Consider the following 56,866-nt stretch of genomic DNA (forward strand, 5'->3'; position numbering starts at 1 on the left):
GTCGATCCGAAGGATGATAAACTGCCCCGGCAGCGCCTTCTTCGCTATCTTCGCCGCCTCTACCTCCAGCAGCGTCACGCTGCTGTTCAGCTCCGCTTTCCGTAGTACCTTTGCCAACGGTATCAACCTCTTTTCCGTTTATAATAAATTCAGTTGGCCTGAACCAGAACAATCCCCAGGCGCTTGGCGGCCTCGGCGGCTGCGGCGATATCGGAGGCGTCCCGGAGAACCAGGCGGCCGCCGCCGCGGTTGAGGGTATCCACCCAGTACTCGCCCTGGTCGGTGGTAATGGTGATCTTCTGGATAGCGTGCTCGGTGCCCTCCACGATGTCCACCTCAACGCCGTCGTCCTTGACCATATAGACCGCCTTGTTGTACATCTCATAGTCGGAGGTGGACGCGCCGTAGACCGCGCCCATCAGCACGCCGGGTATATTGATGGAGCGTCGGGCAAAGAGCTCGGGGTAGAGCTCCACGCGCACCTTTTGAATCTTGCCTTTGACCAGCTCATGGCAGATGCGGGCGGCATTGGTGGGGCTGCCCACGGCCTGGCTGCTGCCGCCGACCACCGCGTCGCCCAGGGTGTGGAGGATGTCGGCCGCGCCCTCGGCCAGCTTCTTGGCGTTGACCTTCGCCTTCTCCATGGTCTCTTCCATCTTTTTGGCCTCGGCGTCCTTGACCTCCTGGCGCACCAGGGACTCGACGGCAGGCTTGCGCTTGAAGAAGGGCTCCATGTACTCCACCACGGTGGGAACCAGATAGTGGCCGGACTCCACGTGGACCTCGGCGGCCATGGCCAGCATCACGTCGAAGGGGACGTTGACGGTCATGTCCACCTTCATGCACAGCTTGCCGGAGTACATGCCCATCAGGATGGCGCCGCCCACGTGGGTGGTGCACAGGGCGGGGACCAGCACCCGGGGGGTGCAGGGTACGCCGATGGTGGGCGAGAGGGCCAGGACCATGGCCTTCTCCATCTGCTCGGGGGTACCCCCGCCGATGGAGACGGTGGCGGCGGCGATGCAGGCGGAGCCAGCGCCGTAGCCCTCCATATTGCAGCCTGTGGTGACCTTGCCCACGCGGAAGAGACTGCCGATCTTCAGAATCAGGGCGGCGGTCTCAGCCACGGTCTTATCGTCGTAGCCGTGGACCATCATGGCCTTGATGAAGCCGGAGTAGGGGCAGGAGTCGCCGGTGCCCGCGCAGGGGCGCAGGCCGATGCAGTGGTTGCCCACCTGGGCGCCCAGGGTGTAGAGCAGGGCGTCGTCCAGGAAGGAGTCCTCAAAGCACTTGGGTCCCTCCTGGGCCGCCAGCTGGGAGGCCACGGTGCCGAGGAGGATGCTCTCGCCGTCCTTGACGCCGATCTCCACCGCCTTGAGGTTGTGGGCGTATTCATTCATGATGCCGGTGAGGATCTCCTCACGGCTGAGGCCGGTGCGCAGCTCGGTTTCCAGCAGGACCACGTCCACCACGCGGGTGTCGTGCTCCTTGGCCATGGCGATCATCTCGCTGATGGTCAGCGGCATTTTTGCCTGGATCGCAGCTCTGATATCGGACATAGGGTTTATCCTCCTCAATCCCGTTAAAAACAAATTTATGTACTATACAGAGCCGGCATCCGCCGGCTCTGCATAACGGTTCCTGGCTGCGTCCTTACTTCACCACGCGGCCGGTGGCGTAATTGGCCTCGATGGCGCGGATCTCAGGCAGGCCCACCAGCTCGTTGAACTTGGGGAAGGGAATCATGGTGTCGATGAGGGTCTCGGTGGTGTCGTCCCGACGCATGCCCTCCCAGAGATCCACCATGGCCTTGGTGGTGACGTAGACGGAGGCGGTGGGATAGATGATAAGGTTGTAGCCGAACTCGGAGAGCTGGGCGTTCTTGAACATGGGGGTACGGCCGCCCTCGACCATGTTGGCCAGGGTCAGAGTGCCGGGGAGCTCCTCGTTGATGCGGCGCATCTCGGCCTCGGACTCGGGGGACTCCACGAAGATGATGTCGGCGCCGGCCTCCTTATAGGCGTGGGCGCGCTCCAGCGCAGCCTCGATGCCGAAAACGGTGCGGGCGTCGGTGCGGGCCATAATCATGAAGTCGGGGTTTACGCGGGTATCCACGGCGGCCTTGATTTTGCCCACCATTTCCTCCATGGCGATGACCTCGCGGCCCACCATGTGGCCGCACTTCTTGGGCATCACCTGATCCTCCAGCTGGATGACGGCCACGCCGGCCTTCTCGTACTCGCGGACGGTGCGGATGACGTTGACGGCGTTGCCGAAGCCGGTGTCGGCGTCGGCGATGACGGGCACGCCGGCGGCCTCCACCATGTTGGCGGCCCGCATGACCATCTCGCTCATGCTCATCAGGCCCACGTCGGGCTGGCCCAGGTGGCTGGCGGACTGGCCGTAGCCGGTCATATAGACGGCGTCAAAGCCCAGCTTGCCGATGATCTTGCCGGTGAGCATGTCGTGGGCGCCGGGGGCGACGACGGTCTTCTTGCTGGCAAAGAGTTCGCGCATCTTCTGAGGTCCGTTCATATTCAAATCACTCCATAATTTCATTATTTTCTTTAGGACGACCGGCCCCTTGGACCGTCCGCCCGTCTTATTCCTCCGCCGCGCCCACATACTCCTTGAGGAAGCTGAGGGCCGCGTCGGGGTAGTGCTTGCCCAGGACGCCCATGGCGTACAGCAGATAGCTCCGGTCCAGTATGACCTGAGGCTCCTTGAGCGGCAGCAGGGAGATGCCGGGGTCTTCAAAGCAGCGCGCCACCATTCGCGTGGCCTTGTCCGGGTCCGAGTGGACGAAGATGCCGCCCACGCAGAGAACCCGCCCCACATTGCGCAGATCCCGGCCCATGGCGGCGCCCGCCAGGATGCCCATCACCGGGTCGGCCGCCTCCACGTAGTAGCCCGCGTGGCGGCGCAGAGCAGTGTTGACGGCGCAGGTGGCCATCGCCCGCTCCAGGGATTTCTCCTTCTCGCTCTGGGGGACATACTCGGGGCAGTCCTCCAGGTGCCGGGCGAAGCTCAGCACCTCGTCGGGTGTGACGCCGAATGCTCCGTCCATGGCGCGGATGACGGCGTTTGGCCCCACCGCCTCGGGAATGCCGGTGGCGGAGACGCGAAGCCCCAGGTTGCCCTCCACGGTGCGGTAGGAGAACTGCTTCTCATTGTTGATTACAAGCCCCCGCTCCTCGATGGTGAGTTTTTCAAGCTCAGGCAGGGCGGAGTGGATGTCGGTGGTGGCGCCGCCGATGTCCACGAGGATCAGGGAGCCCACGCCGTCGTGGTCGTAGCTGCCGCGGGAGAGCAGCTCACTGGCCAGGAGCACCGCGCCGGGGGTGGGAACCACGGTTCTGTCCGCCAGGCTGTCCCGGAACTCCTTGAGGCCCTTGGCCCTGGTGATCTGCTTGATAAACTGCTCGTGGATGGCCTCCCGGGCGGGCTTCACGTTCAGCTCATGGATGGTGGGCATGATGTTGGGCACCCGGACGTACTGCACGCCGCCTCGGTCGAACTTCTCAGCCACCGTCCGCTGGGCGTACTTGTTGCAGGCGATAATGACGGTGGCCCGGCTGCGGAGGGCGCAGATCATGTCCGCGTTCTCCAGCACACAGGTCTCGTCCCCGCCGTCGGTGCCGCCGGAGAGGAGGATGATATCGGGGTTGATCTCCTGGAGGACCTCCCTGCGGAAGTCCAGAGGCTCCTCGGCGGAGACCACCTGCATTACCCGGGCGCCGGCGGTCATGGCCACCTCCTTGGCGGCCTTGGCGGTGACCCGGGGCATATACCCCAGCGCCACCATTCTCAGCCCGCCCGCGGCGGAGCAGGAGCTGTAGCGCTTCAGGGTGTCGCTGAACTCCACACCCTGGGCCCGGATGGCGGCCTCAGCCTTTCCCGCGCCCTCCATAATGTTGTCGAGGGTGGTGGGAGACTGCCCCCGGCCCAGGAAGGTAAACCTTCCCCGGTCCAGGTGGAAGGCCGCGGCCTTGGTGTAGGTACTGCCTACGTCATAGACGAGAATGTTTGCTTGCATTGCTCTGCCCTCTTCATTCCCACCCCGGCGCCGCTGGCGCCGGGGTGGACACAATTGATTGGATTACTCGAAGCGGGCCTTCTCCAGCAGCGCATAGCCCTCCATCAGGCGGCGGGCGGTGCGGACGATGGCGGCCTTTTTAACGTTGTTGCTCTCATCCACCTCGGAGTAGCAGGGGATCACACCGGCGGGATGGCCGATGCGGACCAGCTCGGCGGGATCGTCGCTATGCAGAACCTGATTGACCAGAGTGCCCTTGATCTTGGCGGCCACGCCGGTGCAGACGGTGGCAGTACCGGCATAGGTCTTATGCAGCACCTGCATAAACATCAGGCGGGAAACCAGATCCACCTCTTCCTTCTTGATGGTCTTCTTCTCGGGGGGATAGTAGTAATCCTGGGCCTCGGTGATGAAGGCCACCATGGGGAAGGCGGGGCTGTTCTTGGTGGCGTCCTCCAGGTCCTTGGCCATGCCGCACTTGACGCAGGCGATGCCGCGGATCTCCTCCAGGTACTTGAGCAGGTCCGCGTCGCCGTCGATCTCCTCCTGGCTCTCGGTGCCCTTCATGCCCACGCTCTCCGCACGGACGAAAATCACAGGGTTGGCGCAGTCAACGATGGATGCCTCGATGGGGCCGCGGCTGGTCTCGATGACGTCCACCACGTTGCCGGTGGGCAGGAGTTTGCCCGTGGCGGCGCCGGCGGTGCCGGACATATCCATCTGAACGGGGGCGGCGGTGCCGGGCACGCCGGCGATCTCCGCATCGCCGGTGACCTTGGCCTTGCCGTTCTCCACCTGGACATAGGACTTCATCATTTTCTTGGTGTTGGTCTGCCAGATGGTGACCTCGTTGAGGCCCTCATGGCAGCGGACGATGGACTCGTCGATGGCAAAGGGCGCCACGCCGGAAGAGATGTTGCCGCAGTTGCCGTTCCAGTCCACCTTGGCGTCGGTGATGGACACCTGGGCGAAGGTATAGTCCACATCGGCGCCGGGCACGGAGCCGGGGCCGATGACAGCCAGCTTGCTGGTCAGTGGGTCGGCGCCGGCCAGGCCGTCGATCTGGCGCTTATCGGGGGAACCGAAAATGCTCAGGATGATTTTGTCCCGCTCCGGGCCGGGCGCGGGCAGGTCGTTTTCCTTCAGGAAAATACCCTTGCTGGTGCCCGCGCGCATAATCACACAGGGAATTCTAAACTGATCCATGTTGAAAACTCCTTTTGAAGACATGTTTTATAACCTTACTTGCCCGCTTTTTCCTCAATGAGCTTGCCGATCTTCTCCACGCACTCCTCGGGGGTGGAGTCGGGTCCGAAGAAAGCGTCCACGCCCATGAAGCCCAGGCCCTCTTCCGCCATCTTCTTCTCGTACATGGCGTGCTCCTCTTCCTTTTCGGCGATGCGCCCGCCGGCCCAGACCACCATCTTGTCCCTCAGGCCCAGCTCCTTGAGCCGCTTCTCCACGCGGGGGAAGAGGGTGACGCCCAGACCCAGCAGGTTGCTGACGCCCACGGCGTCGGCCTTGACCTCGGCGGCCACCTCGGCCACGGTCTCGGGCAGATTCATGCCGCGCAGGAAGACCACGTCGTACCCGGCATCCTGGAAGGCCTCGCGGACCACGTTGACGCCGTTGACATGGGCGTCGGCGCCCACGGTGGCGAGGACGATTTTCTCCTTGCGCGTGGGGGGCTTCTCAATGTGGACGGTGACGTGCTCGCGGGTGATGGGGCAGCGGGAGGCGTCCACGCCAAGGGGGGTATACCCCTCCACATAGCGGGTGATGCCGTCGGGGTCCCGGTTGGTCTTGACGTAGCGCTTCAGGTCCCAGCCGCCGGCCCGGGGGGTGTCCATCATGCCGCTCTTGCCGCCTTCGACAATGAGGTCGATGAGCTCCAGATCGGTCCACTGACGCCAGAACTCCTCGGTGAGGCAGCCGGGCTTCAGGCTGTGGGCGGGCAGATGGAGGACGGCCTCCAGAACGGCGAAGGCCTCGTCCATCATCATGTGTTCGTACTCGTCGATCTTGGGGGACTCGATGCCGGGGTTATAGGTGCGGCGGAACACGTCCTCGGACGCCCAGACCGCCTGGCCCATGGAGTCGCCGGTGGGGATGCCCACGGACTCGGCGGCCTTGGGGCGGTAGAAGTTGGCGCCGCCCAGCTTGGCGGAGATGGCCATGCGGGCGAAGTGGGCCTGCTCGGCGATCAGGTTGCCCGGAGGGGACTGGAAGGTCTCGGGCACCACGATGAGGCTCTTGGAGAGCATGTTGTGGCGGAAGGCCCGCATAATGGCAAGATCCCGGTAGAGGTTGTTGCCGCCCACATTCATCTGGATGCCGGAGAGCTCCCAGGGCAGCTCCCCGTGGACCGCCAGGCCCTCGGACAGCAGGCACATGGCAATTGCCATGCCGTCGGTGCCGCCGATGTTGTTGATGTGCTTATGGGTGTCCAGCTGGGCGAAGATTTTGTTCTCCGCGCAGATCTGGATGGCCTTGTAGCCGTTGACGACTTTGGTACGGAAGTCGTGGATGCCGCGGCCGCCGAAGTGGACGTGGATCACGGGGCCGATGTCGGTGCCGTCGAAGCCGGCGATGAGGGCGTTGAGAATGTTGATGTGGGCAGTGTCGCCGGTGGCGTTGATGCGCACGGGGTGCTTGGAGCCGCCGCCCATCTGAATGAACTCACGCTCGCCCTTGGGGGTGATGCCGCCCTTACCCCGGGACTGCTCGATGAGCTCCCGGCCCTTGAGGGGGTCGATGTGGCGGGTGGCCTCGGAGTGGACGAACTGGAAGATGGTGTCATCGTACTTGTCGGCGTACTTATAGATGTCGCAGGATTCCTTCCAGGTCTCCTCGGCGCTGTTGCGGCCCAGGATGGGGTTCAGGCAGGGCACGCCGGTCTCCAGGGCCTTCTGGCCCAGCTCATAAATGCGGTATCCGCTGCGGACCACGCCCGCCACCTCGCGGGGGTAGGGCGCGGGCAGGCCGACGACCTCGCCGTTCTCGTCCAGGTCGGGCATCTCAACGCCGAAGCAGTCGGCGTAGGCGCGGATGGTCTCGATATCCTCTTTAATGATTTGTTTTGTCTTTTCCTGCGGGTCTCTCATGGTGAATCCCCCTTATTTAGTCTTTAATGCCCAGCTCGGCGCGGACGCGGGGGATCAGCCCACCGTATTCCAGCGTCTTGAGTACGTTTTCAGAGAGCGGCGCGAACTGTCTGGCCTCGCCGCCCACAGTGACGGTGCCCTTCTCCAGGTCCACCTCCACGGTGTCTCCGGTCTTGAGGCTGTCGGCGATGTCGGCCACCCACACGGGCATACCGATGTTGATGGAGTTGCGGCGGAAGATGCGGGCAAAGCCCTTTGCCATGACCAGGGACACGCCCACCTGCTTGAGGGCGATGGGAGCCTGCTCACGGGAGGAGCCGCAGCCAAAGTTGCGCCCCGCCACGATGATGCTGCCGGGCTCGAATACGCTCTTGAAGTCCAGGCCCGCGAGACCCGCCATGGCAAAATTGCCGAGCTGGTCCATGGGCTCGGCCATGGCGTAGCCAGGCAGAATCTGGTCGGTGTCCACGTCGTCCCCCAGGACAATCACTTTTCCCTTGATGATATCCATGTTACTCCTCCACCTCCGGTACGACGATCTTGCCGGCCAGGGCGGCGGCGGCGGCGGTGGCCGGAGAGGCCAGGTAGATGTTCGCCTTCATGCTGCCCATGCGGCCGGGGAAGTTGCGGTTGGTGGTGGAGACCACCACGTCGCGCTCGCTGGTCAGGCCCTCGTGGGCGCCGAAGCAGGGGCCGCAGCCGGGGTTGAGGACGGTGGCGCCCGCGTCCCGGATGATCTTGCACCAGCCCCTGGCCTCCATCTCGTCCAGCACGTCCTGGGACGCGGGGACGATGAGGGTATTGACCTCGGGGTGGACCTTCCTGCCCTTGAAAGCCTTGGCGACCTGCTCCATATCGTTGATACGGCCGTTGGTGCAGGAGCCCACCACCACCTGGGTGACGGGGGTCCCGGCCACTTCCTTCACGGGCACCACGTTGGCGGGGCAGAAGGGCTTTGCGATCTGGGGCTCCAGCCTGGAGAGGTCCACCTCGCGGACCTCGGCGGTGTCGCTCTCCCTCTCGGCGGTGCCGAAGAGCGTAATCATGCTGCCGATCTCAATGCCCATGTTGCACACGGTCATGCGCTCTGCCACGGAGAACTCATCGATGCCCGGGCCGGTGAAGAGAAGCGCCTTATCCACCAGGTAGTCGGTGCCGAAGACGCTGCCCAGGTACAAAATCAGGTCCTTGCCGAAGACGTTGCCGGGCCGCTTGCCGGTCAGGTGAATCTGGATGACCTCGGGGACCTCCAGATCCAGCTTGCCGGTCGCCATTGCGGCGGCCAGCTCGGTGGAGCCCACGCCGATGCCGATGGCGCCGTACCCGCCGCAGGTGCCCGTATGGGAGTCGGCGATGACCACCAGCTCGCCGGGATTGGCCCGGTGCTTCTCATACATCAGCTGGTGGATGACGCCCTGGCCCCGGTGGTAGAGGTGGACGCCGAACTCCTTGGCGAAGTCGTCCATGGTCCAGACGCTGTTGCGGGCCTTCTCGGTGGCGGCGGGATAGATATGGTCCACGATGAGGACCACCCGGTCGGGGTCGAAGACCTGCTTGACGCCGATCTCCCGGAACATCTTGATGGCGATGGGGGCGGTCACGTCGTGGGCCGCCACATAGCTCACCTTGCAGGAGAGGTCGTCCCCGGCGTGGGCCTCGGCCACTCCCGCGGCTTTTGCCAGGTATTTCTCAATGATATTCATAGAGTCTCCATTCACTCCATTCCTTTTTGGTTGGCCGGGCGGGCCGCGAGTCCGATGCAAAGCCGTCTTGGCGCCGGCTCTGCGCCAGCCTCTGCAGACAGGCCAGAAGAATCAGGTCATTCTGATTGTCCTGGCCCGTCCGTCCCGGTCGGGCCGCAAAAAGCGGGGAGAGCCCATGGGCTCTCCCCGCCTATGGGTTACTTCTTGTAGAGCTCCCGCATAATGTCGATGTGCTGGATGGGCAGCTTGCCGAAGCGGATGCCCAGAGCGTTCTCCACAGCGTCGGCAGTGGCGGGGATGGTGGGGATCAGGGCGGGCTCGCCCACGCCCTTGGCGCCGAAGGGACCGGTCTCGCCGGTACCGCTCTCCACCACGATGGGGTAGATGGTGGGGGCGTCCATGGCGGTGGCCAGCAGATACTTGGAGAAGACGGGGTTGGTAATCCTGCCGTTCTTCGTCTCAATCTTCTCCATCAGCGCGAAGCCGGTGCCCATGACCACGCCGCCCTCAATCTGACCCTCCACGGCCTGCTTGTTGACGGCCGTGCCTACGTCGTGGGCGGAGACCACGTTCAGCACGTCCACCAGGCCGGTCTCGGTGTCCACCTCCAGGTCCACGATGGTGGCCGCGTAGGAGTAGACCTCGAAGGGGATGCCGAACATGGTGTTGGGGTCCACGCCGGTGGTCTTGGGGTTGTAGGCGCCGCAGCCCAGGGCCAGCTTGCCCAGGCGCTTCATCTCGCCCATCAGCTCCATGTAGGTCATCTTGACGCCGGCATCGTCGGCGGAGAAGATCTCCCTGTGGCGGAAGACCAGCCGGTCCTGGGGCACGTTGAGGAACTTGGCGGCCACATCGGCCAGGGTGTCCTTGGCCATGCGGGCGGCCAGCATGGTGGCGGAGCCGGAGATGAAGGTCTGGCGGCTGGCGGAGGTGGCGCCGCCCTCGGGGGTGACCTGGGTGTTGGCGGGGGTCACGCGGATGTCCTCATACTCCAGGCCCAGCTCCTCGGCGGCGATCTGCGCCATGACGGAGGTGGAGCCCTGGCCGATGTCGGCACAGCCCACCATCAGGTTCACGCTGCAGTCGGGCAGGACCTCGATAAAGGCGCCTGCGGGGTTGGGAAGGCCGGTGTTGCCGATGCCGTAGTACATACAGCCGTAGCCGCGGCCGCGGCGTTTGTTGGGTGCGGAGGGGGCGGTCTCGGTCAGGACCTCCTGGGCCTTGGCCTTGGCGGCCTCCAGGCACTGGACAAAGCCCACGTCCTCACCCAGGACCTGGCCGGTGATGGTCACGCTGCCGGGCCGGTGGGCGTTGATGAGGCGGATGTCGATGGGGTCCATGTTCAGGGCCTTGGCCAGGGCGTTCATCTGGCCCTCGTGGGCGACGGCCACCTGGGGCACGCCGAAGCCGCGGAATGCGCCGGCCATGGGGTTGTTGGTGTAGTAGAAGGTGGAGTCCACCCGGACGTTGGGCACCTCGTAGGGGCCGGCGGCGTGGACGGTGGCCCGGGTGATGACGGCGGGGCCGTAGGAGGCATACGCGCCGGTATCGCCCAGCAGGGTGGCCTGGACGGCCAGCACCCTGCCGTCCTTGGTGGCGCCGGTCTTATAGTGCATCTTCATGGGATGCCGCTTAGAGGAGACCATGGTGGACTCCATCCGGGAGCGGACGATCTTCACGGGCCGCCTGGTGTAGTAGGAGAGCAGGGCCGCGTGGCACTGGACGGAGATATCCAGCTTGCCGCCGAAGCCGCCGCCGGTGGTGACCTGGATGGAGGAGACCCGGTTCTGAGGCCAGCCCAGCATCCCGGCGATCTCGCCGCGGTCATAGTGGGGGTTCTGTGTGGAGCTGTAGACGGTCATGATGCCGTTCTCATAGGTGGCGAGGCCGGCGTCGGGCTCGATGAACATATGGGAGAGCATGGGGGTCTCGTAGTCGTTCTCGATGATGACGTCGCACTTGTCCCAGGCCTCGTCCACGTTGCCGTGCTCCAGGTGCTTCTTCTGGTGGACATTGGTGGTGCCGTGGACGATGGGCGCGCCCTCTTCGGCGGCCCGGTCCATGGAGAGGACGGCCTCGTACTCCTCGTACTCCACCTTGATAGCGTCCAGCGCGTCCTGGACCAGGTCGGGGGTCTCGGCGGCCACCACGGCGATGGCGTCGCCGTAGCGGCGGATCTTGTCGTCCACCAGGATGGGCTCATCCTTGAGGATGATGCCGATGCGGTTCTTGCCGGGGATGTCCTTGCTGGTCAGCACAGTGACCACGCCGGGGATCGCCAGGGCGGCGGAGGGGTCGAAGCTCTTGATGACGCCGTGGCAGATGGTGCTGCGGAATACGCCGCCGTAGAGCATATTGGGCAGTTCCATATCGGCCGCGAACTTGGCGCTGCCGAGAATCTTCTCCATGGTGTCCTTCTTGATGACGCTCTTGCCCAGAATGGAGTAGCCCTCCTTGGCGGCCACGGAGACGTCCAGAGCGCTCTTATCCTTCACAGTGGTTTCCGTCTTCATGCCTTGCCGCCTCCTTTCACGTCACGGGCCGTCTCCACGGCTTCGATGATCTTGGCATAGCCGGTGCAGCGGCACAGGTTGCCGGACATGGCGCGCTTGATCTCCTCGTTGGTGGCGTCGGGCTTCTTGTCCAGAAGGGCCTTGGCGGAGAGGACCATGCCGGGGGTGCAGTAGCCGCACTGAACGGCCAACATGAGGCAGGAGGTGACGGCCTTGCCGTTGTAGATAATGGTGCATGCGCCGCACTCGCCCTCACCGCAGCCCTCCTTGACGCTGGTCATGCCCATGTCCTCCCGCAGGAAGTCCACAAGGCGCTTGTTGGGGTCGGCGGAGACGGTGACGTCCTTGCCGTTCAGGTTAAAATGAATGGTAATCTGTTCCATATCGTATACCTCCTCTCCTCAGGCCAGGCCCAGCTGGCTGAGCACCTGGTCGAAGCAGCGGCGGGCCGCGCCGCGGACGCCTTCCCGCTTGTAGACAACGGAAGGACGGGTGGGAATGGCGGCCTGAATCGCCGCGGTGAACTCGGGCAGGGTCTCGTCCAGCGCCTCCCTGGTCAGCGGGCGGCCCTTGAGCAGGGCCTCCAGCTCGGGTGCGCGCATGGGGTGCTTGCTGACGGCGCCCAGAATCACCCGGCAGTCGTCCACCTTGTTGTCGGCGGTGCGCTTCACATAGACGGCGACGGCCAGCACCACGATGGCCAGGCTTTTGCGCTTGCCGATCTTGAAGTAGCCCACGGCCTCGTCGGCGCTGAGGGCGGGGAAACGGACCTCGGTCATCAGCTCGTCGCTGCGGATGGCGCAGTTGCCGGGACCCTTGTTGAAGTCCTCAATGGTCATCACGCGCTCGCCCTGGGCGCTCTTGAGCACCACGGACGCGCCGTAGGTCATGAAGGTCGTGGGGGAGTCGCCGGCCACGGATGCGTTCACGACGTTGCCGCCGATGGTGCCCAGGCTGCGGATCTGGGGGGAGCCCACATGGACCGCGGTGTCCCAGAGGGCGGGCAGCTTCTCCTGCACATAGGCGTTGTTCTCCAGGTCGTCGAAGGTGGTGAGGGCGCCGATTTTGACCAGGCCGTCCTCCTCCTTCACATAGCGCAGCTCATTGAGCTTATTGATGTTGACGACGTGCTCGGGGGTCTTGCTCCGCTCGTTCAGCTCAATTACGACGTCGGTGCCGCCCGCGACCACGGCTACGCTGGCCTGATACTGGTCCAGCATGGCCACAGCCTCGTCCACTGTGGTGGGTGCGTGGTAGGTAAAGGGCTTCATTGCTCAAACTCCTTTCAACAGCGGAGAGCTGTTTTCTTATTTGCCGGTCCCGCGGATCTGAGCGCCGGTCAGGTCCTCCCAGACCTTCACGACGGAGGACATGTCCTCACGGCCCTGGCCCTTGGCGCGGGCAGCCTCGTAGATCTGGACGGCGGCGGCGGTCATGGGCAGGGGCACCTTCTCGTCGCGGGAGGCCTCCAGGGCCAGACCCAGGTCCTTGTACTGCAGGTCCACGGCGAAGCCGCCGGTGAACTGGTCGGCCATAATGAACTTCTCCAGCTTGGCGTCCATGGCGTAGCTGCGGCCGGAGGAGACGGAGATGACCTCCTTCATGGTCTCCACGGAGAGGCCGCACTTCACGCCCAGGGTCAGGGCCTCGGCCAGGGCGGCCATGTTGCAGCCCAGCAGGAGGTTGTTGACCATCTTGATGGCGTCGCCGCCGCCGACCTCGCCGACGTGGTAGATGTTTTTGCCCAGCACGTCGAAGACGGGCTTCACCTTGTCGAAGGTGGCGTCGTCCGCGCCGATCATGATGGTCAGGGTGCCGGCGGTGGCGCCGGACACGCCGCCGCTGACGGGGGCGTCCATGTAGCTGATGCCCTTCTCGGCGGCCTTCTTGGCCATGGCCTTGGTGCTGTTGGGGGCCACGGAGCTCATGTCGATGATGATGGTGCCCTCTTTGCAGTTCTCAAACACGCCGCCCTTGCTGCACATCACGCCCTCGACGATCTTGGCGTTGGGCAGGGAGCAGATGATGACGTCCACCTTGGACGCCAGCTCGCCGGCGGTGGCGCTGCCGATGGCGCCCTTGCCCTCCATCTCCTTGACGGCGGCCTCCACCACGTCGAACGCGTGGACTTCATAACCTGCGGCAATCAGGTTGCAGGCCATGGGTTTGCCCATGGCGCCAAGGCCGATAAAACCGATCTTCATGACACAACACTCCATTATTCTATAAATTTAATTTGATTTGCTCATTCGGGCCGTTGGGAATGACGGCTCCGCATCTTACCCGGCTTTCCGGTGGGGCCGGCATTCTCAACGGCCCGCGCAGTAATGTCCTGGGGCTGGCTTTACGCGCGAGAGCTTTTCATGCGATTCTGTGCTTCCCGCTGGTTTCAGAAACGCCTGCGGACCTGTTTTCCTTAAGGTCCCAGCCCGAAAGCGGGCCCCCGACCAGCGCCGTATTGAGGTCGGTCGGGGGCCCTACTCAGGTTTGATTCACAGGGGAGAGCTTAGTGCATGCCGTCCTCGCACTTGGCTTCGGACTTCTGCAGGCCGCCGATACGGCCGACGCCGTTCACGGTGGCGTGGGGACGGCCGCCGTCGGCCAGCACAACGGCCATGATGATCTCGTCGGCTTTGGGGGCGTCGGGGATGCAGACCTCGAAGGAACCATAGTGGGTGCGGACGAAAGCGGCATCCTTATAGTGCAGGGAGATGTCCAGAGCGGCGCCCACGCCGCCGACCTTCTCGTTGGAGGGAATGATGGACTTGCCGCCGCCGATGGCAGCGCGGATGGGCTTGCCGGCCTTGGGATGCAGCATGGCAGAGGAATGCTCCAGCTCGCCGTCGACGCCGACGATGCAGCCCTTGCCGTAGGTCTCGACGCTCTCAGCGCCCAGCAGCTCGGCGCCCTTGCGGGTCAGCAGATCGCCCAGGTACTCGCCGTACTCGGTCAGCTCGCTCAGGTCCTCCTGCCACTTGCCGGCATAGGGATTCTTGATGACGGCGGCCACGGAGACGGTCTTGATGGACTTCTTCTCACCATTCTCGACGGGCATCTCAGCGCCGCCCTCGTAGAACACCTCTTCCAGATTGGTTACGATCTTGCGGATTTTGGGCTCTTTCATGGTAAAAGCAACTCCCTTATATAAAATTTGATGGTTCTTGTGTTAACTCAGTCCAGAATCTTTCCGGGGTCGAATACGGCGGTGCGCCCCTGTACGGTGGCGATGCAGGCGATGAGCCCGCCCCGCTCATACTGGAGCTCCGCCTCGGCCATAACCTGACTGAGGGCTTTCGCCTTCTCCTCCTCTGTGAGGGGGTCCACCCCGGTCACCACGGTGAGATCGGCAATATCGCTGTCCGGGTCCAGCTCCCCCGCCCGGCAGGTGTGAACGGCGGGAGAGTCGATGATGGAGCGGTCGGCCAGCAGCGTGGCCAGGGCGTCCGCCCGGGCGCACCGTGCGGAGAAGACGGTCACGCCGCTGGCGATGCCGGTGGTGAGGCTGCGCCCCCCCAGGCCGCTGGTGGCCACGCCTCCCACACCCTTCTCCGGGGTGAGGCGGACCACCCGGTCCACGCCGCCCTTCTCCAGGTCGTACAGGACGCCCAGCCCCAGGCTCTGGCCGGGTGCGAGGCGGAGGGCGATGTCCCCGCCGTTGTTGGCGGTGACTTTGACGGCCCCCCGGCTCTGGAGATAGTCGGCCACTGCGTCCGAGACCGACCCGGCCACCGCCGCCATGGGGGTGAGCCAGGGGTCCCCGGCGGCGAGGACCGCCTCGGCCATGACCCGGGCTGTACCGGAGAGTTCATCGGGGTCTACCTGGGCCGGGTACCGGCGCAGGACGGGGACTGCCGGACCCAGCTCCCGGAGGATGTCGTCGATGACGGGGAAAGCGGAGCGGCACAGCTGCGTATCCCCCTCCCCCCCGTCCCTCACGGCGGTGACCACCATGGAGACGGGGCCGTAATCGAAGAACACCTGGCCTGGGCCCAGGACTCTGATTGTATCCTCTTCCATCATGGAATGGGCTTACTCGCCGAATTCCCTGCGCAGCTCATCCATGGGGCGGACGGCGCCCATGTGGCCGCCGATGGCGTCGTAGTCAGCCTTGGTCATGGTGTACTCCACGGGGGCCACGGTGGCGGGGGTGGGCACCCAGGTAACGCCCTTATCCACCATCTTGCCGGCGTCCACAATGAAGTCGATGCCGCCGCCGGGCAGGATGTAGGTGGGGGCGCCGCCAATGGTCAGCACCGCCTTGCCCTCATGCACGGCCCTGGTGATGGCCAGGGGCTTGGAGCACACGCCGCCGCGGGCGCTGCCGCCGGTGCCGCCGGTATACATCACGCTGGCGAGGGACTGCTCGCAGTTGTTCATGATGTCGTCGGCCAGCGCTGTGGCCTTCTCGGTCATGGGGATTTCCTTCACATCGCCGTCAGGGAGCACCTCAAAGAGGGCGCGGATCTCGCCGGTGGTGTTCAGGACCAGAATCTGCATCCCGGCCTTGGCGCGGGTCATGTCCACGCTCTTGATGGCGTCACGGGGGGTGGCGATGGTGGTGCCGCCGATACCCTCGCCGTGCTCGCCGAAGTAGCGGCCGCGGGAGGACTTGCGGGCGTTGGGCACCACGCCGGACCACTCCATGCCAACGTCGGCGCCGGCCAGGTGCTCGGTGAAGAGGCCCACCACGTGGTGGTCGATGACGATGCACTCGTCCACGGCGGCCTTCATCTTCTTGGCGAAGAGGCCCACAGTGGCGCTGCCGCAGCCGATGCGCATCTTGGACTCCACCACGCCGTTGATGACGGGGGCCTTGCCTGCCTGGACCTGAATCTTAATCTTCTTGTTGACGGACAGCTCCACCATCTCGCCGTTTGCAAGCTCGGTGATGGTGCGGGCCACGATGAAGCCGTCGGGGCCGGTCAGCTTGTTTGCGCCGCCCACGGCGATCATCTTGGAGCCGTACTCCTCGGTGTTCACCATGCCCACCAGCTTGCCGTCGCGGTAGACGGGGTCGCCCTCTTCGCCGATATATGTATTGGTGTCCAGCTTGACCACCGCGGCGGAGTAGCTCAGCGGGGCCTCGGTGACCACCGTGACGCATTCCACGCCGTCCCGGACCTCGGAGACGATGTGGGGCGCGGGACGGATGCAGGGGTAGTTGGTGCCGGCGCCCACGGCCGTGGTGATGGGGCCCTCCAGGCGCTTGTCGGGATAGATTACCTTGTCGCTGGGCTGCATCACCAGCTTGCGGTTGCGCACCAGCTCGCCGTTCTCGTTGGTGTAGCGCTTGCACGCGCCGGTGTGGCCCAGGGGGACGCGGCACTGCACGGAGCAGTGGGAGCAGACGGCATAGCCCTCGCTCAGGTCGGCGGGCTTGGAGATGGCTCCAAACTTACACACGCGGGTGCACACGCCGCACTCGCAGCACTTCTCGTCGACGACGGCTTTGCGCTCCACCACATGGACCGCGTCCAGGGGGCAGTTCTTCTCGCAGAGCATACAGCCCTTACAGGCTTCCAGATTCACATTGACCATGAATGCGCCTCCTAATTTGGAACTTGCCGCCCGTGCCCATGTCGGACACGGGCGGCAATGTTTTCAGTTGATAGACTCCCGGTTACACCACTTTAGCGGCGCGCTTGCAGGGAGGAGTATTCTTGCTCTTGGCGGCCTTGACGACGCCGTCGACCATGATGATGCTCAGGCCGGGGATGTCGCCGCACTCGAACGCCTCGACGGCGGTCTCGGCCACGGAGCCCATGGGGGCGTCCATGAACACCAGGTCGGCCTCGCGGCCCACGGCGATCATGCCGGTGTTCAGCCTGTCGTACACCTTGGCGGAGTTGCCGGTGGCCATGCAGAGGGCGATCTCGCCGGGGATGCCGGAGACGGAGGACACCTGGCAGATGTTGCGCAGGATGCCCAGGGGGATGATGCCGGTGCCGGAGGGGGCGTCGTTGCCGAAGATGATGCGGCCGAGCTGGCCCTTCTCCTGGGCGCGGCGGGCGACGTAGTCGGTGACCTTGGGGTTGCCGCACTGGACAATTTCCATGGCGAAGGTGGTCTCGTCCATCAGCTTGTCAACCTCGTGCAGGGGGATGGCGGTGGGGCCGCCGTTGATGTGGGAGATGACGTCGGGCTTGGTGGCCATGACCTGCTCGGCGGTGACGGTGGAGGAGCCGGGGATGGAGGTGCCGCCGGTGTGCATCTGCACCTTCATGCCGTTCTTGTGGGCCCACTCGACCATGGGCGCGGCGTCCTCGGGGTTCTTCACGCTGCCCAGGCCGATCTCGCCGACGGTCCAGACGCCCTCCTTGGCCAGCTCCTCGAAGTCCTTCTCCACCAGGCCCTTCTCCAGGATCAGGCTGCCGCCGTGGACCTTCACGCCCGCGGGCTTCAGCGCGGCAAAGGACTTGTGGGCCAGGACGGCCAGCGCCTTAGTGCCGGCGGGATCCTTGGGACGGCCGGGGGTGTGTACCTCGCCGGCGGAAATGATGGTGGTCACGCCGCCGTGGAGCTCGCCCTCGATGAAGTTGCTGGCGAACTGGCGGTGGGCGTAGTCGCCCAGGCTGGTGTGGACGTGGGTGTCGAAGAGGCCCGGGGTCACGGTGGAGCCGGCCGCGTCGATGACCTTCTCGGCCTCGATGCCGCTGGCAACCTCAGCGCCGCCGATGGCGGCGATCTTGCCGTCGGTGACAACGATGGTATCGCCCTTCAGGACGGGATTGTCGATGTCACCGCTGAGGATGGTGCCGATGTTCTTGATGATAGTAGAGCCCATAGTAATTATCTCCTTTCATCTTTAAGCCGGTGTCAGAGCGTTTCTGGAAAGCAGCGGAACACCCGAAAACCGCGGTTTTTCGGCAGGCGCGCCGATTTTTCGCGGGCAGGGGCGGTTCCCAGCCGAAAAAACGGATTGCGCGGGCATTTAAATGCTTTTCAGAAGCGCTCCAAGTCGGCGGTCTACCGCTTCCATGGCAGTTGCGCCTGGAGCCTATATCGCTTCGCCACGCGGCCCGGTCACGGCAAATCCATCCGCGGCGAGAGCCCGGGGTGCAGCCAGATTCAATGGGGGTCCGGGGTGTCCGCCCAGGCCCGATGCGCTGCCGGGGCGCCCGTAATCTGTAACGGGCGCCCCGGCGGCGGTCTTAAATATGTAGCCGTCCGGGACCTTTCAGATCAAACCAGCTTGTAGTCGCCTTCCTTGATCCATCCCATTTTCCGCATGAACTCGGAAATCACAAATGCGAGAATTGCGGGGAGCACGAAGCAAATCAAAACCATGCCAATCCAGTCCATCGCACCGGGGGTGATGGCTGTCAGGCCCTTCGTGATAGCAGCCTCGCCAGGGGTCAGCCACCCGGTGACCACACCGATGGGGCCCACCAGGCCGCAGGTGCCCATGCCGGCGGAGACGGGCGCGCCGTTCATGGTCAGCTTGAAGACGCAGGTGGCGATGGGGCCGGTGATGGCGGCCGCAATCGTGGGCGGCAGCCAGAGTACGGGCTTCTTCAGCAGATTGGGAACCAGCAGCATGGAGGTGCCCAGGCCGATGGAGGTCAGGCCGCCGACCTTGTTCTCACGATAGGTGCACACCGCGAAGCCGACCATCTGGGCGCAGCAGCCGGCGACAGCCGCGCCGCCCGCCAGACCCACAAGTCCCAAGGCTGCGCAGATAGCCGCGGAGCTGATGGGGAGGGTGAGCACAATGCCCATGATCACGGACACCAGAATGCCCATCAGGAACGGCTGCATCTCGGTGGCCCACATGATGACATCGCCGAGGAGGACCGCAACCTGTCCAATGGTGGGCGCCAGGAACTTTGCCAGCAGGACGCCTACGAGAATGGTCACAGTGGGTGTGACGAGCAGATCGACGGGGGTGCGCTTGGAGACCAGCTTGCCGAAGAAGATGGCGACCAGGCTGATGAAGTAGACGGCCAGAGGTCCGCCGCCGCCGCCTAAGGCGTTAGCGGCAAAGCCGACAGTCGCCAGGGAATAGAGGACGTAAGGAGCGCATCCCATGGAGTAGCCGATGGCCAGGGCCATAGCCGCACCCTGGACCGCGCCGGTGTAGGTGGCGATCTCAAGCAGGAACGCGCCTACCGCGCCGGGGATAAAGCCGCCGATGGTCTTGATGATGGTGCCGATGAGCAGCGAGGCAAACAGGCCGTGAGCCATGCCGCCGAGGCCCTGAATGGCGATGCGGTTGAATGAGAACTCGATGTTTTGCTCTTTGAAATACTTCTTGATGCCGGTTGGTTCTTGCAATTTGCTCTCTTGAGTCATGAAATTTCCTCCCTCTCGTTTTTTGCGCTTTGCGTCAGGATTCGCGGGGGCGGTGCCAGCATTATAAAGGTGCATCTGGGGGATACACATTTATAATCATCATAAAGCGTACCTGGGGGATACGCGTTATAACCGGTGTTTTTTCGCCGCAAAATGCCGGCGAACGGTGACTTTTCCGTGCATCGAGGGTATTTCCCGCCGAAAGGGTCAAATATCAGTTGGTGTTGCATTTTATATGAAATGCATTTATAATTAAAAATAATGAAAGGGCCCCGCTTTTTGCCGCGCCCAGCGCCTCCTGCAATGCGTAAAACCCCTGTCGTTTGGTTCTTTTATGGAATGTTGGCGTTTTGTACTTCCATGTTGTACTATAGCATTTTGTTGTCCCTTTTTCAAATACATTTATGTTTTTAAAAGCCCAACATATATATTTTTTATATATTTATCTTGTATAAATCAGTACATTTTAGGGATGGTGTTTTGTGCAATGACGCTAAAGCAGCTTGAGTACTTCCTGGAGATTGCCAAAATGGGGAGCGTCACCCGGGCGGCCCAGAGCCTGAATATTTCCCAGCCGCCCCTGAGCCTTCAGCTCAAAGCCCTGGAGGAGGAGCTGGGCGCCCCCCTCTTTCTCCGCGACAAGCGCCGCCTGGACATCACCCCAGAGGGGCGGCTCCTGCGGGAGCGTGCTCAGGCCATTCTCGCACTGCTGGAGGAGACCGCCTGGGACATCCAGGCCGTCTCCCAGGAGAAGCAGGTGGTCATCCGCATCGCCACCATCGGCTCGGTGAACAACCGCCTTCTGCCGGATAAAATCTCTCAGTTCTGCACCCGGTATCCCTATGTAAACTTTCAGGTCATCGAGGGCCGGACCGATACCGTGCTCGCCTCCCTCACCGAGGGCCACGCCGACCTGGGCTTCGTCCGGGAGCCCTTCAACGTCTCCTCCTTCCGCATGGTTCCCATCCGGGACCCGGCCCTCCCCCCCGACGAGCTGGACTACTTCGTCACCATCGCCAAGCCCCATTTCTACGACGCACCCGGCAGCAGCCCCATCACTCTGGAGGAGCTTCAGGACAAACCCCTGGTCACCCACCGCCGCTACCGGGAGATGCTGGTCAGCGCCTGCCGCAAGAAGGGCTTCAGCCCCCATATCATCTGCGAGAACGACGAGATCCAGTCCTCCCTCAGCTGGGCCCGGGCGGGCATCGGCATCGCCATCGCCCCCTATACCTCCGCCGTGCTCAACGACGACTCCAGTCTGGTCATCCGCCGCCTGGAGTCCATGACCTTCAGCCCCCGGGTCTGTCTGGTGTGGAATCAGTCCATGAAGCTCTCCTCCGAGGCCCTGGCCTTTATCAATCTATTATAGGTCCGTCCATAAAAGACCCGCCGACTCCGTCTCTCCCCTCCCAATTATTCAAAAGGGCGGGCAGCTCTCGCTGCCCGCCCTTTTCGACGGTTTCTGTCAATATCGAATTCTTACACCCAGCCCTGGGCCAGCATGGCGTCGGCCACCTTGAGGAACGCGGCCACATTGGCGCCCAGGACGTAGTCCTCGGGCGTCTTGCCGTACTCCTCGGCGGCGGCGGACATGTTTTGGTAGATGTTCGCCATGATATCCTTGAGGCGTCCGTCCACCTCCTCGAAGGTCCAGGACAGGCGCAGGCTGTTCTGGCTCATCTCCAGGGCGGAGACGGCCACGCCGCCGGCATTGGCTGCCTTGGAGGGAACAAAGAGGATGCCCGCCTCGGCGAAGGCTTCCATAGCCTCCAGGGTAGAGGGCATGTTGGACCCCTCGGTGACCATCCAGCAGCCGTTCTTCAGCAGGCTCTTGGCGGCGTCCAGGTCAATCTCGTTCTGGGTGGCGCAGGGGAGGGCGATATCGCAGGGCACGGACCAGATACCGTGGCAGCCGTCGTGGTATTCGGCATTGGGGTGGCCATCCAGGTACTCTTTAATCCGGGCGCGGCGGACCTCCTTGATGTCCTGAATCGCCGCGACGTCCACGCCGTCCCTGTCGACAATATAGCCGTTGGAGTCGCACATGGCCACCACGGTGGCGCCCAGCTCGGCGGCCTTCTGGGCGGCGTAAATCGCCACGTTGCCGGAGCCGGAGACAATGACCTTCTTGCCCGCGAAGCTCTTGCCCTTGTGGGCGAGGACTTCGTTTGCCAGGTACACCACGCCGTAACCGGTGGCCTGGGTCCGGGCCAGAGAGCCGCCGTAGGTCAGGCCCTTGCCGGTGAGGACGCCGCAGTACTGGCCGGTGATGCGCTTATACTGACCGTAGAGGTAGCCGATCTCCCGGCCGCCCACGCCGATATCGCCGGCGGGCACGTCGCAGTCGGGGCCGATATGGCGGTAGAGCTCGGTCATGAAGCTCTGGCAGAAGCGCATCACCTCGTCGTCGCTCTTGCCCTTGGGGTCGAAGTCGCTGCCGCCCTTGCCGCCGCCGATGGGCAGGCCGGTGAGGGAGTTTTTGAAGATCTGCTCGAAGCCCAGGAACTTCATAATGCTCTGGTTCACGCTGGGGTGAAAGCGCAGTCCGCCCTTGTAGGGGCCGATGGCGCTGTTGAACTGGACGCGGAAGCCCCGGTTGATCTGATACTCGCCCTTGTCGTCAATCCAGGGCACCCGGAAGGAGACGATCCGCTCGGGCTCCACAATCCGCTCCAGGATCTTGGCTTTCCTGTACTCGGGGCGGCGCTCCACCACGGGGCGCAGGGAGTTTAAAACCTCGGTGATGGTCTGCAGAAATTCGGGCTCGTAGGCATTCTTTTCCTTGACGGCCGTCAGTACCTGATCCACATAATCCATAGTGCAATACCTCCTGAAAAATGGTCGCCGGGCCAGCCGCGGTCCGCCCTTGGGCCCCGTTTTCCGGCAATTGTTAACTGTCGGGTCAGTTTCTCCGCCTGCCCGAGCTCCGCCGGACAGGAGGCGCGCTGCCGCGCCTCCTTGCGCACAGCCGCACTCGTGCGGACTGCCGCGGACATGTGTCCGCCTGCGGCCCGCTTCGATATCCCTTAGTATACTGTCTTACCCCCGGTCTCTGTCAATAGTTTTTTACAAAAAAATAACTGTTTTTTGCAAGTAGTTTTTGTCATCCCTGCAAAAGAGCGCCCAATACCGGTGGTATCGGGCGCTCTTTCCGCAGGGATGACTGTGTGTAACGTCAAACGACTATCACGCTAAAGCAACATCTTTTTGTCAAGCTGACGGTTTTCCCTCTTCCCCGGCCTGTTCCAGCTTCATGACGGAGATCTCATAGGCGGTCTTCTCCACGCTCTCGCCGTCGAATACCTTGGTATACTTCCGGCTCTGGAACCGTCCCTCGATATGAACCGCATCCCCCACGCCCAGGGCGCCGCAGCGCTGGGCCAGGGCTCCCCAGGCGATGCAGGGCAGATAGTCCGCACGCCCGTACCGGCGGTTCACCGCCAGCATCAGATCGCAGATCTCCCGACCCAGCGGGGTATGCCGGAGGATAGGCGGCTTGCAGAGCACGCCGACCAGTTCCAGGGTGTTCAGGTGCTCCCCCTCGGCGCGGACAAGGGTGCGGGCGTAGAGGGAGATGACCAGGCGGCTTCCCTTGCCGCTCTTATTATTAAAGGAGCGGACCTCCCCCTCCACCTCCACGCACGTCCCCTCGCCCACCGGGCAGTCCGACAGCAGCTCGCCGGAGACGATGACGTTCACCCGGTCCTCCGAGCCTGAGAGGCGCAGCACCGCCAGGGGGAAGGTCCAATAGATCATGCCGTGGTTTTCGTGGGAGACCACGGGGGCCGCCGCCGCCGTTCCCCGTAGTACGGCCCGATTTACGTTCCAATCTGTCTGCATACCGTTTCCTCACTCCCGCATTTCTGATGGTACCCGATATATATGCGGGTTTGTCCCCTTATATGCTGGGGTCGGCAGAAACGTCCTGCTCCAGGCGGGACTTCACGAAGCCTATCAGCTTTTCGGTCTCCCTATTCGTCACCTTCACGCCGTCAATCCGGTTCCCGTCGGCGACGCGCAGCTTCAGCGCCTCCAGATCGGCGGTATTGTCGGTGCTCAGGCCGTTGATAAACAGGATGACCCGCTTGCCGGAGAAGCGGTGGTCCTCCAGGTATTTATGCAGGGGCTTGGCCGTCTCGCCCATATAGACCGGCGTGCCGAACACCAGCAGGTCAAAGTCCACGGGGTCGTACTCCACTTGGTCCGAGGGGTGGTTCACCGTGACGGCGTACCCCTCTCCCGCCAGGGACCGGGCCAGCTCCTCCACCTGAGGGACATTGTGTCTTCCGTTGGAGGGCTGGTAGAGGATCAGGGCCCTCTTCTCCCCCGATCCAAACCGCTTCTCATCAGGCCTCCTCCAGCTGTCCCGGCGGCCCATGGACAGTTTGAAGAAGATCATCGCCCCCACCGCGCAGATGGCCAGCAGGGCCAGGATGCCCAGCAGGACATATAAAAGAATGCTCACGGATTGCCCTCCCTTTTCTCACGATATCCTATACATACGCACAGCGCTTGGCGGCACAAGGCTCCGCCGGAAGGTGGATGCGCCATAAACCCGGGTGCCAAAACCGAATCGCGCTTATCATGCCAGGACAGTATATCACGCCCCGCCGAAGCCTCCATAGAAATTAGATTAAAATTCTCTGAATTGCCTTGACAGCAAAACATTGTTACGTTATGCTGTGCTTGTCAAAACAAAACATTGTTACGTTTCGAGGTGATGGCATGGACCTGATCTCCAAAAAAGAGCTCCTGGCCGTGACGGGTATCTCCTACGGACAGCTCTATCGCTGGAAGAGGGAGCGGCTTATCCCGGAGGAGTGGTTCATCAAGCAGTCGGCCTATACCGGACAGGAGACCTTCTTTCCCCGGCAGCAGATACTCAGCCGGGTGCAGACCATTTTGGACGCCAAGGACAAATACTCCCTGGAGGAGCTGGCCAACCTCCTCTCTCCCGAGACCTCCCCGGGCTTCCGCTCGGCGGAGGGGCTTAAATCCATGGAGGAGATCGACCCCACTCTTCTGCCCGTGATTCAGTCGCTCTACGGCCGGGAGAACTACGAGTTTTTCGACGTGGTGCTCTTCGCCACGGTCACCAGGGCCGCACACGCCCTCTCCCTGCCGGATTACGGCATGCGGGATCTGCTGATCAGGGCCGCCTCGGCGGCTATCCCCGTCCAGCGGACGGTGGATTTGACTCTGACCGTCTTCAGGGCCGAGGGCAAAATTCATGCGCTCCTGTCCAAAGCTGCCGCGCCCCTCTCGCTGGACAGCGATTTGCCCGTCCTGGGAAGCTGGGACCTGAGCGAGCTGGCGGGCAAGCTCAAGCTGAAATATTAGGAGGTTATCACGATGGAAGATATCAGGATCTCAGGAATGGGCGATCTGCCCGGCGGTGAATACCGCTCCGTGTCGGTCAGCGGCATGGGCAAGTGCACCGGCGCGCTCAGCGCCCAGAGCGTCACCGTCAACGGCACCTTCAACTGCAAGGGCAGTCTGGACAGCCAGACCACAGCCGTCAACGGCACCCTCAAGTGCGCAGGCCCCCTGCGCACCGAGCGGTTCTCCTGCAACGGCATGGCCGACCTTCTGGGCGACACGGTGGCCAACACCCTCACGGTGGGCGGCATGGTCCACGTCAAGGCCGCCAAGCTGGAGGGCGCGGAGATTACCTGCACCGGCATCCTCCAGTCCGACGGGCAGATCTCCGCGGACCGGGTCAAGGTCACCGGCGTCGTCAAGGCCAGGGAGATTGTGGGGGACCACGTCTCCATCCGCTCCCACCATGTCTCCCTGCTGAAGATGTTCCTCCCCTCCGCCTCCTCCATCTCCTCCGCAGACCTCATCGAGGCCACCACGATAGACCTGGAGGGCGTCAAGGCCGGCGTTGTCAACGGACACGATATCACCATCGGCGCCGCCTGCACTGTCGACTGCGTGGACTGCACCGGCACCCTGCGCATCCACCCCTCCGCGGCGGTGGGCAGTGTCACCGGCGACTATACCATGCTGGGGTAAGCGCCATGGTCATCATTTTCAAAGGCTGCCGCACAGCTCCGGTCCCCGCCTCCGGCAAGAAGGCGGCTCCGCCCGGACCCGGCAAAAAGGCGGCGCAGGCGCCGCGCCGCCTCTCCGGGCGTATCCAAAGCGCCTTGCCCACGCCTTGACAGATGCATGACTTCGCTTTATGATAGGTACAATATTCCTCAGATATATTGTGACTGGGGGTGGACGTCATGGAGCAGTCTGGCGATAAACGGGTCCTGGGCGTGGACCTGCTGCGCATCCTCTCCATGTTTTTTGTCGTCGTGCTCCACACGCTGGGTGTGGGGGGAGCGCTGGCCGCGCTGCCGCCCAGCTCTCTCCGGTACTGGACGCTCTGGGCTCTGGAGGCCCTCTCCTACTGCGCGGTCAACTGTATGGGGCTTATCAGCGGATATGTCGCCGCGGGACGGCCCCACCCGCTGCGCCGCCTGCGCAGTCTGTGGCTCCAGGTGTTCTTTTACTCCGCGGTCATCACCCTGGTCTTCGCCCTCCTCCAGCCCGGCTCCCTCCGCCCGCGGGATATGCTCGCGCCCTTCATCCCGGTGCTGAACGGCACATACTGGTATTTTACCGCCTATTTCGTTCTCTTCCTTCTCATGCCCTTTCTGGATCTGATCCTGAACGCGCTCACCCGCAGCACGGCAAAGCGGCTGTCTATCACGCTGGTGGCGGCGTTCTCCATTATGGCCGCCCTCTCGCCGGAGAAGTCCTTCGCCGTCCAGTCCGGCTACAGCGTCCTCTGGCTGGTTGTCCTCTATCTCCTGGGCGGCTGCCTGCGGCGTTTTCCTCCCCTGCGCCAGCGCAGCGCCCGGCTTTATCTCCTGGGCTATCTGGCCTGCTCCCTTCTGGCTCTGCTCGGGAAGGATCTGTTTGAAGGCGTGCCTCCGCTGATTATATTCAGCTTCAGCGGCCTCTTTTTAACCTACAGCTCCCCCCTGATCCTGTTCTCCGCAATTTTCCTGCTCCTGGCCCTGCGCCAGTACCAGCCCGGGCATGCGCTTCCCCGCCGTGTCATCCGCTTCTGCGCGCCGCTCTCCTTCGGCGTGTATTTGCTCCACGCGCACCCCCTGGTCTGGAGCCACGTCCTCTCCGGCAGTACGGCTGCCCTGGCCCAATATTCAACGCCTCAATGCGCCGCTTTGGTCCTGCTCATCGCCTTGTTCATCTTCGCCGCCGGCATCTGCGCGGACTTTGTGCGCGACAGGCTCTTCTGCTTCGCCGCCCTTCTCTTCCGTCGAACCTCCAAGCGAAACGGCAAAGCACCCCCGGAACCTTAAAGCCGCATCCGTGAATGCGGTCCTTTGAGCTTCGGGGGTGCTTTGTCTTATTTCTGGCTCTGCCAGTCCGCGGGATAGACGAAGTATAAAAAACGCGCGCGGCCCTGTACGGAGAACTGGATGGCGCTGCCCTTGGGGATATAGAGCACCTCGCCCGGCCCGGCGGAGACTGTTTCCCCGCCGATGAGTACGTCCAGCCGCCCCTCCACCACGTAGTCCATCTCGTCGTAGCCCAGGGTCCAGGGGAAGGTGGTGTCGATCATCTCCATGACGCCCACGCCCATTCGGGGGCTCTCCTCCAGCGTGAAAAGGTCATGGGTGTAGACCCGGTCGCCGCTGCGGCCGGTGTCCATGCGGTCGGCCTCGGTGATCTGTATCCGGGGCGCCGCCACGCTCTTGACGCCGTGGGTTCCGCGGCTGCGGGCCTGTCCGCCCAGTTTCTCCAGCAGGACCTCCCGGACCAGCTGTTCCAGTGCTTGCCTGTCCATGTGTTACGCCGCCTCCCTATCCCGCCGGGTGATGAACATGGCCACCGCCACGGCGGTGACGCCGCCCACCAGCTTGCCCACGATCATGGGGAAGATCATGGTGGCGTCAAAGCCCGCCGTAAAGCCCAGGTGGTCGCCGAAGACGAAGGCGGCGGAAACCGCGAAAGCCACATTGATGACCTTGCCCCGCTTGTCCATGTCGTGCATCATGCCGAACATGGGGATGTTATTGGCCAGGGTGGCCACCAGTCCCGCGGCGGAGATGTCGTTCATCCCCATCAGGTGTCCCAGCTTCATCAGGGGCTTCTTGAAGACCTTGGTGATGACGTATACCAGCGGGAACGCGCCCGCCAGCACCACGGCGATGTCGCCCACCACGCCGAAGCCCTCCTCAATGGGGTTCATTCCCGGGATGAGGGTGATAGGGGTCAGCTTTTCTATAATGGCGGCCGCCAGCCCTATGGTGATTATAATAACCACAATTTTGCCGAACACCTGAAAGCCCTTTACCATGCCGTTGGGGATAAGCCAGAGTCCCACGGCGATGAGCACCGCGAACAGCACGATGGGGACGAGGTTGCGCAGAACCATTATGATGTTGAATCCAGCCACCAGGCCGCCCACGAAGGCGCCCACAGGAATGGTGATTACCCCCGCCAGCACGCCGGTGGCCAGATACCTGCGGTCCTCGGCCTTGATGATGCCCAGACCCACCGGGATGGTGAAGACGATGGTGGGCCCCAGCATGGCGCCCACGATGAGGCCGCCGAACTGTCCCGCCTCGGGACTGAGCGCCAGCTCCTTCGCCAGGGGCGCGCCGCCCATGTCGTTTGCCAGGATGGTGCCCGCGAACATGGCCGGGTCGGCCCCCAGGAACTGATAGACCGGCACCACCACGGGCCGCAGGAGATTGGCCAGCACCGGGGCCAGGCAGATAATGCCGATCATCGCCAGGGCCAGACTGCCCATGGCGATGATGCCCTCCTCGAACTTCTCTCCCAGTCCGAACCGATTGCCGATGATGCGGTCAATGGCCCCCAGGGCCATAAAGAGAACCATTAGATAGACGATGATCTCGTTGATGGACAAAAAGATTGCCCCCTTAGCTTAGAATTCATTGAAAAGAGAAGCGCGGGAAATAAAAAGGGCGGCTGCGCGGCGAAATTGCAGCAGACATTCAAGTTCAGCACGGCAATGCGCTCTTTTTTCTCTTTTCATTTATCACGATTCAGTATCCACAATGCCCACAATAGCGGCGTCCACGGGGATCTCCCGTCCCGCCGCCACCCGGGCCGCGCCGCCGGTGGCCACGAGGACGGTGTCCCCCTCCCCCGCGCCCACGCAGTCCGCGCAGACCAGAGACTTCTCTCCCGCCCGGACGGTGAGGAAGGCCTGCCCCAGCAGGGCCGCGGACTTCTTGGTGGCCCAGAGGTTGCCGGTCACGACGCCCACAATCATAGTCCGCTCCCCCTGTAGGGGCGGCCTGTGGACGCCCGGGCGATGCCCAGCTCCCGCAGTTCCCGCTCCATGGAGGTGAAGCGGATATAGACCCCCCGCTCAGCGGTTCTGGCGTACTGCTTATACTCCAGTGCCCCATCCGCCAGGGAGACCCGCCTCCCCTCCAGCAGAGCGGACAGCACCCGCCGCTCCTCCTCGGTCAGCGCCAGCCCCAGGGACAGCAGGGCCATCTGCTCCACCGGGAGCCAGGTGATGACCAGCCCGCCGTCCCGTTCTTCCAGTATCAATCCCCTCAGCTCCTTTTATCGGGGCGGTCATCGGCCCTCTCCCCTGCGGCCTCTGCCGGGCCAGAATCATTCCCCTGTCGCCCTTCTTAAATCCGCAGGCGTTGGCCTTCCCCACAAAAGATGGGTCTTTTGTGGGGAACCCTTTATGATTTTATCTGCCCGGGCGGAGTGAATCCGCCCGGGCATCAAGGTTTGGCCCGCGGGCCAAACGCTTGGACGCGCCACCCGGCGCGGCTCCTCGGCCACCGCATATACCCCGTGCGTCGGCTATCCCTCCGGCAGAATCATTCCCCTGTCGCCCTTCTTAAATCCGCAGGCGTTGGCCTCGTCGTAGTCGATGTGCACCACGGTGGAGAACTTTTCGGACACTCGGACCTCCACCTCCTCAAAGATCAGCGGACGGCCCGTAAAGGTCCGCAGGCGCACGTCCTGCTTGTCTGCCACGCCAAAGCGGCGGGCGTCCTCCGGAGTGATGTGGATGTGCCGCTTGGCGACAATAAGGCCCTTCGTGAGACGAATCTCCCGGTCCCCGTGCCGAATGGCGATCCCCGGCGTCCCCTCAATGCTGCCCGAGATACGCACCGGCGGGGTGACACCCAGCGCCACCGCGTCGGTGAGGGAGACCTCCACCTGGCTCTCGCCCCGCTCAGGCCCCAGGATCACCACATTTTTCAGCTCCCCCTTGGGCCCGGCGAGGGTCACCCGCTCGGCGCAGGCGAACTGCCCCGGCTGGCTCAAATCCTTCACCCGGTTCAGTTGGTAGCCCCGGCCGAAGAGCGTCTCCAGATCCCCGCGGCTGAGGTGGACGTGCCGTCCGCTGGCCTCGATCTCAATGGTCATGCGGGCCACGATTTCCTCCGCCAGGCGGTCAATCTGCATTTGCTGTAATTCCACGGGTTTTCACCCTTTCTGATATTTCCCTGCTTTTAGTTTGATCATCATAATCCACATAAGGGAGGAGAGGCGGTTGAGCCCCAGAATGATGTCGTCCCGGGTCACGTTGCCGTCCGCGTCCCGGAACGCCCGGTAGGCTGCCAGCTCGGTCTGCCGTACGATGGTGCGGACCTTGTTCACCGCCAGAATGGCCGGGCCGTCGGTGTAGCGGATCAGGAAGTGGGGCTGCCCAAAGTGCTTTTCCGGGTAGTGGGAGTACTCCCGCAGCTCTCCGGGCGTATAGCCGCAGAGCCGCATCTCCCCCAGGTTCTCATCCAGCACATCGAAGCGGATAAAGCGCCGCACGAAGTCCAGCACCTCCTCCAGCTCTTCGGCCAGCGTCCCATAGCCCTCTCCCGCGGCCGCGTGCTGGGCCAGGGTAATCTCCGCCTCCAGCAGGTCGATGTACCCCCGGAATGCGATGCGGGGGTGGTCCTTGAAGACCAGAATATTGCCCTTCAGGTGGGTCATGTGCTCCGGTTTTTCGTACAGATCGGCCCCAAAGAGCGTGCGGTACCTGGCCGCGGGCTTTTCCCCCCCGGCCTTTGCAGGACGGGGGCTCGTCCCCGCCCCATGGCCCTCGGATTTTCCCTCCGGGTACACGACCTCCACCTTGTGCGCGCTCAAATAGTCCTTGGCGCCGGGGGTCAGTACCTCCTCGCGCCGTACCACCACGGGCCCCCGGGTGCCGCCGTTGGACATCCGGCGCACGTCCTCCTCGGTCAGTAAGGCCATGGCTTACTGACCGTCGTACTCGCTCTTGCCGTGGGGCAGAACGGAGTCCACCTCGGCGTGGGGGCGGGGGATGACGTGGACGCTCACCAGCTCGCCCACCTTCTCCGCCGCAGCCGCGCCCGCGTCGGTGGCGGCCTTGACGGCGCCGACGTCGCCCCGGACCATCACGGTCACCAGGCCGCCGCCCACCTGCTCCTTGCCCACCAGCTGTACGTTGGCCGCCTTTACCATGGCGTCCGCCGCCTCGATGGCCGCCACCAGGCCCTTTGTCTCCACCATTCCCAGTGCATTCGTGTTCGCCATTGAAATTCTCCTTTCATATTTGCCTCCCTCGCTGAGGGAGCCGGCAGCGGCTGCGCCGCTGCCCGAGGGAGCTGATTTTTTCATCCTTGGCTCCCCCGCCGGGGGCGCCGTCCGCGCGGCGGGCCGAGGGCTCCCTCCCCCGTCTCCCCCGGAGGGTGAGCCGTCCGCCTTCGCCGCCCTCTTCCGTCCCGTCTTGGCGGGCTTTTCCGCCTCCACGGCGCTCATGGCCGTCCCAGCGCCCCGGTGGGCGTCGCCCCGGGCCACGGCCTCGGCCTGCCTGTGGGGGATGCCCCCCACCGTCCCGGCGTATTCGCCGTTGGCCGCGTAAATCGGGTGCTCACGGACCGGCTCCTCGTCCTGGTGCCTGGGCTCCTCGGCCATGAGGCTGTTGGTCAGGTTCTGCACCTCCTGGAGCAGGTGCTCCTGGGGATTCACCAGCACGCCGTCGGCATTGACCTCGCTCATACGCCCAGCCTCCTCATAATCTGGCGCACCAGCTCATCCATGGCGGCGTTGTCCATGCCGCCCGACGCGCCGTTTCCGCCGCCGCAGGACGCCGCCGCCCCGGTACGTGTGTTCTCCCAGGGAGAGGAGGCGTTTCCGGCCCGGATATCCTCCAGCTCGCGCACACCCCAGGCCACCCGCTTGATGTTGATGAGGTCCAGGGGCCCGATGTTGTTGGAGCTGGACGACCCGCCCACCGCACCGCAGCCCAGGGTCAGGGCGGGGAAGAGGCAGGTGCTGGCCCCGATACCGCCCAGGGCGGAGGGAGTATTCACCAGCACCCGGCTGGCAGGGACCGCCTTTGCAAACCGCTTGACCACGCTTTCATCCTCGGCGTGGATGGAGAAGGTATGGCCCGCGCCCTCCCACTCCAGGATCTCCACACAGCGGCGGAGCACCGCCTCCTCGTCCGCCTCCACGTAGTATGCCAAAATGAGGCCCAATTTTTCATTGGAATATGGGTATCCTTTGCCCACGCCGGTCTCTCTTGCCACCAAAACCCGCGCGGAGGCGGGGATTCCGCTCAGTCCGGCCAGTTTTGCCACGGTTTCCACGCTTTTGCCCACAATCTGCGGGTTCATGGTGCCGTTTGCCCTCAGTATGAACCTGGAGAGGGTCTTGTGCTCCGCATCGGAGAGAAGATAGGCCCCCTGGCGCTTCAACTCCTCGGTTACCGCGCGTTCCATGGCCTTTTCCACCACAATGGACTGCTCGCTGGCGCAGATGGTGCCGTTATCGAAGGTTTTGGAGTCCAGAATGCGCTTGACCGCCATTTGGACGTTGGCTGTGCGGTGGATATAGGCCGGTCCGTTGCCCGCGCCCACGCCGATGGCGGGGGTGCCGGAGGAGTAGGCCGCCTTGACCATGGCCCCGCCGCCGGTCGCGAGGATGAGCCGGGTGTCGTCGTGCTTCATCAGGGCGTTGGTGGCCTCCAGTGTGGGGGTGGAGATGCAGGAGACGCACCCGGCGGGGGCGCCCGCGCTTTCCGCCGCCCGGCGGACCACATTCACCGTCTCAGTGATGCAGTTGAGCGCGCTGGGGTGGGGGGAGAAGATGATGGGGTTGCCCGCCTTCAGGCAGATCATGGCCTTGTAGATGACGGTGGAGGTGGGGTTGGTGGAGGGCACCAGCCCCGCCACGATGCCGACCGGTACGCCGATGTCGATGGTCTTCTTCTCGCGGTCCTCGGCCAGGATGCCGATGGTCCGCTCGTCCTTGATTGCGTCGTAGAGGGTCACGGCGGCAAAGCGGTTTTTAAGCTCCTTGTCCTCTTTGCGGCCGAAGCCGGTCTCCTCCACCGCCATGTCGCCCAGCCGCCGGGCGTCCTCCGCGCCGGCCCGGGAAATGGCCGCCACGATGGCGTCCAGCTGCTTCTGATCCATTCCCGCCAGCACCCGCTGGGCCTCACGGGCCGCGGCGATGAGGTTGCGCACCTCCTGGACGGACCGCAGGTCCTTATCCAATTGCATATCTACACCTCCCTGGGCCGGGCCGCCACGGACTTGACCGCTTCGGCGAAGGCCGCCGCCGCCGCGTTGCAGGCGGACTGGGTGCCGGTGAGGAGTCCGCCGCCGAAGTTGGTCTCGCTGGGCGGCTCGTAGAGGGCCACCAACTCCACATCGGCGGCCTTGAGGGCCTCGTCCAGGCCCACCACGGCCTCCAGGGGCGGGGCGATGAGATAGGCCAGCGCCTCCCCCTCCCGCACTCCCGCTGTCTGGGAGAGATAGGTCCCGGTGCGGGAGACGGTGTGGGCGAAGTAGACCACGCTGTCGTCCTCATTGGCGGAGCGGAAGCCCGCGCCGTCCTGGATGAAGCCCACCGCCGACCGAAGGCCGCTCTGGACCTCCGCCGGGTTTGGTCCGGCCAGGATGCCGATGACCTCCCCGGCGTACTTGGTGGAGGCATTGGCCGCCCCCGCGTAGAGGCTCCTGCCGTAGACCACCTCCACGGCGGCGGACTTGGTTGCCTCGTCCAGGGCGCAGTAGGTCACGTCGTCGCAGTCGGTGGTGATGATGCCGATGGAGCGGTGCCCCTCGGGCAGAGACAGCCTGGCCGCCAGGCTCTCGCTCACGTTGGCGATGGTGTGGGTGGCGAGGATATTGACGGGAATCAAATCGTTTGTCATGAAAACACCCCTTTGGAAAAGAAAAAAGAAAAACAGCTTGCCCAGCCTCCACTTTCTTCTTTTTTCTCTCTTTAGCATCTTTTTTTATTTCAAATCGATACCGCTGGCCTTTTTCTCCAGCATGGTCTTAATCAGTTCCGCGATGTGCGCGCCCGCCTCCACCGCCGTGGTGCCCTGCCTGTGGATGTTGGAGATGACGGTTCGCTTGGACTCGGGGATGCCGATATAGGGTTTGTAGGTGATATAGGCGGACATGGACTCCGCCGTCACCAGGCCGGGCCGCTCCCCCACCAGCATACAGACCACCTCGGCCCCGGTCAGCTCGCCGATGTGGTCGCTGGCGCCCACCCGGCAGAACTTGATGAAGAGGATGTCCGGCGTGTCGATGCCGAAGGATTTGAGCCCCGCCTTGACCGACTCGATGCAGTCCTCGGCGTTGGCCTCAATGGCGGCGGAGCTCAGCCCGTCGCCCACCACCAGGGCCACCCTGGGGTTGCGGCCCAGGGTCTTTTGGATGATCGCCTGGTTCTCCTGGTCGAACCGGCGGCCCTTGTCGGGCCGGGTCAGGTACTCGTCCTTGTCCCCGCAGAGGGTCTGGACGGGGACAAACTGGTTCCGCTTTACAAATTCCTCGTCCACCAGGGAGAAGCAGGAGTCCTGGGCGGCCGCGTGGTCGGCCCGGACCCGGAGCATGGTGACGGTCTTGTACCGGGCGCCCGCCCGGCCCACGCCGATGCGGGCGGGGGTTTTCAGCTTCAGGTCCTGGAAGGCGGCGCCGTTGCGGGGGTTCTCAATCAGGTACTGCCGCCGCAGATCGATTTCCGAGATATCGGGCAGCATGGCCCCGGCGGCCACGCTCTGCTCCCAGGCCCGGGTCACCCCCTCGCTCTCCAGGGGCACGTAGTCCGCGCCCTTCACCTGGGGCGTGGGCGCCTGGCCCATGAGGTCCACTATCATGCGCTCCACCAGGGTGCGCAGTTCTTTGTCGTTCAAATAAATCAACTCCTTGATTGACCCTTTAGAAGGGGGCTGGCGCGGAGCACCCGGGGATTGAAGCTCCCCTCCGCCTGCGGCGGTCCCCCTCCCTTCATAAGGGAGGCAACTTACGCTCAGGCCAGCAGAATGGACGCGTCGCCCGCCAAATCCGTCAGCCTGCCGCTGCGGACAAAGCCCATCTTCTCCCCATCGAATCAAGAGCTTCGATGGGGGCCCCGCTTTTTATCAGCTGCCGCGGCGAAATAAATCCGCCGCGGCTGCGCCGCATTCGCGGCGGCTCGCTCTCGCTCGCGCTGGAGAAGACGGGCCGCAGTTAATCAGGCCAGCAGAATGGACGCGTCGCCCGCCAAATCCGTCAGCCTGCCGCTGCGGACAAAGCCCATCTTCTCCAGCCACTCCTGGAAGGGCTTGATGGCGGTGAGGCCGAACATCTCCCGCAGGGCGGCGGTCTCGTGGAAGCCGGTGGTCTGGTAGTTGAGCATCACGTCGTCCCCGTGGGGGATGCCCATAAAGTAGTTGCACCCGGCGGTGGTGAGGAGGACGGCCAAATCCTCGATGTCGTTCTGGTCGGCCTTCATATGGTTGGTGTAGCACGCGTCGCACCCCATGGGGATGCCGGTGAGCTTGCCCATAAAATGATCCTCCAGGCCCGCGCGGATGACCTGCTTGGAATTGTAGAGGTATTCCGGGCCGATGAAGCCCACCACCGTGTTCACCAGGAAGGGCTGGTACCGCTTGGCGAAGCCGTAGCACCGGGCCTCCATGACCACCTGGTCGGCCCCGTGATGCGCCTCGCTGGAGAGTTCGCTGCCCTGCCCGGTCTCAAAGTACATCACGTTGGGGCCGGTGGCGTTGCCCTCCCGGAGGGCGAGCTGACGGGCCTCCTCAATCATGCTGCCGGTGAGGCCGAAGGCCTCGTTGCCCTTTTGGCTGCCGGCAATGGACTGGAAGATGAGGTCGCAGGGCGCGCCCTGGCGCACGGCCTCCATCTGGGTGGTCACATGGGCCAGGACGCAGATTTGGGTGGGAATCTCCCAGCGGTTGCGCACCTCATGGAAGCGGTCCAGCACCCGGCGGACGCTCTCCACGCTGTCGTCCACGGGGTTGAGGCCCAGCACCGCGTCCCCCGCGCCGTAGGTGAGGCCCTCCAGCAGGGAGGCCATGATGCCGTCGGGGTCGTCGGTGGGGTGGTTGGGCTGGAGGCGGCAGGAGAGGGTCCCCGGCTCGCCGATGGTGGTGTTGCAGTGGGCGGTGACCTTGATTTTCTTCGCCGCGTAGATGAGGTCCATGTTGCTCATCAGCTTGGCCACCGCCGCAATCATCTCGGCCGTCAGGCCCCGGGATACCCGCCAGATATCCTCATTGGTGGTCTTCTCGCTGAGAAGCCACTCCCTCAGCTCCGAGACCGTCCAGTTCTTGATCTCGGCGTAGACCTTTTCGTTCACGTCGTCCTGAATGATGCGGGTCACCTCGTCCTCCTCGTAGGGGACGGCGGGGCTGTTGCGCAGGTCGGACAACAGAAGGTTCGCCACCACCACCTTGGCGGCCACCCGCTCCTCGGCGGTCTCGGCGGCGATGCCCGCCAGGCTGTCGCCGGATTTGACCTCGTTTGCCTTGGCCAGCACGTCCTTGACCGACTTGAAGTCGTAGACGCGGCCGAGGAGTTTGGTTTTGAGTATCAAAATGATCAGCTCCTTGCGGCGGAGGACATCAGCCCCCGCCCTACTTTTGAAATACCAGAGTTTTGATGACGACCGGTAACACCGCACCATTCGCCACCGGCAGGGGCGCGGACATTTTCTGCGGAAAATGCGGGGTATTACGGCCGCGCCCTCCAGGGGGAACCCCGTTCCCCCTGGATACGCACCGGGGCGGACGCCGGTGCGATACCCCCTCCGCTCTCCGAGGGGGTTCACTGCCAATCCTGCTGTATTATTTAGTTTTTCTGAAATGCCAGCGTTTTAATGACGACCGGTAACACCGCACCATTCGCCACCGGCGCGCCGATGTCGATGTAGTCGCCGTTGTCCGCGCTGACGCCGTCCAGGCACAGGAGGGGGCCGCTTATCCCCGGGGCCAGGGCCTGGCCCAGAACCTTCGCCATGTCGGTCTCCACCACCACCACGGGGAAAAAGCCTCTCCCCAGCAGCGGCTCCAGCCCCTCCCGGACGCCCTGGGCCAGCTCCTTCACGGCGCGGTAGGAGGGGTTTTTCTCCCCCCGCAGGCACAGGGCTGTCTGGGTGAGGCCCCCCTCGTCGGCAAACCAGCGCAGCTTCTCCCGGATGGCGGCGGCGAGCCGGGCGGGGCCTCCCCGCTCCTCCTCTTCCGTCAGCTTGAGGATGGGCAGATTTTTCAGGGGGAACTCCACCCCGCGGTAGAAGATGGTGGACCCGGAGAGGTCGGTGGAGTGGCTGCCCGCCCCCACCACCGTGGCCCGGATGGTCTCCTCCCCCCGGACCAGCTCCGTCCCCCGAAAGGCCGGGGACTCCCGGATGGCCCTGCCCAGCAGCACGCCGATATCGCCGTAGGCCAGCCAGTCCTCCGGCGGCGACCAGATGCAGTCGGCCACGCCCCCGGAGAAGGACACGCAGGGCACCGGCGCGGCGGGCAGCGGCATTTTGGCCGCCCCGCCGGTCCAGAAGAAGTCGGCCAGCCCGGTGGGCTCCCGCAGCCCCGCAATCTCCTCCAGGGCCGAGACCATGGCGGAGACGAAGGGGGCGAGACGTTCCGGGGCGGCCGCTTCGCCCACGGAGAGCGGAGCGCCCCGGGCGGCGCATCCGGGCGGAGCGCTGTCGTAAAACTGCCGCACCTTGGGGGACAGATAGGTGATGCTTCCGGTCTCACGGTCAATCTTGATGAGCCGGCCTCCCACATCCATGCACCCGGTGGTCTTCAGCTCCCCACGGTCGTAGAGGGCCAGGTTGGACGTGCCGCCGCCGATATCAAAGTGTAATACTTCTGTATGATGTTCCTTGGAGTAATCATCTATCCCCGCTCCCCGGGCCGCGAGAATGGATTCCAGGTCCGGTCCGGCGGTTGCCACCACGAAATCCCCGGCAAAGCCGGAGAGGGTGCTCAGCACCTCACGGGCGTTCTCCTTCCGGGCCGTCTCGCCGGTGATGATGACCGCTCCGGTGGAGATTTGAGCTTTCTCAAAGCCCGACTTCCGGTACTCCTCCTCCACGATTGCCCGGACCCCCTCGCTGTCGATCACCGTGTCTGAGAGCAGGGGGGTAAAGTGAATCCCGCTGCGGTAGAGCACCTCTTTGTCCGCAATTGCAATCCGCGGCACCGAAAAGGGGTTGGCCCGGTTCTCCAGCGTCAGCCTGGAGAAGATAAGCTGTGTGGTGGATGTGCCGATGTCGATGCCGACGGATAGCAGCTCCTGGGTCATTTCGGCACCTCCATCACTGGGGCCCCACACGGTGGGGCGGGCGTCAGCCCGTAAAATTGCAGCGCAGCGGAGATTTCGCGCAGGTGGAATTCACTTCCGCCGGAGGGATTCAGATGGGCGGGGTCCCCAGGGCGCAGACCGCGCGCCCTAGGGGGTGATGTGCCGATGTCGATGCCGACGGACAGCAGTTCCTGGGTCATGGCCGCACCTCCTTTTTATCTCGCTCCCGCGGTTCGCAAGGCTCCTCTTGGCTGTGGGCCTTTGTCTTCGCCTACAGCACTTCCCGCACGATGGCCGCCAGCTCCGCGGCGGCGGCGCTGCGCGGGTTGCCGGGCATACACACGTCGGCCAGGGCGGCGGCGGTAATCGCTTCCAAATCCGCCAGGACCGTTTTCCGCTCCACGCCGCAGTCGGTAAGCCGCCCGGGCATCCCCAGGCTCTGGCGCAGCCGGCCCAGGGCCGAGGACAGCGCCCGGGCGTTGGGGGCCAGGCCGCAGGCCTTGGCCAGGGCGGCGTACTTTTTCGCGGCAGCCGGCTCCTCCGCGTTGAAGCGTATGACGTGGGGCATGAGCATGGCGTTGAGCCGCCCGTGGGGGGTGTGGTAGCGGCCCCCCAGGGAGTGGGCCAGGGCGTGGTTTGCACCCAGCCCCGCGCCGTTGAAGGCGATGCCCGCCATGCAGGAGGCCAGGAGCATCTGTTCCTTGGCCGGGTGCTCCCCCTTGGCGGCGTGGGCCTTGATAAGGTTTTCCCAGGCCAGAACGAAGGCCCGCTCGGCCAGGGCGTCGGTGAAGGCGTTGGCCTTCCGGGCCACATAGGCCTCAGAGGCGTGGGTGAGCACGTCCATGCCCGTGTCCGCCGTCACCGGACCGGGCACCCCCGCCAGGAGGGAGGCGTCCAGAATGGCGGCGTCGGGCAGGAGGGCGTCGTCCACCAGGGGGTACTTCACCCCGGCGTCCGTGTCGGTGAGGACGGCGAAGGAGGTCACCTCGCTGCCGGTGCCCGCCGTGGTGGGCACCGCGTAAAAGAGCAGCCCCGGCCGGTCGGAGAAATGGCGCATGGCCTTGGCGCAGTCCATGGGGGACCCGCCGCCGAAGGCCAGCACCGCGTCGGGCGAGAAGTCCCGCAGGGCCCGGACCCCCTCGGCCACCAAGCGGAGGGAGGGGTCCGGGGTGACCTTGCTGAACACCTCCGTCAGAGCGCCCTTGAGGTGTGCCGTCACCCGGGGCAGCAGGCCCGACTTATGGGCCAGAAAATCGTCGGTAACGATGAGCACCCGTTTCCCCGCCAGCGCCTCCAGGGCCGAGAGCGCGTCGTCGCCGAAATAGATGGCCGGTCTCAGCGCAAATGTTTCCATGGTTTCCGCCCGCCTTTTCTTTGGGTAAATTCCGCCGACAGCCAAATTCACCCTGAGATGGACTTAGTATGTCAGCCCTGGCAAAAAATATAGCCCCGGTGAAAAATTTTTCACCGGGGCTTTTCGTGTTTGCCGCTGAGGTTCAAATCTTCGTCCACCTTCACGGCCAGAACCGGGATCGCCTCCCGGGGCGTGGGCGGGCGGTCCAGGCCGGGAAAGAGACTTCTGAACCAAGTCCTCCCCTCGGGCTTGGGGTTGTCCCAAAAATCAGTCATATCCTGAACCATCTGGGCGTCGACCTCCTTGATGGTCACTCCATGCTCAGAGGCGATCTCCGTCAGCATAAGCAGATACTCCAGTTCCCCCATGGGCTTCGGCCTATTTTCCATTCCAATCACCGCCAAAATAATTTAGATACAAACCATATCTAATTTACACTATTCGACTGCTTTTTGAATAAAATAGATACGAAATAGATATAGAAAATTTTGAGGTGGCCGGATGAAAAAGGTGCGAAGTCTTTCTATTCGTATTAGTGATGAGATGCGTATAAAGCTGCACTACATCGCTAAGTATGACGCACATTCTGCCAATTCACATATTATTTACCTGATTCGAAAAAATATTGAAGAGTTTGAGAAAAAGCACGGCAAAATAGATACTTTGGACAAAAATTAGAAGGAGCGGACACCAAGCCGGTGCCCGCTCCCTTTTTACCTGTCGGGATATCTTCCCTATGCCAATCAGCCCGCTAAACGCTCTCTGCTTTTCCGCTCAGCTCTCCTCCAGCCAGCTTTTCAGCTCCGCCAGATCCGGCGCAATATGGTCGTATGGAAACGCCTCAAACGCCCCGGCAGGAGTGATGCCGTTGAGCACGGCGGCAAAATGGGTCCCCGCCCGCTGGGCGGCCTCCGCGTCCAGAACGGTATCCCCGCAGAAGAGGACCTCCTCCCTGTCGATCCCCAGCCTCTCCAGCGCCAGATTCAGTCCCTCCGGGTCCGGCTTGGGACGGCTCACCATGTCCCCGGCCATCACGAAATCCATCAGCGGGGAAAGCTCCAGCTTTTCCAGGAGGGGGAGCAGGGCCGTGCTCCGCTTGGAGCTGACCACCCCCACCTTTATCCCCGCCCCCCGCAGGGCGCGCAGCAATTCCAGCGCCCCCGGGAAGAGGACGGTGGTCTCAAGCTGCATGGGGTGGGATTTCTCCGCGAAGAGGCGGACGAACTCGTCGGCGCGGGCCTCATCGGTATCACCGCTGAGCATGACATAGCCGTCCCGCAGGAGATAGCCCACCGTGGGGCGGACGGCCTCCCGGCCGGGCGGCGTCAGGCCCATCTTCCCAAAGGCGTACTGAAAGCCCGCCACAATGGACTCGGTGGCGTCTCCCAGGGTATAATCAAAGTCGAAGAGTACGGCTTTCAATTTCATTCCATCTCACCCAATCTCTTGATGATCCGCGCCGGGTTCCCGCCGACCGCCCCACCCGGCTCTGGCCGGGCGGGGGCCCCGGTTCTTTTTAGTTTATCGCTGGGCCGAAGTGAATCCGGCCCGGCTCCGCGCCACTCGGCGCGGCCCGCCTGCGGCGGGCGGTGGCCGGCGGACTACAGCCGCTTGATGATCCGCGCCGGGTTCCCGCCGACCGCCCCACCCGGCTCTGGCCGGGCGGGGGCCCCGGTTCTTTTTAGTTTATCGCCGGGCCGAAGTGAATCCGGCCCGGCTCCGCGCCACTCGGCGCGGCCCGCCTGCGGCAGGCGGTGGCCGGCGGACTACAGCCGCTTGATGATCCGCGCCGGATTCCCGCCGACCGCCACGTCGTCGGGAACGTCCTTGGTGACCACCGCGCCGGAGGCCACCACCGACCGGCTGCCGATGGTCACGCCTGGGTTAATCACAGCATGGCCGCCGATCCACACATCATCGCCAATCGTGACGGGCTTTCCGTACTCCCCATAGTCCGGACCCGGGCGGCGCAGGCGAAAGTCCAGCGGGTGGGTGGCGGTATAGATGCCCACCTGGGGGCCGACCATCACATGGTCGCCGATGGTGACGGGGCAGGTATCCAGCACCACCAAACCGGTATTGGCGTAGAAAAAGCGGCCCACGTAAAAATTGGCCAGGTAGTCGCAGAAGAAATCCGGCTCAATATAAAACTCCTCAGCCCCGCCCATGAGGGCGCGCAGCTCCGCCATCCCCTCCTGCGGGTCCCGGTTGTAGCGGCGGCAGGCGGCGTGGGCCTTCTCGCGCAGGGAGGTCAGATAGGGGTCCCGGTCCAGATAGAGCTCCCCGGCGATCATCTTGTTCCACTCGGTCAGGTCGTGCATATCTTCCATCCTTTCGTGCGGGCAGGCGTTATTCCTCATACTGCCTGCGTCCGGTGGTGCTGGGGATGCTCAGCTCGTCCCGGTACTTGGCCACCGTCCGGCGGGAGAGCCGGCAGCCCTCATGGGCCATCAGCTCGCAGAGCTTCTGGTCGGAGAGGGGGCGGCGCTTGTCCTCGCCCGCGATGAGCTTTTTCAGCAGGGCCTTGGCCGCGTCGGGGGAGGCAGCCTCCGTCCCGCCCCGGGACTGGGGGGCCCCCAGGCTGCGGGAGAAAAAGTAGTTCAGGGGGTAGACCCCCATGGAGCACTGGATGTACTTGTCCTTCACCGCCCGGCTGACGGTGGACTCGTGGACCCCCATGCGCGCCGCCACATCGGCCAGGGACATGGGGACCAGGTAGCCCGGCCCCTTGCGGAAGAAGGCCTCCTGGATGTCCAGGATGCACTGGGCGCAGGACATGAGGGTGCTGCCACGCTGCTCGATGCTGCGCACCACCCACTTGGCCTGGCGCACCTTGCCGGTGAGGTACTCCTTTACCTCCGGGTCGTCGGTCTCCTTCATCAGGCTGCCGTAATAGGAGCTGAGGCGGAGGGTGGGGAAAAAGTAGTCGTTGGTCAGCAGCTCGAAATGGTCGGGGAAGCTGACCACCACCACGTCGGGGTTGATGTAGGTGAGGTTCTCCCGTGCGGAGAAGCCGGTGCCCGGCCGGGGGTTCAGGGTTTTGATGAGGGCGCAGGCCTCCCGGACCGCCTCCGCCGATGCGCCCAGCTCCCGGGCAATGAGGCCGAAGCGGTTTTTGGCCAGGGCGTCCAGCTGGCTGTCCACGATGCGCATGGCCAGGGACTTTCCCTCCCCGCGGCGCAGCAGCTGCAGGCGCAGGCACTCGGAGAGATCCCTGGCCGCCACTCCGGCGGGCTCCAGGGACTGGACAACCTCCAGCGCCGCCCCCATCCGCGCCTCCTCACAGCCGCAGGCCGCCGCCAGGGCGGCCAGAGTTTCGTCCAGCCAGCCGTTCTGGTTCAGGCTCTCCACCAAAAATTCCGCCGCTTCCATGGTCTCAGGCTCCAGCTCCAGCATCTTGAGCTGGGAGAGGACGTAAAAATAGAGGTTCTCCTCCCCCTCCTCCACCGTGCCGTAGTTGGAGATGGGGTCGGTGTCGTCCTCGGCGTCCTGCTGGTGGTAGTAGCGGTTCTGCACGTCGGTGGACTCCAGCCACTCCAGCTTCCGGCGCAGCACGTCGAACTCATCGGCGCGGTCGTACTTCTCGTCCATCTCCAGCACCGGGTTCTCCTGGGCGGTCTCCTGGATGTACTCCAGCAGCTCCTGGGAGCCCATCTGAAGAATCTCCATGGACTGCATCATCTGGGGCGACAGGCTCTGCGACTGCTTCAGGCTCATGTTCAGTTCCATGACGGCCTCCCTTCCGCCCCGTACGGGGCATCTTTTTTTCGTCTTAGTATAGCACAAATACCATTGCCGTTCAATTTATAATTCGTTGTCCGGCATACCGGCCCCGGGTCGGATTGCGGGGACGCGGGGAGAACTCCTCCAGCGCCCATGGATGTACGATGCGTGCGCCGCACCCCGGACGAAACCCTAGAAGGCCCCCCGGCGGGCGCGTATGCATCCGCCGGGGGGCTTTGTCCAAATTTTCTATTAAAGCCGCTTGTCCCGCTCAGTGACGCGGTCCGGAGGCCACACCAGCTTGAACTCCTCGCAGACCACGGGCATCTCGGTGGTAAAGCTCTGGCCGCACCGCTCGCATTCCTGGATGAAAAAGGGCTTGTGTGCCCGCCGCCAATAGTCCAGGGAGAGGTCCCCCTCCCCCTCCAGGGCGGCGTACTTGCCGGATACCTCCCGCCAGGGGACGATCTCCACCCGGAGGGTCTGGATGACGCACTGGGCCTCCCCCGCCCAGTCGGTGATCACGCTGTACTCGTCAGCCTTGGGGAAGGGGTCGTCCTCTTTTACATAGGCATAGGAGCAGGAGGCGGTCCCACGCTTTTTGCCCTCCAGCACCAGCTGGGCCAGATGGTCCGCGTCCTCCTGATTGTCGTGGAAATGCCAGGCCTCGTACCCGGCGGCGACAGGGGTATGGGCGGTAAACGCCCGCCACATCTCTTCCGGGGTCATAGCGAATCCTCCTCTGTATCAAACAGCCGTCTTTAACGGTCCCACTTCTCGATGAGGGCGCGCAGCTGGTCGGCGAACTTGCCCAGGTCCTTGTTGGCCCCGCCCTTGTTCCGGCGGATGACCTCCTGGAGCATCCTGCCCGTCTCCTCCAGGCGGCGGTAGGCCGGGGAGCCGAAGTCCGCGGGAGCGGCCTTTCTGGGCTGGGGAATCCCCGGCGAGAGCACCTTTCCGGCCAGGAGGTCGTAGACCTCCTCATAGTCGGGCGCGTGGGCGGAGAGCCCCCGCTGGCGGAGGGTCTCCGCGTAAATCTCCGTGACGGCCTCGTCCCCGTGGACCACAAAGACCTCCCGGGGCCTGGGGTCGTAGGCGTCAATCCAGGCAAGCAGGCCGTTCTTGTCCGCATGGGAGGAGAGGCCGTGGCACTGTGTAATCGCGGCCCGGACGGCGATGGTCTCGCCGAAGAGCTTCACCTCGGCGGCCCCCTCCAGGAGCCTGCGGCCCAGGCTGCCCTCAGCCTGATAGCCCACGAAGACCACGCTGCACTCCTTCCGCCAGAGGTTGTGCTTCAGGTGGTGGCGGATGCGCCCGGCGTCGCACATGCCGGAGGCGGAGATAATCACCTTGGGCGTGGGGTCCAGGTTCAGGGCCTTGGACTCGTCGCTGGACTCCACCAGGGTGAGGCCGGGGAAGGTGAAGAGGGCGTCCCCGCTGCGCACCGTCTCCAGCGCCTCCTCATCCAGATAGCCGGTGAGGTTGCCGGAGAAAATTTTCGTCGCCTCCCTGGCCAGGGGGGAGTCCACGCAGACGGTAAAGTTCGGCACGCTCCGGACCAGATGCTCCTCCTTCATCTCCCGGATGAAGTATAAGAGCTCCTGGGTGCGGCCCACGGCGAAGGAGGGGATAATCACGTTGCCGCCCCGGCCCAGGGTCTCTTCGATGATGGCGGCGAGCTGCTCCTTGTACTCCCCCTTGCCCTCATGGAGCCGGTCGCCGTAGGTGCTCTCGGTGAGGACGTAGTCGGCGTCGCGGATGTACTGGGGGTCCCGGATGATGGGCTGGTCGTGGTTGCCGATGTCGCCGGAGAAGACGATTTTTCTCGTCTCCTCGCCCTCGGTGAGCCACATCTCCACGCTGGCGGAGCCCAGGAGGTGCCCCGCGTCCACAAAACGGGCCCGGACGCCCTGCTCAAGGTCCACCTCCCGGCCGTACTCGCAGGGGACCAGGAGCTTGAGGGTCGCCTCCGCGTCGGCCACGGTGTAGATGGGTTCCACCGGCGCGCGGCCCGCGCGCTTGCCCTTCTGGTTCTCCCACTGGGCGTCGCTCTCCTGGATGTGGGCCGAGTCCCGCAGCATGATGGAGAGGAGCTGGGCGGTGAGCCGGGTGCAGTAGATGGGCCCGTCGAAGCCCTGCTTCACCAGCAGGGGCAGGCGGCCCGAGTGGTCGATGTGGGCGTGGGTCACCACCACGGCGTCAATAAAGCCGGGGGTAAAGTCCAGCTCGCTGTTGTCCCGCTCGTCCCGGCCCTGCTGAAGCCCGCAGTCCACCAGCACGCGCTTGCCGCCGCATTCCACGCAGTGGCAGGAGCCGGTGACTGCCCGGGCCGCGCCGAAAAAGGTCAGTCTCATAAGGCACCTCCTTGCAAGGCGCGGGAAGGAATCCCCGCCGCCTCAAATTCTGACCTTATTCTACTCTTAAAACCGCCTCCTGTAAATATCGGCTTAAGCTTTTGTAGGAGGGGCAGAAGACCCGGAAGCCCAGTACGTGGGAGAGCGCCCCGTTCCAGTCGTCCAGCGAGTAACGCGAGACCTCCTGGGTGGCCAGGAGGGTTAAAAGCCAGGCGGGATCGGGCTTATGGACGTTCTGCCGCTCCGCCAGGCGCTTCAAAATCGGGTTTTCCATGGTGCGCCGCCTTTCTGATGCATTTGCCCATTCTATGCCGCGGCGGGGCGGGCGGTTTGCAAGCCGCCCGCCGTATCAAAGCGGCCTCTTTTCAAATGTCCTCCCTGGGGCGGCCGCTCATCTCCCAGAAGCGGAGCTCATGGACGGAGCAGGCCCGGAATATCTCCGCGCAGCGGCGCTCCCTGGCAGGCTCCAGCCCTGTGCAGATTTTTTCTGTAAAAGCCGCCCATCTCTCGCAGGCCGCCCTGTACTCCGCGCCCGCGTAGTCCCGGACCAGGGGCCAGTAGGGGGTGTCCCCCACGCCGGGGAAACGCTCCAGCAGCCGGGTGAAAATCCAGCCGTAGCTCACCATGCAGGGCAGGCAGGCCATCATGCACTCGGCGGCCCCCGCCCCGTCCCTGGCCGTGGCGATCATGGCGCGGGTATAGGCCAGATTCTCCGGCCGCTGGGGCAGGCGCTGTATCACGGCGTCGGTCAGGCTAAAGCGCTCCAGATAACAAAGCCGGGTGGCCCCCTCGCCCTCGTTCACAAAGGAGAGAAGCTCATAATAGGTGCGGATCTCCTCCATGTCCTCAGCCTTTGCCATCCCCCAGGCAAACACCTTGGCGTACTCCCGGAGATAGAGGCTGTCGTCCACAATGTACCCCTTGAAGCAGTCCCACGGCAATGTGCCCTCCCCCAGCTTTTGGAGGAATGCGGAGTTCAGGCACTGCTCCCAGATGGGCAGGTTTTCTTCCATCAGCCGGTTACAGAACGTCATCCCCCGCACCCTCGCTCTTCCGGGCCGCCGAGAAACGCCCCGCTGAGACTGTGGAGGTGGTCCATGGGTCCCTGGCCCGCGCCCAGATCCAGCATGGCGCCCAGTGCGCCGGAGAGATAGTCCTTGGCCCGCTCCACCGCCTGCTCCAGGCCGAAGCCCTTGGCCAGGTTGGAGGCGATGGCGCTGGAGAGGGTGCAGCCGGTGCCGTGGGTATTGGGATTGTCGATCCGCCGGCCCCGGAACCAGGTGCACACGCCGGAGCGCCAGAGCAGGTCGTCCGCGTCGCTGACACGGTGTCCGCCCTTGCAGAGCACCGCGCACCCGTACCGCACACCGATGCTCCGGGCGGCGCGCTCCATGTCCTCCGGTCCGGCGATTGGCTCCCCCGAGAGGACCTCCGCCTCGGGAATGTTGGGAGTCAGTACGCTTGCCAGGGGGAGAAGCTGCTCCTTCAGCGCCTTCACCGCGTCCTCCGAGAGGAGCCGGAAGCCGCTGGTGGAAACCATTACCGGGTCCACCACAATGTTTTTGGCCCTGTACTGCCGGAGCTTGTCCGCAATGACCCGGATGAGGGGCGCGGAGGAGACCATCCCCGTCTTCACAGCGTCGGGGAAGATGTCGGTGAAGATGCAGTCCAGCTGGCTGGCCAAAAATTCAGGCGTGGACTCTAAAATGCCGGAGACGCCGGTGGTGTTCTGGGCCGTCAGGGCGGTAATGGCGCTCATGGCGTACACGCCGTTGGCGCACATGGTCTTGATGTCGGCCTGGATGCCGGCGCCTCCGCTGGAATCGCTTCCGGCGATTGTCAATGCTGTTTTCATATGCCGCTCCTCCATATGGTGTTTTGTTTTTCATCAGTCCTCCGTCTGCTGCAGCCGTGAGAGAAATTCCGGGTCATCCAGCCGTGGGAGGTACCAGTCGCTCAGGGCGCGCAGCTCCGCCTGGTCCTCCGCCGCCGATGGGTCGTACACGCCGCACACCAGGAACCCGGCCGCCTTGGCCGTCCGGGCGGCGTGGAGCGCGTCTTCAAAGACCAGCGTGCGCTCCGGCCGGCCGCCCAGCCGCCGCGCCGCCTCCAGATAAATCCCCGGCGCCGTCTTTGGCCCGTACTGCAGGCAGCTCACGGCGAAGCGAAAGCGCCCCCACTGGCCCAACCGCACCATGGCGTCCCGGGCCTGAAAGGCCTCGCTGGCGGTGGCGATGCCGCAGGGGACGCCCAGCTCCGCCAGTCTGGTCAGAAGGGCGTCCGCCCCCGGCTTCAGCGGCACCTTCTCCCGGTACTCAACCGTGACGATATCGTTGACCCCCTCCATCACCTGATCCGCCGTACAGGACAGGCCGAAGGTCTTCACCATGTACTCGGACGCCTCGCGGCGGCCCATCTCCTTAATCCGCCGGGCCAAATCCTCCGGCGGCCGGCCTCCAAACCGGCGGACCAGGGCCCTGGGGGCGTCGTCCCAGATATACATGGAGTCGGTCAGCGTGCCGTCCAGGTCGAAAATCGCGCCCTCGGGCCTCATCGCGCCACCATCTCTCTCGTCAGGGCCAGGAGTTTCCGGGCCGCCCCCTGAATATCCGCCTGGGCGTAGAGGGCGGAGACCACCGCCACGCCGCATACGCCGCTGCCGGCCAGCTTGCCCACATTTTCCGGCCCGATGCCGCCGATTGCCACAACCGGAATGCGCACGGCGGCGCAGATGGCCTTCAGCGTATCGCAGCTCACCGCGTCGGCGTCGTCCTTGGTGCCGGTGGGGAAAACCGCCCCCACGCCCAGGTAGTCCGCCCCGGCGGCCTCGGCCCCGAGGGCCTGCTCCACCGTCTGGGCCGACACGCCCAGTATCCGGTCAGGTCCCAGCCGCCGCCGGACCTCCGCCGCCTCCATGTCGCTCTGGCCCACGTGCACGCCGTCGGCCCGGACCTCCAGCGCCAGCGCCACGTCGTCGTTGATAAGAAAGGGCGCGCCATAGCGCCCGCAGAGGGCCTTCAGCTCCCGGGCCTCCGCAAGGAAGGCCGCGCGGTCCAGGTGCTTTTCCCGGAGCTGAACCATGGTCGCGCCCCCCTTGAGGGACGCCTCCACCTGCTGGGCGAGGGTCTGCTCCCCCAGCCATGCCCGGTCGGTCACCGCATAGAGCAGCAGGTCCTTTTTATCGCACCTCATATCTGGCCCCTCCCTCCAGCGCGGCTCCGTCCATGCGGTAAATCGCGTCGATAATGCGGTTTCGGTAAGTGGCGTTCCCGTCCGTGGGAGCCATATTCCCCCAGCCCAGCTCTCCCGCCAGGCCCATGGCCGTCACGGCCGCGGCGGCGGCCTCAAGCGCGCCGCCGGGGTTAGCGACCAGGTAGGCGGTGAGCAGTCCCGAGAGCTGGCAGCCCGTGCCGGTAATCCTCCCCATCTCCGCCCGGCCGTTGCGAATCACGTAGCAGGTCCCGGCGTCGGCCACCAGGTCGATGGCTCCGGTGATGGCCATAATGGCCCCGTACCGCACTGCCGCCGCCTTGGCGAAGGCCACGGCCTCGTCCAGGCTCTCCTCCGTCACCGTGTCGGCCACATCGGCGTCCACCCCCTTGGTGGAGCCGCCGCCCGCCACCAGAGCCTTGATCTCGGAGATATTGCCCCGGATGGCGGTAAAGCGGACCTCCTCCGTCAGCTTTTGGGCGGTCCGGGTACGCAGGGCGCTGGCCCCGGCCCCCACCGGGTCCAGGAGGACCGGGCGGGAGAGGGCGTTGGCCCTCTTCCCCGCGGCAAACATGGCGAGGATGGTGCGCTGGCTGAGGGTACCGATGTTGATATTCACTCCGCCGCAGATGGAGGCAATCTCCTCCACCTCCCCGATATCGTCCGACATAATGGGACTGCCGCCGCAGGCCAGCAGGATATTCGCCACATCGTTGACGGTGACATAGTTGGTGATGCTGTGGACCAGCGGGGTCCGGGCCCGGACATTTTCAAGGCAGGTGCTGAACATACTCGTTTTCCTCCTAAAGATACAAAAATCCACGGAATATCTCAATTCAAAAGGAGAATAGAGATATCCCGTGGTCAACAGGAACACGCCGCTTATCTCCCTACGTTGGCATTACCCAAATCAGGTCACTGGTCGAAGCGCACAGCTTCCTCTCAGCCCGTTTGCGAGCTCCCATTTTTGCTGAATTTCTCAGCTTAGTATGTACTATATGACAAAACCAGCGAATGTGCAAGTTTTTTGTGAGGCGGAACGGCGGGCGGCCGCAGAGGCCGCCCGCAGGATAGAACACCACCGCACCGACGGCGGCCTTTTGAGCACCAATTCAAACGCAGCTACTATCAAGGTCCTGCCGGGCAACATTCGCTCGGCGGGCGCGTGGGACGCGCCGTTAGTAACGATACACTGCGGTCGATTCGGCGAGTAGCTGCTGCCAAGTCTTGCTATCCATCGAAAACCGTAGGCCGCCATGGACGCATCCCTGGGGGGGCGGGGTAGGACATTGAAAATGTCCGTGAGCCGCCCCCCGGCGTGTCTTTCCCCACTTTCTTCACGGGAAGAAAGTGGGCCCCCGGAGGGCGTTTCCCACATCTCTGGGGCACGCGGAGCGCATGAATGCGCTCCCTACAGGAGGGCGCAGGCGAGGCCTGAGGAGGACGTGGGCCCTCATCTCATCCGTCAGGGCTGCGCCCTGCCAACTTCCCCCGCGGGGGAAGGCTGAACAAACCGCCCGCACAAAATGATGTGCGGGCGGTCTGACAGCAATATTTAGAACCCTTCGCCCACGACCTGGGCCTTGATGAGGTTGGTCGTTCCAGACTTCCCGATGGGTACGCCGGCGGTAATGACCACGGTGTCGCCCACGTTGGCGACGCCCTCCTTGCGGGCCACGTCCACCGACATGGAGAAGAGCCGGTCGGTGGAGTCCACGAAGCCGGTGAGGTAGGAGTGGACGCCCCAGGAGATGGAGAGCTGGCGGCGGACCTTCTCGTTCTGACACACGGCGATGATGGGACAGGCGGGGCGGAAGCGGGAGATGACCTTGGCGGTATACCCGGACTGGGTGGGCGCCAGAATGGCCTTGGCGTCCAGGTCCATGGCGGTCATGCAGCAGGTGTGGGTAATGGCGTCGTTAATGGTGGTGGCCCCGGTGATATAGGTCCGCTCGCGGAAGCGGCCCCAGTAGTCGATGGCGTCCTCGGCGGCGGACACGGTGGACGCCATGGCCTCCACCGCCTCAATGGGATACTTGCCGCCGGCGGTCTCGCCGGAGAGCATCACGCAGGAGGTGCCGTCGAACACGGCGTTGGCTACGTCGGAGACCTCCGCGCGGGTGGGACGGGGATTGCGCATCATGGAGTCCAGCATCTGGGTGGCGGTGATGACGGGCTTGCCCGCCATGGTGGTGGCCTTGATCATTTTCTTCTGGAGGATGGGTACCTCATGGGCGGGAATCTCCACCCCCAGGTCGCCCCGGGCCACCATCACGCCGTCGGACACGTCGATGATGGCGTCCAGGTTGTCCACGCCCTCCCGGTTCTCAATCTTGGAGATGATGCGGATATTCTGGCCGCCGCACTCGTTGAGGTAGGCGCGGATGTCCTCCACGTCGCCGGCCTTCCGCACGAAGGAGGCGGCGATGAAGTCGAAGTCCTGCTCCACGGCGAACTTCAGATCCTCCTTGTCCTTCTCGGTGAGGGAGGGCAGGAGGATGTGAACGTCGGGGATGTTGATGGACTTGTTGTTGGAGAGGGGGCCGCCATTCTCCACGGTGCAGACGATCTCCTGGCCGTCAATCTTCTCCACCAGCAGATCGATGAGGCCGTCGTCCACCAGGATGTGGTTGCCGGGGGCGACCTCCTTGTGGAGGTTCAGGTAGGTGACGGAGACCTTGTCCGTGCCGCCCTCACAGTCGGCGGTGGTGAGGGTAAAGGTGTCCCCCTTCTGGAGCTCGATGCGGCCGTCCTGAAAGGTCTTGATGCGGATCTCGGGGCCCTTGGTGTCCAGAATGGCGGCCACGGGGAGACCCAGCTCGTCCCGGACGTGGCGGAGCTTCTGGAGCTGTGCGAGGTGGCTCTCGTGGGTGCCGTGGGAGAAGTTGAAGCGGGCGGCGTTCATGCCCGCGAGGATGAGCTTGCGGATCATGTCCTCGTCGTCCACAGCGGGACCGAGGGTACAGATAATCTTGGTCTTTCTCATATCGGACATAGATGACATACCTCCATAAATCGGGTGTCGTTTCTGATAGGATATCAATACCTTTGCGAGGATATCATACTACAAAGGTTTCGGTTTGAAAAGGGGTAATCGGCACAATCAAAAAGATTTAACAATTATCTTAGATGTAAATTTGCACAGGTGATTCCCTTTTATTTCCCGCATGATTCATCCTTACCTCTCGTTAAGAATAAACTAATTTAACCCGCATCGTTTTTCCGCCCTTTATACACGAATAGACCCCCGGCGCACTGGGTGCGCCGGGGGTGGTATTCATTCTTTGGCGTTTCCACGGACGGCGCTCCCGTCAGAGTGGATTTCGGAGCAGATGCGCGCCTTTGACAGGACCGTCCCAGTGCTCATGCCCCAATTTCATGCGTCATGTGATCAGATATTATCGAAACCAATCTGTCCGGTTTATCGCCTGCTTTACTCTGCGCCTGTTTGCGCATGATTTCATCCATTGTCCTCATCCGTCGCTTCCCCGTCCGCCAGCTTGGACACCAGCGCCCACTCCACCCGGCGGTCGGTGAGCTCCTCCACCTCGATATGGAGGCCATAAATGTCCACAGCCGGATGGCTGCCGTCCTCGGGGATGACGGAGAGCTGGGCGAAGACCAGACCGCCCAGGGTGTCGCACTCCTCGTCCTCGGGAAGCTCCATGTCCAGCGCCTCGGCCACCTCCTCCAGGTCGGCGGAGCCGGCCACCCGCCAGAGGTTCGCCTCCAGCTGGACAATCTCCTGGTCCTCCTGGGGGTCGAACTCGTCGTAGATATTGCCCACGATCTCCTCCAGCAGGTCCTCCATGGTGATGATGCCGCTGGTGCCGCCGTACTCGTCCACCACCACGGCCATATGGATTTTCTTGGCCTGCATATCCCGGAAGAGCACGTCGGTGCGAACCGACTCAGGCACGAAATAGGCCGGGGTCAGCAGCTCCCGCAGGGGCCTGGGGCGCTCCAGGCGGGCGTTGAGAAGGTAGGTGCGGGTGTTCAGTACGCCCACCACGTCGTCCGCGTCCTCCTCGTAGACCGGGAAGCGGGTGAGGCCGGTCTCCTCGATGGTGCGGACGATCTCCTCGTCGGGGTCCTCCGCCCAGAGCATCACCACATCGGTACGGTGGATCATCACGTCCTCGGCCGTCATGTTGTTAAACTCGAAGATGTTTTCAATCATCTCCTTCTCGCCCGACTCGATGGCCCCCTTCTCCTCGCCGATGTCCACCATCATACGGATCTCCTCCTCCGAGACCTCGTCGTCCTCGGCATTGGGATCGATATGTAGGAGGCGGAGCATCCCGTTTGTGGAGACGGTCAGCAGCCAGATGATGGGCCGCATGAAGGCCGCCAGGACGGAGACCACCCCGCAGGCCATGCGGGCCACCTTGTCGGTTTTCTGCATGGCGATGCGCTTGGGCACCAGTTCGCCGAAGACCAGTGTAAAGAAGGAGAGTATGATGGTAATGAGAATGACCGAGAGGGTATTGACCGCGGCTGCGGCCCCGGCATCCAGCTGATAACTCGCCACCGCCCAGTCCCGGATGCGGCCCGCAAAGTTATCGGCGGCGAAAGCGGACCCCAGAAAGCCCGCCAGGGTAATTCCGATCTGAATGGTGGAGAGGAAGCGTGTGGGGGTCTCCACGATTTTCAGCAGCTTGGCCGCCTTCTTGTCCCCGTCCTCCGCTTGGTGGCGCAGGACGTTTTCATTGAGGGAGATGACTGCAATTTCGGTGGCGGCAAAAAACGCGTTGACCAGGATCAGAACAACCTGGAGCAGCAATTGGGGCCATATCGGGTCCGATGGCAAGATGATTCCTCCTTAAAAATCTCAGAAAAAAGTGGGTGGGCGCGCCTATTTAGAGGTAAGTATATCATATTTACAAAAAATATCCACTCTTTTGTCCGTAAAATTACGATCCGGGCAAAAAGTCTCCCCAATCCAGTGCAAATCCGGGCCGACCATGCTATAATTCCATTGTTGTGCTGCGCATTGACGAGTGGAGAGAGGGAATACCGTTGGAAAACTGGAAAGAAAAGCTGCGCGGTTCCATGCAGGAACCCGCCGCGTTTGTGAAATGGCTCCTGTTCGCCTGTATCATCGGGTTGGTCTGCGGCGGTGTGGGCGCCGCGTTCCACTTCGCCATTGAGGCCGTCACAGAGCTGCGGCTGGCCCAGCCCTGGGTGGTCTGGCTGCTGCCGGGGGCGGGGGCCCTCATCGTCCTGCTCTACCGCTGGTGCGGCATGGAGAAGGACCGGGGCACCAACTTTGTCCTGGTGGCCGTACGGGAGAACGAGCCCCTGCGTCTGCGCACGGCCCCGCTGGTCTTCATCGCCACCGTCCTCACCCACCTGGTGGGCGGCTCCTCGGGCCGGGAGGGCGCCGCCCTCCAGCTGGGCGGCTCCATCTCCTCCAAAATCGGCCGGTGGATGCACCTGGACGACAAGGACAGCCGGGTGATTACCATGTGCGGGATGTCGGCGGCCTTCGCAGCCCTCTTCGGCACGCCCCTCACCGCGGCCATTTTCTCCATGGAGGTGGTGAGCGTGGGCGTGATGTACTACGCGGCCATCGTCCCCTGCGTTGTGGCCTCCCTCATCGGCACCGGGGTGGCGGGCTGGTTCGGCATCACTCCCACGGCCTACAAGCTGCTCGATGTGCCCGGACTGGGTGTGGTGTCCGCCCTTCAGGTCATCGCCTTGGGCATTCTCTTCGCGCTGCTGTCCATCTTCTTCTGCCGCCTGATGCACGCCACGCCCAAGCTCTACCAGAAGTATCTGCCCCGGCCGGTGGTCCGGGCGGCGGTGGGCGGGGCCATCGTCATCGCCCTCACCTATCTGGTGTGGCTCTGGGCGCCCGGCACCTACGACTACAGCGGCGCGGGGAGCCACATCATCGCCCGTGCCATTGCCGGGGAGGCCCGGCCCGAGGCGTTTCTCCTGAAAATGCTCTTTACCACCGTCACTCTGGGGGCGGGCTTCAAGGGCGGCGAGATCGTCCCCGTCTTTTTCGTCGGCTCCACCTTCGGGTGCGTGGCCGCGCCCCTGCTGGGGCTGGGCTCCTCCTTCGGCGCGGGGCTGGGGATGGTGAGCGTCTTCTGCGGCGTGACCAACTGTCCCATGACCTCCCTGCTGCTGGCCTTTGAGCTCTTCGGCGGCGAGGGGCTGCCCTTCTTTGCCGTCGCCTGCGCGGTCTCGTACATGCTCTCAGGGTATTATGGACTGTATAGCGAGCAAAAAATCGTGTATTCTAAGTCCAAACCTGAGTATATCAATAAAAAGGCGGAATAAATGCAGGCGAAAAAGTGCCCCTGCATCCGCCCTTTCCGGTCCACTTTTATGCGTCAAATTCTTGGAGGTGCACGATGAAACAGACACTCTACTACGGCGGCCCCATCCTGACCATGGAGGAGGGGCCAAAGCCCCAGGCGGTTCTGACGGAGGGGACGCGCATCCGGGCCGTGGGCAGTCTGGACGAGCTGCGCGCCCTGGCTCCGTCCGCCGGGGAGCGGGATCTGCGCGGCCGCGCCCTGCTGCCCGCGTTCGTGGACCCCCACAGCCACATCACCGCCCTGGCAGCCACCCTGGACCTGTGCCCCCTTGGGGCCGCCGACTCCTGGGCGGACATCGCCGCCCGCCTCAAGGAGTACCAGGAGAAAAGGCACATCGGGCCCGGAGGCTGGGTGGTGGGCTTCGGGTACGACCACAACGTACTCAGGGAGCGCGCCCACCCGGACCGCAAGGCCCTGGACGTGCGCTTCCCCGATACGCCGGTGCTCATCTCCCACGCCTCCGGCCACATGGGCGTGGTGAACTCCGCCGCGCTCAAGCTCCTGGGCGTCACGGCGGACACGCCGGACCCGGAGGGCGGCAGGTACGGGCGGGAAGCCGACGGCAGGACCCCCTGCGGCTATCTGGAGGAGAACGCCTTCATCCGCCTCTCGGGGGCGATGGCCCAGCCCTCCCTGGAGCAGTCGGTGCGGAATGTGGAGCGGGCCCAGGAGACCTATCTCTCCCACGGGATTACGCTGATTCAGGACGGCCTCACCGACCGCAGCCGCTTCGCCATGCTCTCCGCCGCCCGCCTCAGCGCGGAGGTGGTGGGGTACGCGGACATGAAGTCCGCGCCGGAGCTTATCGGCAGGCCCCTCATCGGCGGCTACAAAATTTTTCTGGACGGCTCCCCCCAGGGTCGGACCGCCTGGATGCTGGAGCCCTATCTCGGCGGGGACGGGACGTACAGAGGCTATCCGGTCTACGGCGACGAAGAGGTTACCGGGTTTATCTCCAAGGCCCTGGCCGAGGGCAGGCAGATTCTGGCCCACTGCAACGGCGACGCGGCGGCGGAACAGTTTATCCGCTGCTGCCGGGCAGCCCAGGAGCAGGTCGGCAGGCCCGTGGGGGACATCCGGCCCGTGATGATTCACGCCCAGCTGGTGCGGCGGGAGCAGCTTGAGGCCATGGCAAAGCTGGGCGTCATCCCCTCCTTCTTCGCCGCCCATGTTTGGTACTGGGGGGACGTGCATATGGAAAACTTCGGCGCGTCCAGGGCCGCCTCCATCAGCCCCCTCCGCTGGGCGCAGGAACTGGGCATCCCCTTTACCCTGCATCAGGATACGCCGGTCATCGGTCCGAATATGCTGGAAACCGTGTGGTGCGCCGTAAACCGCGTCACCCGCAGCGGCGTGGCTCTGGGACCGGAGCTGCGGATTTCTCCCCTGGAGGCCCTGAAAGCCGTCACCAAAAACGCCGCCCACCAGTATTTTAAGGAAGACGAGCTGGGCAGCATTGCGCCCGGCAAGCGGGCCGATCTGGTCATTCTGGATGCCGACCCCACGGCGGTGGAGCCGATGCGGATCCGCGACATCAGGGTTTTGGAGACCGTCAAGGCGGGCGAGTGCGTCTGGCTGCGTAAATAACAAAGGGACTGCCGCGCAATACGCGGCAGTCCCGGTTCCAGCCGATCAGCGGTTGGCGAGGGCCTGCGCCGCCAGGAAGGCCAGCAGACAGCCGGTGATGCAGGCGGGGA

54 protein-coding genes and 1 pseudogene (1 of these 55 cut by a window edge) are annotated in these 56,866 nt (G+C 63.8%); 6 read left to right on the forward strand and 49 right to left on the reverse strand.

Translation table 11 applies throughout. From position 1 onward, the window contains the following. From H8S62_RS18195 to H8S62_RS15345, 17 genes and pseudogenes are all read right to left on the reverse strand, one after another. Positions 1-117, reverse strand: a pseudogene (locus tag H8S62_RS18195) (sulfide/dihydroorotate dehydrogenase-like FAD/NAD-binding protein); the annotation flags it as partial. Positions 118-149: 32 nt separating this feature from the next. Continuing rightward, a complete protein-coding gene (locus H8S62_RS15270) occupies positions 150-1,559 on the reverse strand; it encodes a serine dehydratase alpha family protein (RefSeq protein WP_155150226.1) in 1,410 nt (469 codons plus the stop codon). Positions 1,560-1,653: 94 nt separating this feature from the next. Continuing rightward, positions 1,654-2,535 carry an isocitrate lyase/PEP mutase family protein gene (locus H8S62_RS15275; RefSeq protein WP_155150225.1) on the reverse strand — a complete coding sequence of 294 codons (882 nt, stop codon included), beginning with the start codon at positions 2,533-2,535 and terminating at the stop codon, positions 1,654-1,656. 67 nt (positions 2,536-2,602) lie between these two features. Then, complete coding sequence (locus H8S62_RS15280) at positions 2,603-4,036, reverse strand: glutamate mutase L (protein ID WP_155150223.1); 1,434 nt, start codon at positions 4,034-4,036, stop codon at positions 2,603-2,605. A gap of 63 nt (positions 4,037-4,099) precedes the next feature. Beyond that, positions 4,100-5,242: a 2-methylaconitate cis-trans isomerase PrpF family protein gene (locus H8S62_RS15285; protein ID WP_155150221.1), complete on the reverse strand. Its 1,143-nt coding sequence runs from the start codon at positions 5,240-5,242 to the stop codon at positions 4,100-4,102. Positions 5,243-5,277: 35 nt separating this feature from the next. Then, positions 5,278-7,140, reverse strand: coding sequence for a cobalamin-dependent protein (locus H8S62_RS15290; RefSeq protein WP_155150219.1), 1,863 nt, complete (start codon positions 7,138-7,140; stop codon positions 5,278-5,280). 16 nt (positions 7,141-7,156) lie between these two features. Next, positions 7,157-7,651 (reverse strand): LeuD/DmdB family oxidoreductase small subunit, encoded by a 495-nt coding sequence (locus tag H8S62_RS15295; RefSeq protein ID WP_155150216.1) that lies wholly within the window; start codon positions 7,649-7,651, stop codon positions 7,157-7,159. A 1-nt stretch (position 7,652) separates the two neighbouring features. After that, positions 7,653-8,843 carry a 3-isopropylmalate dehydratase large subunit gene (locus H8S62_RS15300; protein WP_155150215.1) on the reverse strand — a complete coding sequence of 397 codons (1,191 nt, stop codon included), beginning with the start codon at positions 8,841-8,843 and terminating at the stop codon, positions 7,653-7,655. Between the two features lie 197 nt (positions 8,844-9,040). Further along, positions 9,041-11,356 (reverse strand): xanthine dehydrogenase family protein molybdopterin-binding subunit, encoded by a 2,316-nt coding sequence (locus tag H8S62_RS15305; protein ID WP_155150213.1) that lies wholly within the window; start codon positions 11,354-11,356, stop codon positions 9,041-9,043. Then, entirely contained in the window at positions 11,353-11,739 is a 387-nt protein-coding gene (locus H8S62_RS15310; protein ID WP_186920171.1) for a (2Fe-2S)-binding protein, read from the reverse strand. Before H8S62_RS15310 ends, H8S62_RS15305 begins: the two co-directional genes overlap by 4 nt. Positions 11,740-11,757: 18 nt before the next feature. Continuing rightward, positions 11,758-12,627 carry an FAD binding domain-containing protein gene (locus H8S62_RS15315; protein WP_155150208.1) on the reverse strand — a complete coding sequence of 290 codons (870 nt, stop codon included), beginning with the start codon at positions 12,625-12,627 and terminating at the stop codon, positions 11,758-11,760. 36 nt (positions 12,628-12,663) lie between these two features. Further along, on the reverse strand, positions 12,664-13,560 hold the full coding sequence (locus H8S62_RS15320; RefSeq protein ID WP_155150206.1) for an NAD(P)-dependent oxidoreductase: 897 nt from the start codon (positions 13,558-13,560) through the stop codon (positions 12,664-12,666). Positions 13,561-13,862: 302 nt separating this feature from the next. After that, positions 13,863-14,480 carry an amino acid synthesis family protein gene (locus H8S62_RS15325; RefSeq protein ID WP_155150204.1) on the reverse strand — a complete coding sequence of 206 codons (618 nt, stop codon included), beginning with the start codon at positions 14,478-14,480 and terminating at the stop codon, positions 13,863-13,865. Between the two features lie 47 nt (positions 14,481-14,527). After that, positions 14,528-15,376 carry a hypothetical protein gene (locus H8S62_RS15330; RefSeq protein ID WP_243255777.1) on the reverse strand — a complete coding sequence of 283 codons (849 nt, stop codon included), beginning with the start codon at positions 15,374-15,376 and terminating at the stop codon, positions 14,528-14,530. Positions 15,377-15,385: 9 nt separating this feature from the next. Continuing rightward, positions 15,386-16,894: a DUF362 domain-containing protein gene (locus H8S62_RS15335; RefSeq protein WP_155150202.1), complete on the reverse strand. Its 1,509-nt coding sequence runs from the start codon at positions 16,892-16,894 to the stop codon at positions 15,386-15,388. Between the two features lie 82 nt (positions 16,895-16,976). Then, positions 16,977-18,140: an amidohydrolase family protein gene (locus H8S62_RS15340; RefSeq protein WP_186920172.1), complete on the reverse strand. Its 1,164-nt coding sequence runs from the start codon at positions 18,138-18,140 to the stop codon at positions 16,977-16,979. 398 nt (positions 18,141-18,538) lie between these two features. Beyond that, complete coding sequence (locus H8S62_RS15345) at positions 18,539-19,648, reverse strand: PTS sugar transporter subunit IIC (protein WP_186920174.1); 1,110 nt, start codon at positions 19,646-19,648, stop codon at positions 18,539-18,541. A gap of 487 nt (positions 19,649-20,135) precedes the next feature. On the opposite strand from H8S62_RS15345, the gene H8S62_RS15350 reads away from it, so the two are divergent. Continuing rightward, the gene (locus H8S62_RS15350) at positions 20,136-21,020 is read left to right on the forward strand and encodes a LysR family transcriptional regulator (RefSeq protein WP_186920176.1); all 885 of its coding nucleotides are present in this window, start codon (positions 20,136-20,138) and stop codon (positions 21,018-21,020) included. 110 nt (positions 21,021-21,130) lie between these two features. On the opposite strand, the gene gdhA is transcribed toward H8S62_RS15350, so the two are convergent. From gdhA to H8S62_RS15365, 3 genes are all read right to left on the reverse strand, one after another. Beyond that, positions 21,131-22,468 (reverse strand): NADP-specific glutamate dehydrogenase, encoded by a 1,338-nt coding sequence (gene gdhA / locus H8S62_RS15355; RefSeq protein ID WP_186920177.1) that lies wholly within the window; start codon positions 22,466-22,468, stop codon positions 21,131-21,133. Positions 22,469-22,861: 393 nt separating this feature from the next. Next, complete coding sequence (locus H8S62_RS15360) at positions 22,862-23,491, reverse strand: single-stranded DNA-binding protein (RefSeq protein WP_155150191.1); 630 nt, start codon at positions 23,489-23,491, stop codon at positions 22,862-22,864. A 58-nt stretch (positions 23,492-23,549) separates the two neighbouring features. Beyond that, on the reverse strand, positions 23,550-24,116 hold the full coding sequence (locus H8S62_RS15365) for a flavodoxin domain-containing protein (protein ID WP_186920179.1): 567 nt from the start codon (positions 24,114-24,116) through the stop codon (positions 23,550-23,552). Positions 24,117-24,376: 260 nt separating this feature from the next. Between H8S62_RS15365 and H8S62_RS15370 the strand changes: the two genes are divergently transcribed. The 3 genes from H8S62_RS15370 (at position 24,377) to H8S62_RS15380 (ending at position 26,973) form a co-directional block, all read left to right on the forward strand. Beyond that, positions 24,377-24,991, forward strand: a complete 615-nt coding sequence (locus H8S62_RS15370) for a DUF4004 family protein (RefSeq protein ID WP_186920181.1) — start codon at positions 24,377-24,379, stop codon at positions 24,989-24,991. A gap of 12 nt (positions 24,992-25,003) precedes the next feature. Further along, a complete protein-coding gene (locus H8S62_RS15375; protein WP_186920183.1) occupies positions 25,004-25,669 on the forward strand; it encodes a hypothetical protein in 666 nt (221 codons plus the stop codon). A 218-nt stretch (positions 25,670-25,887) separates the two neighbouring features. Continuing rightward, positions 25,888-26,973 carry an acyltransferase gene (locus tag H8S62_RS15380; protein WP_155150184.1) on the forward strand — a complete coding sequence of 362 codons (1,086 nt, stop codon included), beginning with the start codon at positions 25,888-25,890 and terminating at the stop codon, positions 26,971-26,973. A gap of 47 nt (positions 26,974-27,020) precedes the next feature. Here the strand turns inward: H8S62_RS15380 and H8S62_RS15385 are convergent, their stop codons facing one another. From H8S62_RS15385 to H8S62_RS15520, 28 genes are all read right to left on the reverse strand, one after another. Further along, a complete protein-coding gene (locus H8S62_RS15385; protein WP_155150182.1) occupies positions 27,021-27,461 on the reverse strand; it encodes a cupin domain-containing protein in 441 nt (146 codons plus the stop codon). A 3-nt stretch (positions 27,462-27,464) separates the two neighbouring features. After that, the gene (gene eutH / locus H8S62_RS15390; RefSeq protein WP_155150180.1) at positions 27,465-28,550 is read right to left on the reverse strand and encodes an ethanolamine utilization protein EutH; all 1,086 of its coding nucleotides are present in this window, start codon (positions 28,548-28,550) and stop codon (positions 27,465-27,467) included. A gap of 132 nt (positions 28,551-28,682) precedes the next feature. Continuing rightward, complete coding sequence (locus H8S62_RS15395; RefSeq protein ID WP_155150178.1) at positions 28,683-28,919, reverse strand: EutN/CcmL family microcompartment protein; 237 nt, start codon at positions 28,917-28,919, stop codon at positions 28,683-28,685. Beyond that, positions 28,916-29,206, reverse strand: a complete 291-nt coding sequence (locus H8S62_RS15400) for a hypothetical protein (protein ID WP_243255778.1) — start codon at positions 29,204-29,206, stop codon at positions 28,916-28,918. Before H8S62_RS15400 ends, H8S62_RS15395 begins: the two co-directional genes overlap by 4 nt. 267 nt (positions 29,207-29,473) lie before the next feature. Next, positions 29,474-30,085, reverse strand: a complete 612-nt coding sequence (gene eutD, locus H8S62_RS15405) for an ethanolamine utilization phosphate acetyltransferase EutD (protein ID WP_155152931.1) — start codon at positions 30,083-30,085, stop codon at positions 29,474-29,476. Between the two features lie 21 nt (positions 30,086-30,106). Beyond that, positions 30,107-30,874: an ATP-binding protein gene (locus H8S62_RS15410; RefSeq protein WP_155150176.1), complete on the reverse strand. Its 768-nt coding sequence runs from the start codon at positions 30,872-30,874 to the stop codon at positions 30,107-30,109. A gap of 3 nt (positions 30,875-30,877) precedes the next feature. Next, entirely contained in the window at positions 30,878-31,177 is a 300-nt protein-coding gene (eutM, locus tag H8S62_RS15415; RefSeq protein ID WP_155150237.1) for an ethanolamine utilization microcompartment protein EutM, read from the reverse strand. A 461-nt stretch (positions 31,178-31,638) separates the two neighbouring features. Further along, a complete protein-coding gene (locus tag H8S62_RS15420) occupies positions 31,639-33,150 on the reverse strand; it encodes an acetaldehyde dehydrogenase (acetylating) (protein WP_155150174.1) in 1,512 nt (503 codons plus the stop codon). Positions 33,151-33,152: 2 nt separating this feature from the next. Further along, on the reverse strand, positions 33,153-33,806 hold the full coding sequence (eutL, locus tag H8S62_RS15425; RefSeq protein WP_155150173.1) for an ethanolamine utilization microcompartment protein EutL: 654 nt from the start codon (positions 33,804-33,806) through the stop codon (positions 33,153-33,155). Between the two features lie 84 nt (positions 33,807-33,890). Then, a complete protein-coding gene (gene eutC, locus H8S62_RS15430; RefSeq protein ID WP_155150171.1) occupies positions 33,891-34,799 on the reverse strand; it encodes an ethanolamine ammonia-lyase subunit EutC in 909 nt (302 codons plus the stop codon). Positions 34,800-35,119: 320 nt separating this feature from the next. After that, positions 35,120-36,484, reverse strand: a complete 1,365-nt coding sequence (locus H8S62_RS15435) for an ethanolamine ammonia-lyase subunit EutB (RefSeq protein ID WP_186920184.1) — start codon at positions 36,482-36,484, stop codon at positions 35,120-35,122. Positions 36,485-36,738: 254 nt separating this feature from the next. Further along, positions 36,739-38,196: an ethanolamine ammonia-lyase reactivating factor EutA gene (gene eutA, locus H8S62_RS15440; protein WP_155150168.1), complete on the reverse strand. Its 1,458-nt coding sequence runs from the start codon at positions 38,194-38,196 to the stop codon at positions 36,739-36,741. After that, on the reverse strand, positions 38,193-38,396 hold the full coding sequence (locus H8S62_RS15445; protein WP_155150166.1) for a hypothetical protein: 204 nt from the start codon (positions 38,394-38,396) through the stop codon (positions 38,193-38,195). Before H8S62_RS15445 ends, eutA begins: the two co-directional genes overlap by 4 nt. 71 nt (positions 38,397-38,467) lie before the next feature. Next, a complete protein-coding gene (locus H8S62_RS15450; RefSeq protein ID WP_186920186.1) occupies positions 38,468-39,550 on the reverse strand; it encodes a 1-propanol dehydrogenase PduQ in 1,083 nt (360 codons plus the stop codon). 110 nt (positions 39,551-39,660) lie between these two features. Next, positions 39,661-39,939, reverse strand: coding sequence for a hypothetical protein (locus H8S62_RS15455; RefSeq protein ID WP_186920188.1), 279 nt, complete (start codon positions 39,937-39,939; stop codon positions 39,661-39,663). A gap of 385 nt (positions 39,940-40,324) precedes the next feature. Further along, positions 40,325-40,978 carry an HAD family hydrolase gene (locus H8S62_RS15460; RefSeq protein ID WP_186920190.1) on the reverse strand — a complete coding sequence of 218 codons (654 nt, stop codon included), beginning with the start codon at positions 40,976-40,978 and terminating at the stop codon, positions 40,325-40,327. Positions 40,979-41,316: 338 nt separating this feature from the next. After that, positions 41,317-41,871 carry a sugar O-acetyltransferase gene (locus tag H8S62_RS15465; RefSeq protein WP_186920191.1) on the reverse strand — a complete coding sequence of 185 codons (555 nt, stop codon included), beginning with the start codon at positions 41,869-41,871 and terminating at the stop codon, positions 41,317-41,319. 28 nt (positions 41,872-41,899) lie between these two features. Next, positions 41,900-43,279: an RNA polymerase factor sigma-54 gene (rpoN, locus tag H8S62_RS15470; RefSeq protein ID WP_155150155.1), complete on the reverse strand. Its 1,380-nt coding sequence runs from the start codon at positions 43,277-43,279 to the stop codon at positions 41,900-41,902. A gap of 246 nt (positions 43,280-43,525) precedes the next feature. Then, the gene (locus H8S62_RS15475; RefSeq protein ID WP_155150153.1) at positions 43,526-44,002 is read right to left on the reverse strand and encodes an ASCH domain-containing protein; all 477 of its coding nucleotides are present in this window, start codon (positions 44,000-44,002) and stop codon (positions 43,526-43,528) included. Positions 44,003-44,034: 32 nt separating this feature from the next. Then, a complete protein-coding gene (locus H8S62_RS15480; protein ID WP_186920193.1) occupies positions 44,035-45,627 on the reverse strand; it encodes an MBL fold metallo-hydrolase RNA specificity domain-containing protein in 1,593 nt (530 codons plus the stop codon). A gap of 55 nt (positions 45,628-45,682) precedes the next feature. Then, positions 45,683-45,901 (reverse strand): hypothetical protein, encoded by a 219-nt coding sequence (locus H8S62_RS15485; RefSeq protein WP_155150150.1) that lies wholly within the window; start codon positions 45,899-45,901, stop codon positions 45,683-45,685. Positions 45,902-45,992: 91 nt separating this feature from the next. Then, entirely contained in the window at positions 45,993-46,661 is a 669-nt protein-coding gene (locus H8S62_RS15490; protein ID WP_186920195.1) for a thiaminase II/PqqC family protein, read from the reverse strand. Then, positions 46,658-47,482 (reverse strand): bifunctional hydroxymethylpyrimidine kinase/phosphomethylpyrimidine kinase, encoded by an 825-nt coding sequence (gene thiD / locus H8S62_RS15495; RefSeq protein ID WP_186920197.1) that lies wholly within the window; start codon positions 47,480-47,482, stop codon positions 46,658-46,660. The genes H8S62_RS15490 and thiD overlap by 4 nt, the downstream gene beginning before the upstream one ends. Before the next feature lie 33 nt (positions 47,483-47,515). Then, entirely contained in the window at positions 47,516-48,181 is a 666-nt protein-coding gene (locus H8S62_RS15500; protein WP_186920198.1) for an HAD family hydrolase, read from the reverse strand. Next, positions 48,178-48,819, reverse strand: a complete 642-nt coding sequence (gene thiE / locus H8S62_RS15505; protein ID WP_186920200.1) for a thiamine phosphate synthase — start codon at positions 48,817-48,819, stop codon at positions 48,178-48,180. The genes H8S62_RS15500 and thiE overlap by 4 nt, the downstream gene beginning before the upstream one ends. Continuing rightward, positions 48,806-49,627, reverse strand: a complete 822-nt coding sequence (thiM, locus tag H8S62_RS15510) for a hydroxyethylthiazole kinase (protein ID WP_186920202.1) — start codon at positions 49,625-49,627, stop codon at positions 48,806-48,808. The genes thiE and thiM overlap by 14 nt, the downstream gene beginning before the upstream one ends. Before the next feature lie 765 nt (positions 49,628-50,392). After that, positions 50,393-51,832: a pyruvate kinase gene (gene pyk, locus H8S62_RS15515; protein WP_243141941.1), complete on the reverse strand. Its 1,440-nt coding sequence runs from the start codon at positions 51,830-51,832 to the stop codon at positions 50,393-50,395. 465 nt (positions 51,833-52,297) lie between these two features. Next, on the reverse strand, positions 52,298-53,647 hold the full coding sequence (locus H8S62_RS15520) for a hemolysin family protein (protein ID WP_243142239.1): 1,350 nt from the start codon (positions 53,645-53,647) through the stop codon (positions 52,298-52,300). Between the two features lie 209 nt (positions 53,648-53,856). On the opposite strand from H8S62_RS15520, the gene H8S62_RS15525 reads away from it, so the two are divergent. Beyond that, on the forward strand, positions 53,857-55,128 hold the full coding sequence (locus H8S62_RS15525; protein WP_341481071.1) for a chloride channel protein: 1,272 nt from the start codon (positions 53,857-53,859) through the stop codon (positions 55,126-55,128). 74 nt (positions 55,129-55,202) lie between these two features. After that, on the forward strand, positions 55,203-56,756 hold the full coding sequence (locus H8S62_RS15530; RefSeq protein ID WP_186920204.1) for an amidohydrolase: 1,554 nt from the start codon (positions 55,203-55,205) through the stop codon (positions 56,754-56,756). A 45-nt stretch (positions 56,757-56,801) separates the two neighbouring features. On the opposite strand, the gene H8S62_RS15535 is transcribed toward H8S62_RS15530, so the two are convergent. Then, a protein-coding gene (locus tag H8S62_RS15535; protein WP_155150132.1) for a helix-turn-helix domain-containing protein crosses the window boundary here: on the reverse strand, positions 56,802-56,866 show its 3' portion. The gene runs 799 nt beyond the window's last position; the window shows 65 of its 864 coding nt (coding positions 800-864); the start codon falls outside the window, past its right edge — the gene reads right to left on this strand; the stop codon is at positions 56,802-56,804.

Source organism: Lawsonibacter faecis, from assembly GCF_014287675.1.
GTDB classification, from domain to species: Bacteria; Bacillota; Clostridia; order Oscillospirales; family Oscillospiraceae; genus Pseudoflavonifractor; species Pseudoflavonifractor faecis.

Coding starts and splice junctions, on each gene's coding strand:
- H8S62_RS15460 (WP_186920190.1), bottom strand. CDS start 40,978: ATGAAATTGAAAGCCGTACTCTTCGACTTTGATTATACCCTGGGAGAC.
- eutM (WP_155150237.1), bottom strand. CDS start 31,177: ATGGCGAACACGAATGCACTGGGAATGGTGGAGACAAAGGGCCTGGTG.
- H8S62_RS15350 (WP_186920176.1), top strand. CDS start 20,136: ATGACGCTAAAGCAGCTTGAGTACTTCCTGGAGATTGCCAAAATGGGG.
- H8S62_RS15410 (WP_155150176.1), bottom strand. CDS start 30,874: ATGGCCTTACTGACCGAGGAGGACGTGCGCCGGATGTCCAACGGCGGC.
- H8S62_RS15375 (WP_186920183.1), top strand. CDS start 25,004: ATGGAAGATATCAGGATCTCAGGAATGGGCGATCTGCCCGGCGGTGAA.
- H8S62_RS15280 (WP_155150223.1), bottom strand. CDS start 4,036: ATGCAAGCAAACATTCTCGTCTATGACGTAGGCAGTACCTACACCAAG.
- eutL (WP_155150173.1), bottom strand. CDS start 33,806: ATGACAAACGATTTGATTCCCGTCAATATCCTCGCCACCCACACCATC.
- H8S62_RS15305 (WP_155150213.1), bottom strand. CDS start 11,356: ATGAAGACGGAAACCACTGTGAAGGATAAGAGCGCTCTGGACGTCTCC.
- H8S62_RS15455 (WP_186920188.1), bottom strand. CDS start 39,939: ATGGAAAATAGGCCGAAGCCCATGGGGGAACTGGAGTATCTGCTTATG.
- thiE (WP_186920200.1), bottom strand. CDS start 48,819: ATGAGGTGCGATAAAAAGGACCTGCTGCTCTATGCGGTGACCGACCGG.
- H8S62_RS15285 (WP_155150221.1), bottom strand. CDS start 5,242: ATGGATCAGTTTAGAATTCCCTGTGTGATTATGCGCGCGGGCACCAGC.
- H8S62_RS15490 (WP_186920195.1), bottom strand. CDS start 46,661: ATGACGTTCTGTAACCGGCTGATGGAAGAAAACCTGCCCATCTGGGAG.
- H8S62_RS15335 (WP_155150202.1), bottom strand. CDS start 16,894: ATGGTCAATGTGAATCTGGAAGCCTGTAAGGGCTGTATGCTCTGCGAG.
- H8S62_RS15345 (WP_186920174.1), bottom strand. CDS start 19,648: ATGACTCAAGAGAGCAAATTGCAAGAACCAACCGGCATCAAGAAGTAT.
- H8S62_RS15480 (WP_186920193.1), bottom strand. CDS start 45,627: ATGAGACTGACCTTTTTCGGCGCGGCCCGGGCAGTCACCGGCTCCTGC.
- gdhA (WP_186920177.1), bottom strand. CDS start 22,468: ATGGATTATGTGGATCAGGTACTGACGGCCGTCAAGGAAAAGAATGCC.
- eutD (WP_155152931.1), bottom strand. CDS start 30,085: ATGCAGATTGACCGCCTGGCGGAGGAAATCGTGGCCCGCATGACCATT.
- H8S62_RS15320 (WP_155150206.1), bottom strand. CDS start 13,560: ATGAAGATCGGTTTTATCGGCCTTGGCGCCATGGGCAAACCCATGGCC.
- thiD (WP_186920197.1), bottom strand. CDS start 47,482: ATGAAAACAGCATTGACAATCGCCGGAAGCGATTCCAGCGGAGGCGCC.
- H8S62_RS15380 (WP_155150184.1), top strand. CDS start 25,888: ATGGAGCAGTCTGGCGATAAACGGGTCCTGGGCGTGGACCTGCTGCGC.
- H8S62_RS15445 (WP_155150166.1), bottom strand. CDS start 38,396: ATGACCCAGGAACTGCTGTCCGTCGGCATCGACATCGGCACATCACCC.
- H8S62_RS15420 (WP_155150174.1), bottom strand. CDS start 33,150: ATGCAATTGGATAAGGACCTGCGGTCCGTCCAGGAGGTGCGCAACCTC.
- thiM (WP_186920202.1), bottom strand. CDS start 49,627: ATGTTCAGCACCTGCCTTGAAAATGTCCGGGCCCGGACCCCGCTGGTC.
- H8S62_RS15485 (WP_155150150.1), bottom strand. CDS start 45,901: ATGGAAAACCCGATTTTGAAGCGCCTGGCGGAGCGGCAGAACGTCCAT.
- H8S62_RS15315 (WP_155150208.1), bottom strand. CDS start 12,627: ATGAAGCCCTTTACCTACCACGCACCCACCACAGTGGACGAGGCTGTG.
- H8S62_RS15450 (WP_186920186.1), bottom strand. CDS start 39,550: ATGGAAACATTTGCGCTGAGACCGGCCATCTATTTCGGCGACGACGCG.
- pyk (WP_243141941.1), bottom strand. CDS start 51,832: ATGTCCGATATGAGAAAGACCAAGATTATCTGTACCCTCGGTCCCGCT.
- H8S62_RS15370 (WP_186920181.1), top strand. CDS start 24,377: ATGGACCTGATCTCCAAAAAAGAGCTCCTGGCCGTGACGGGTATCTCC.
- H8S62_RS15330 (WP_243255777.1), bottom strand. CDS start 15,376: ATGATGGAAGAGGATACAATCAGAGTCCTGGGCCCAGGCCAGGTGTTC.
- H8S62_RS15395 (WP_155150178.1), bottom strand. CDS start 28,919: ATGATTGTGGGCGTCGTGACCGGCAACCTCTGGGCCACCAAGAAGTCC.
- H8S62_RS15530 (WP_186920204.1), top strand. CDS start 55,203: ATGAAACAGACACTCTACTACGGCGGCCCCATCCTGACCATGGAGGAG.
- H8S62_RS15325 (WP_155150204.1), bottom strand. CDS start 14,480: ATGAAAGAGCCCAAAATCCGCAAGATCGTAACCAATCTGGAAGAGGTG.
- H8S62_RS15360 (WP_155150191.1), bottom strand. CDS start 23,491: ATGCAGACAGATTGGAACGTAAATCGGGCCGTACTACGGGGAACGGCG.
- H8S62_RS15270 (WP_155150226.1), bottom strand. CDS start 1,559: ATGTCCGATATCAGAGCTGCGATCCAGGCAAAAATGCCGCTGACCATC.
- H8S62_RS15300 (WP_155150215.1), bottom strand. CDS start 8,843: ATGAATATCATTGAGAAATACCTGGCAAAAGCCGCGGGAGTGGCCGAG.
- H8S62_RS15500 (WP_186920198.1), bottom strand. CDS start 48,181: ATGAGGCCCGAGGGCGCGATTTTCGACCTGGACGGCACGCTGACCGAC.
- rpoN (WP_155150155.1), bottom strand. CDS start 43,279: ATGGAACTGAACATGAGCCTGAAGCAGTCGCAGAGCCTGTCGCCCCAG.
- H8S62_RS15385 (WP_155150182.1), bottom strand. CDS start 27,461: ATGGACAGGCAAGCACTGGAACAGCTGGTCCGGGAGGTCCTGCTGGAG.
- H8S62_RS15295 (WP_155150216.1), bottom strand. CDS start 7,651: ATGGATATCATCAAGGGAAAAGTGATTGTCCTGGGGGACGACGTGGAC.
- H8S62_RS15290 (WP_155150219.1), bottom strand. CDS start 7,140: ATGAGAGACCCGCAGGAAAAGACAAAACAAATCATTAAAGAGGATATC.
- H8S62_RS15310 (WP_186920171.1), bottom strand. CDS start 11,739: ATGGAACAGATTACCATTCATTTTAACCTGAACGGCAAGGACGTCACC.
- H8S62_RS15275 (WP_155150225.1), bottom strand. CDS start 2,535: ATGAACGGACCTCAGAAGATGCGCGAACTCTTTGCCAGCAAGAAGACC.
- H8S62_RS15340 (WP_186920172.1), bottom strand. CDS start 18,140: ATGGGCTCTACTATCATCAAGAACATCGGCACCATCCTCAGCGGTGAC.
- eutA (WP_155150168.1), bottom strand. CDS start 38,196: ATGACCCAGGAGCTGCTATCCGTCGGCATCGACATCGGCACATCCACC.
- H8S62_RS15475 (WP_155150153.1), bottom strand. CDS start 44,002: ATGACCCCGGAAGAGATGTGGCGGGCGTTTACCGCCCATACCCCTGTC.
- H8S62_RS15465 (WP_186920191.1), bottom strand. CDS start 41,871: ATGCACGACCTGACCGAGTGGAACAAGATGATCGCCGGGGAGCTCTAT.